Here is a 53,274-nt window from a genome sequence, read left to right as displayed (position 1 = left end):
CATACAGTTGCAATCGCAGCAGTTAAAGTTGTTTTACCATGGTCAACGTGACCAATTGTGCCCACGTTTACGTGTGGTTTATTACGTTCAAACTTAGCCTTAGCCATGAGTTTTTCCTTTTTAAACTACTCATGTAGGGTTAACTACATGAGCATTTGGTTTTTTAACTATGAATTAGTTTGGGCTTATAGTAATCGAAAGATTACTCGTCGTCACCTTTTTTACCACCAGATTGGAACTTAGTAATGATGCCTTCCGCCACGTTACGTGGAGTTTCAGCATATTTAGCAAATTCCATAGAGTATGTCGCACGACCTTGAGACATAGAACGCATTTGAGTCGCGTAACCAAACATCTCAGCAAGTGGAACTTCCGCACGAATTGCTTTAGTACCACCAGGTAAATCGTCCATACCTTGAACCATACCACGACGACGGTTTAAGTCACCCATGATATCGCCCATGTAATCTTCTGGAGTTTCTACTTCAACTTTCATGATCGGTTCAAGCAAGATAGGATCTGCTTTCATGAAACCGTCACGGAATGCATAAGAACCTGCCATCTTGAACGATAATTCATCAGAGTCGACGTCGTGGTAAGAACCGTCAAATAATGTCGCTTTAATACCAACAACTGGGTAACCTGCAAGAACACCATTTTTCATGCGCTCTTGAATACCTTTGTCAACCGCACCAAAGAATTCTTTAGGTACTACACCACCTACAACTTCTTCAGCGAACTCGTAATCTTTACCAGCGTCTTCAGCAAGCGGCTCTAAACGTACGTATACGTGACCGAATTTACCTTTACCACCAGTTTGACGTACGAATTTACCTTCTTGTTCAACCGATTTTTTGATCGTTTCACGGTAAGAAACCATTGGTTTACCAATGTTTGCTTCTACACCGAATTCACGTTTCATACGGTCAACAATGATGTCAAGGTGAAGCTCACCCATACCTGCAATAATTGTTTGACCAGATTCTTCATCAGTACGTACACGGAATGATGGATCTTCTTTTGCCAAACGACCTAAAGCAACTGACATTTTTTCTTGGTCAGCTTTAGTTTTAGGTTCAACTGCAAGTGCAATTACTGGCTCAGGGAATTCCATGCGCTCAAGTGTAATTACATTGTTTTCATCACAAAGTGTATCACCAGTTGTAGTATCTTTAAGACCTACACACGCTGCGATATCACCTGCACGAATTTCTTCGATGTCATGACGATCGTTAGCATGCATCTGTACGATACGACCAACACGCTCACGCTTCATTTTTACTGGGTTATAACACGGGCTACCCGCTTTAAGAACACCAGAGTAAACACGTACGAAAGTTAAGTTACCTACGAACTTATCATTCATGATTTTGAATGCTAACGCAGCGAATGGAGCGTCGTCAGATGCTTCACGAGAACCTTCAGTTTCGTCTTTGTCGTCAAGGATACCTTTGATCGCTTCAACGTCAGTCGGCGCTGGTAAGAATTCAATAACAGCATCCAACATACGTTGAACACCTTTGTTTTTGAATGCTGAACCACAAAGCATTGGCTGAATTTCGTTTGCCAAAGTACGTTGACGGATACCTGCTGTAATTTCTTCTTTAGTTAAATCGCCTTCTTCTAGGTATTTATCCATGAGTTCTTCTGATGCTTCAGCAGCAGCTTCAACCATGTTAGTACGCCATTCTTGCGCTAACTCAACTAATTCAGCAGGAATTTCACCATATTCGAACTTCATACCTTGAGATGCTTCATCCCAGATAATCGCTTTCATTTCGATAAGGTCAACAACACCTTGGAAGTTTTCTTCTGCACCAATTGGAACAACGATTGGCACTGGAGAAGCACCAAGACGTGTTTTCATTTGTTCTACAGCACGGAAGAAGTTCGCACCTGTACGGTCCATTTTGTTAACGAACGCAATACGTGGAACTTTATATTTATTTGCTTGACGCCATACAGTTTCAGACTGAGGTTGTACACCACCTACAGCACAGTAAACCATGCACGCACCGTCAAGAACACGCATAGAACGCTCAACTTCGATTGTGAAGTCAACGTGTCCCGGTGTGTCAATAACGTTAATACGGTGTTGCTCGAACTGGTTGCCCATACCTTTCCAGAAACATGTTACTGCTGCTGAAGTAATAGTAATACCACGTTCTTGCTCTTGCTCCATCCAGTCTGTCGTTGCAGAACCTTCGTGAGTTTCACCTAATTTATGGCTCTCACCTGTATAAAACAAAATACGTTCTGAAGTAGTTGTTTTACCTGCATCGATGTGAGCTGAGATACCAATGTTACGGTAACGAGAAATTGGGGTTTGACGAGCCATGATTTCTTGCATTCCTAAATTTTATTGTTTAAAACAGGACGCATCAATATTGTATTGATGCGTACGAATACTCATACCTAGTGGGCAACTTAAATACCCGCGAATCCTCCACTTTGATAGAGGGCGATGTTAAATCGAGCTGCAATACGCATGAGTATTCTCCTGAGATGGACTGTTTTAGCCGCTTAGAAGCGGTAGTGAGAGAAGGCTTTGTTAGCTTCAGCCATACGGTGCACATCTTCACGTTTTTTAATCGCTGAACCTTTACCTTCAGCTGCATCAAGCAACTCACCAGCAAGACGTAAAGCCATTGTTTTTTCAGAACGCTTAGCAGCAGCATCTACTAACCAACGCATAGCCAAGGCAGTACGACGGGATGGGCGTACTTCCATAGGTACTTGGTATGTAGCACCACCAACACGGCGTGCTTTTACTTCAACCATAGGACGAACTTTTTCAAGAGTAGTCTCGAAAAATTCTACTGGGTCTACTTTGTTTTTTTCTTGAACGCGGTCTAAAGCACCGTAAACGATACTTTCAGCAATAGATTTTTTACCATCTTGCATTACGTGGTTCATGAATTTAGCGATTGTTTGGCTACTGAATTTAGGATCCGGAAGGATCTCACGAGCAGCGACTACGCGACGTCTTGGCATTTTAAACTACCTATAAATATGACACTTCAGGTTTATCCAGCATCAGTACAAAGTGTCATGTACTATTCGCTGGCCTTACTACACGTCGCTTGAATTTCACAAAATTAATGCAGAAATCAGACAAGCGAGACGATAAAGGATTGCAGTTCTACGATCTTAAAATTTAATTCTTAAAGAATTATTTCTTAGGACGTTTAGTACCGTATTTAGAACGAGACTGGTTACGATCTTTAACACCAGCGCAGTCTAAAGAACCACGAACGGTATGGTAACGCACACCTGGTAAATCTTTAACACGACCACCACGAATAAGAACAACACTGTGCTCTTGTAAGTTATGACCTTCACCACCGATGTAGCTAGAAACTTCGAAACCTGAAGTTAAACGCACACGGCAAACTTTACGCATTGCTGAGTTAGGTTTTTTAGGTGTAGTTGTGTAAACACGTGTACAAACACCACGACGTTGTGGACAAGCCTTCAACGCAGGAACTTTTGATTTTTCAACCAAAGTAGTACGACCCTTACGGATCAACTGATTTGTTGTTGCCATTTGGCAATTCTCCCGTTAATAAAAAGCCCCAAAAAATTACCACTTTTTGAGGGCATGCAATTGTAAGTCAAGATATAAAAATGGTCAACATTCAAGACTTATCAAATATTCACCATTTCTATTTTTTTCAGTTTTAAATTTACTTTTTTCTATGCGCTAGAATAAGTAAAATTGTGATTATTTTTAGTCTTTAGGCTCTTCTTTTTCAGTTTCTGTTGTAGCTTCAATGTTTTGCGCTATAGCCTGACTGTCCTGTTTATCATCAGATGAGTTTTCCACCTCAGTTTGTACTGGTTTATCCTCAACTTTTTTTGTTGCACTTTTTTCATTTTGTTGCGATTTTTCGGTCAATTTCTCTGATGCTGAGTCAGATGTACGTTTTTTTGCACGTGTTTTCTTTACAGGTTCTGTGACTGGTTGCTCTACCTCAACTGGAGTTTCTGTTTCATTTACTGTAGAAACATGCGCTTTTGCTAAGTCTGCAATACTGTTTTCTTCTTGTGCAAGTAAAGTTTCTGCCTCGTCTTTTCTCAAGACTTGCACCTCTTGAATAGTATCATTTTCAGTGCTTTGAATTTGGTTTGCTTTTGCTTCGAGAACTGCTTCTTGTTGCTGTGCATTTTCCTCTTTTGGAGGCTGAAGCAATGGGCTTGCTTGTGAAAGCAAAATTTCAGACTTTTCAAATGCAGCTAATGCACTGATATTTTCGTTTGGGTGTTGTAATAAATATTGTTGTGCGCCTTTAAATACAAGTTGGGCTTTGTCGGTCGCATCTTCGACAAGCTTCCAGCTATAGCTTGCACTCACACCAATACTAATAAAAGGAGTAATTTTCGAAATAAGATTGAGTTGCGGAATGTAATCTAACCATGCCCATTTGAAAGTACCATCTGAATTAGTTAACCAATTTTTCAATACATCTGTAGAGTAATTTGAGCCTAAAACTTGTTGAAATTGGCTTATATCATGATTTTGCAAAGCTGTAGAAACAGCGCGCAAAGTGATTAGCAATGCCTGCTTTTCTGCTACCGTCCCTAGGTCAATTTTCTTAAAGATAAACTCGACTATTTCATGATCTTCAGGTTTTAACTCAAAACCATGCGCACGACCTGTTTGATAAATACTACGTAAAGCAAGCGCAATTGAAGTTGGAACATCAATTGCTGAACCAATCACACCCGTTGCACCTGTTAAAGCACCTTGAATTGCAGCTAAAATTTTATTTTGATTGGCTAAAGCACCACTAATACGCTGTGAGCGTGCCGAATCTTGACTCAGTTCATGTAAGTTTTTAACACCTACCTCTTTTAACAGCCTTTCTACCGAACTTGTTTCAGAAACAAAATCATTTAATTTATCAAAAAAATAGTCTGACATTTTGTCGTTAAATTGAGGTGAAATAAATGAAGCGACATTATTAATTTTTTTGTAGTGACGCCCTAATAACTGACTAGAAACTTGAGGTAAATGTTCACGTATCATTTGCTGTGGATTGTCATATTGTTTTTTTTCAAACATATTTTTAGAACGGGCTTTTCCCTCAATAACAGTACTTTTTTGTGGGGTCTGATCTAATTTATTCACTGAATTTGGTGCGGCATGGTTCAACATACTTAAACCTGTTGTACCCAGTTTTTTAGCAAGACCAAATGTATTCGATAATATACCACTTGATTGTTTCTTATTAGAATCTGTCATTTGAACCTTACTCCACTCATTTTTATCGGTTTAATCAAATACTAAGGATTGTGAGCAATTATCTCAACTCAAATTACGTATGTTTGGCTAAAAATACAAAAACGCCACAATCACTTTACGATGAAACACATACTTAAGTCACAATTTGTCGCATTCATGCTAATAACGCTGTGATAGATGTCAGCTCTGCGCTATGATTATTTCACTATTTAAAAAGATTATTTAAGCAAAATGGATAACAATCAACAATTAAATCAGACCCTAAAATTAAGTGCTGAACAAAAATATAGCGATGAATTACAACGCTTAAAAGCGCAAGATCAAAAACGTAAACCTCAAGGATGGCAACTCTCAGCTTATGCTGTTCGTGATTTTATTTTAGGCAATACTCAGCTCAATATTCAAAAAAAATTCTATGGTGATGATGCCTTAGTGGATCGAGCATTGGTCACGCTTATGGGGAATCAAGGACTGATGTTAGTTGGTCAACCAGGTACAGCAAAATCAATGCTCTCTGAACTATTTAGTGCTGCAATCGGTGGCAATTCACAATTAACCATTCAAGGTACAGCAGGAACAACTGAAGATCATATTAAGTATTCGTGGAATTATGCGCTGCTATTATCTGAAGGTCCTTCAGAAAAGTCGCTGATTCCCTCCCCTCTATACTTTGCGATGCAACAAGGTAAATTAGCACGTTTTGAGGAAATTACCCGTTGCCCACCTGAAATACAGGATGTTTTAGTCTCTCTTTTGTCAGAGAAACAGATGATGATTCCTGAAATGGGGCAAGATTTTAGTATTTCTGCACAACAAGGTTTTAACTTAATTGCAACTGCGAACTTAAGGGATCGTGGTGTGCATGAAATGTCCGCAGCATTAAAACGTCGTTTTAATTTTGAAACAGTAAAACCCATCAAAAATCGTGAGTTTGAAATTGAACTCGTACAATTACAACTCAAACAGCAAATTGGTGATTTATTTTCTGAGCTGCAAGTACAACCACAAGTCATTGAATTATTAGTCACTATTTTTAATGAATTACGTACAGGTCAAAGTCTACAAGGCGCAAGCTTAAAGACCCCTGATGCTGTGATGTCGACAGCAGAAGCGGTCAATATTGCACATGCAGCAAGCCTACAAGCCATTTATCTTGGTGATGGTATCTTAAAAGCTGAACACATTGCACAACAACTGGTTGGCGTAGTGTTTAAGGATAATCCTGAGGATGCAAAACGTTTACGTTATTATTTAGACAGCGTTGTGAAAGAACGTGCCCGTCAAGACAAAGATTGGAAAGCCTTTTTCGATGCTAGCCGTGAGTTTTAAGTATGAGCCAGTTTATGCAGACCCAACTGCCTGAACGACTTGAACAGGCATTTCAATATAAACAACAACTTGAACAGCAGCAGCTTTTTTTTGCACCCATTAGGCATCATAGTCCTGCTTGTGCATTTGCTTTAAAACATTATATACAAACGCTGCAACCTACACATATTTTGATTGAAGCACCACATCGTTTTCAGTTTTTACTTGAAGCCTTACTTGAGGAAAATACCCAACCACCTATTGCAATTTTTGCTCAAGCGCAAACGCAAACTAAAAATCAAAATGAGCGTGAAGATGAAGAAGCTGTTACAGAAAGCCCTTCTCTTTTTTCTGCCTATTATCCATTTTGTGAATATTCACCTGAATGGGTCGCACTTCAACAAGGGCATGCTCAACAAGCACAAATTGAATTTATTGATTTGTCATGGCAAGAACAAAGTGTGTTCAAACTTGCCCATGCAGCATTGGATTGGTCACAAAAAAATTTAATTTCTGAACGTTATTTAGCACACAGTCAGTTTATTCAAGGTCTTGCACAACAATTACGTTGTCGTGACCATGATGAACTTTGGGATCATTTATTTGAATTACAACATATTTCTCAACTAAAACAGCCTGCTGATTTTTTTAATGATGTATTTACATGGTGTTCTTTAGCACGGTTAGATTATGAACACGATGTCTTGCTACAAGATGCTTCTTTGCACCGTGAAGATTGTATGTGGCAAAAAATACACGCAGCTTTGCAACCTAAACATAAAGTTTTGGTGGTCACAGGCGGTTTTCATACGCTTGCTTTAATTGAAAATTTAGCACAGCATCAATCTGCTAAACGCTATACCATTCAACAAAATAAGCAACAAAAATGGCAAGAAAATGCTTGGCTCATCCGTTATAGCTTTGACCGTTTAGATGCTTTAAATGGTTATGCTTCAGGGATGCCTTCCCCTGCATTTTATCAACAGTTTTGGCAAGATTTAAATCAGGAAAATTTAAATGATGTCGTTATCGAACAACAATTTTTAAGCTATTTAACGAACATTTGCCATCATCTAGAAAATAAACAGGTTTTAGATGTAACGGCTTATATTGCCTTAAAAAATACAGCCGAAGTCGCTCTACAATTAGCCAATTTGCGTGGGCATTATCGTCCTAGCCGTTATGATTTATTAGATGCTATACAAAGTGCTTTGGTTAAAGGCGAACTTGATGATGGTCAACAACTGCTATTTACAGAAATTTATGCTTATTTAAGCGGTCAACAACTGGGCAAAGTTGCCGCACATCAGCATAGCCCTGCTTTATTGCAAAATGTATTTAAACAAATTGAAAAATATCGTTTTAATGTCAGTGATACGATTCCTCGTAATCGAAAATTAGATATTTATCGTAAGTCTTTACATCAAGATATCAGTCAATTTTTACATTTGCTTGAATTTATTGATTGTGGTTTTGCACAAAAACTATCAGGACCAGATTTTAGTCAAGGTGCTGGACTTGACTTGTTATTTGAAGAATGGCGTTACACATGGTCACCTTCGGTAGAAGCTCGTTTAATTGAGCTTGCTGAATTAGGCGATCAATTATCACAAATTGCTTTAGGTAAAATTTTAGCTTTACAACAAGAAAATCAGAAAAATGGTTTAGGTCAATCGGCTTTTGAAACAGCAAAATTGCTGACCCTAGCATGTCGTTTAGGCTTAAAAGAACAACTGAATTTATTACAAAAACAGTTACATCAATATTTACAAACAGATCAAAACTTACAATCTGTGGTCAGTGCTGCACAACAACTCTATTACTTATGGAGTGGTCGAAAACTGCTTCAATTGCCTGAATATATATTACAAAGTAGTTTATTCGATGCAGTCAAACAAGCTTGTTTTTTACTAGAGCAGCTATATGACACACATGAAGATAAAATTGAATCCAATCTCACTCATTTTAAAACCTTACATGACTTGGTTTTATCCGTCGAAAAGCTAAAACCTGAACAGGATCAAAGCTCATTTTTAACGTTATTTTATCAGCATATACAGCGTTCAAAATTAGAGGAGTTTCGACTCAATAAGTTAAAAGGTGCATTAGATAGTTTAATGTTTTTAGATCATCAGATTGATCAAGAACAACTTAAAACCTATTTAAAAACTGCTTTTGCTATAGGCAGTGACGCAGACGAAGCTGTGCAATATGTACAAGGTATGTTTGCGATTGCTCCTGAGATTTTTGTGCAATCCTCTATTGCAATTCAGTCATTGTATGAATTGGTTTCACATTGGCGTGAAGAGACTTTCTTACAAATTTTGCCTGATTTGCGTTATATCTTTAGTCAGCTTTCACCAAAGCAAAATTCGGCTGTTTCACAACATATTGCCCAAATGGCGGGCTTATCAGGTCAAGTCATTTTAGATCAGGTGTATAGTGATATTAGTGAACATGACATGTTAAATGCTGCACATTTAAATCAACAATTACAACAAATTTTACAACATGATCAACTCGAAAACTGGTTGAAAGGAGTTGAAATATGACACAAGATTCAGACCTTTCAGTTTCTATGGAAACAACAGCAACTGACCTAGATGATTTAGATCGTGCTCGTCGTTGGCGACTCATTTTAGGACGTTATTCTGACCAAAGTTTATCTACTGCTGGATTTTCAGGTGAACAGTTAAAATTAGAGCGTAATCTCGATTATTTATATCAAAATGAATATAAACGTCGTGGTGTACAGCAAGCAAATAATCGACATGGGGGTCTAGAAGGTTCTCAACTTACTGCGATTAATTGGCTCAATCAAAGCCGCAAGCTTTTTCCAAAATCAACGTTTGAGCGTATGCAAAAGCATGCTTTGGAACGATATCAATTACAAGGCTTACTGAACGATCCTGCAAGTATTCGAGAACTTGAACCAAACCCTGCAACTGCCAAAGCCTTATTGAGTATGCGTGGTCGTTTGAGTAGCGAAGCTAAAGAAGCTGTGCGTGAAGTGATTCGCAAAGTCGTTGAAGAACTTTTACAAAAAATCCGCACCCAATTTTTACAATCTTTACAAGGTCGTCGTAACCGTTTTCGTCGCTCACATATTCAACAAGCACAAAATTTTGACTGGAAACGTACCATTGAAAATAACTTAAAAAATTATCAGCCTGATCGTAAAAAAATTATTATTCAAAATCCTATTTTCAATGCGCGAGTACAAAAACACTTGTCGTGGGAAATTGTTTTATGCGTGGATCAAAGTGGGTCAATGTTAGATTCAGTGATGTATGCAGCCATTTGTGCCAGTATTTTAGCAGCACTCCCTGCGGTCAAAATTAGTTTGGTTTTGTTCGATACGCAAGTCGTTGATTTGAGTCATTTAGCGCATGACCCTGTAGAGGTTTTATTAACTGTGCAACTGGGTGGCGGTACCAATATTGGTATGGCAATGGAGTATTGTGCCAAAAAAATCACTCAACCCAATCGTAGTATTTTGATACTCATCAGTGACTTTGAAGAAGGCGCATCTTTACAACATTTACTCAATACCACAGCAAAATTAAATGAACAAGGTTGTAAATTACTTGGTTTAGCAGCTTTAGACAGTCAAGCAAATCCTGTATATGACAGCAATATCGCACAAAAACTACAAGAACGAGGGATGCAAATTGCTGCTATGACACCTGATCATTTAGCCAATTGGTTTGCGGAGGTCATGCAATGATTGGGCAAATTTATTTACAATATGATGAAGAAAGCCTTGCTTTACATAGTAATACAGGTTTAATTCGACGTGCTAAAAAATCAATCGAAGACGTTCAATATATTGAAAATACAGCACCGTTACACTTTAAAGTTGAAGAGTTTGATGTCTATTTACCTGAACAAGGGATCACTGAAGCACAATGTAACTGCTCTGCTCAAAATTGCTGTAAACATATTTTAAGTAGTATTTTTTGGTTACAACAAAATCAAGCAACAACAAGCAATGATCAGAACTCAGCTTCCCCATCAACTCATGAAAGTCAATTAGAACCTACTCAAACCTTGACAGTGCAAGCTTCTGCCTTAGATCAAGCACTACAACTCAAAGATAGCGTCCTATTTAAAAAAGTGGGCAAAGCGAATTTACGTTTGGCTTTTGAAATTTGGCAAAACTGGCAACAAGTCAACACTGCTTGTAACATTGAAATATTGGCTGAAAAAATTATTTTCAAAACAGAATTCAGTGAAAATCCAATTCTGTTTTACCCTCAAACAGGCTTTGAAGGTATGTTGTCAGATATTGATGACAATAAAAAAAATGCGGTACATTTGGCGTGTATTGCACATTTATTTCAGCAACAATCTGCCGAATTATGGCAATGGTCTGAAGATTTACAACAGCAGTATCGTCAAAGTACACAGCATGCCTTAAACAAAGAAGATATTGATTTTATTTCAGAAATAAAAAATCTGTGCCAACAATTTATCCAACAAGGTTTATCTCATTTAGCCAAAGAGTCGGTATTGTCTTTACATATTTTAAATATGCAAGCACGAGCACAAAACTTACCACGACTCGCAGCGCTGCTCAGACAGTTGCATGGCATGATGCAACAACTACTCGAACATGATATACAAACTGATGAACAACAAATTTTCTCACAATTGGCATATTTAAATGCCTATCTATTTGCTTTAGAACAGAGCCAACAGCAAACTGAAATATTTACTCGTCTAAAAGGTGCTGTACAACGTGATTATCAAGCCCAAAGCACACAACGTTTAATTCCCTTAGGATGTGAATGGTGGCAAACAGACAGCGGTGCGCAAGGTTTAACAGTCACTTTTTGGGATGAACAACAGCAGCATAGTCGTGAAGTCACTCAAGCACGTGGTCATCGTTTGGACAGCACTTTTTCTAAAGAGAGTGCTGCACAATCAGGGATTTGGGGAAGCGCTTTAGATTATTTATTACAACATCAAATTCAACTTACTCAAGCAAAAGTAAGTTCTGAGGTCAATCTTAGCCCAAGTACAGATACACGTTTTATTCAAATTGATCCTTTTAAAAAACTCAGCCTAGAAGACTTTGAACAGATGAACATCGGCTTAAATGATTGGTCAATGCTTCATCAGTGGATCCAACCAAAGTCAAGTTTAGAGCAAAATCCTTACCGCTATCTTTTACTCCGTCATCAGCAGATTTTTGCGCCTGAGTTAAACGAACATGAACAATGTTTTGAATGTCGTATTCAAGACCTTCATGGTACTGCCTTAAAACTCAGTTTACCTATTGAGGTTCAATATCAAGCTCGCATTAAAAGCCTCACGACATTGTTCAATCAAAATGAAAAAATTGTTGCAACTTTAGTTCGTCTAGATCTTAGTCAGCAAAATATTCAACTGATTCCATGTAGCTTAATTTTAGAAAAGAAACAACAGTTAGAAATTTTTAGCTTGGATTATCACTCTCCTCGCTATAAAAAAAGTAGTTTGACTGAACTGATCACAGGACGTATTGAGAAATTATTGCAACAGAAAAAACAATGGCAAACACCTCCTCAACAATCCACCTTAGACATTGCGGTACAACAAACACAGTCTGTACTTGAGTTTTATGCCAATACAGGGCGTGAAGTGCTGGATCCTGAAGATAAAACCAAACTGAAACAGCTTGCACAACTTTATGCAGATTTAGGACTAGAAGTTGTACAACGAAGTCTTATTTCAGGTTTAGAAATGTCTTCGCTTGCAGCGGCTTTACTCAAATGGCGACATTTATTTTTACAAATACAACGCCTGTCTTATCACTTACCTATAGAAAGACAAGTTATGTCGTGAAGTTGCAAAAATGCTATTCAATTTTTTGTTTTATTTTTTATGATAGATCGACAACGTATTTATTTTTGCACTTTTTTTAAATAACAAATACTCCTTTAATGGAATAGGAATTTTAACCATGCTCAATCAATTGATGTCTAAAATTGAATCCTTATTTTCCAGTCCAGATCATAAGCAGAACAACCAAAACCAACAATCAACACAAGAAGCAAACACCGAACAAGAAGCAAACACCGAACAAGAAGCAAACCCCGAACAACAAGCAACAAAACCGCAAGAATATAATCAAAAACTTGTAGACACCATTAAACCTTTATATGAGATTTTTAAGGTGCTGAATGAAGTGGATGATAGTCTGATGAAGAATATTATTCCGTTTATTATTGAAGGGACAAATCCACAATTTTTACTTCAACTCAGCCAACTTCCTGATGAAAAAGCAGCTGATTTACTTGGCTATCCGGGGACTTATGAATGGTATTGGACACAAATCCAACTCAATAAAGCCCAAGAAAAATTAAAAAAACAATCCATTAAATCCCGTAAACAACTCAGTGATCATTTGTTTGACACACTCAGTAATGAACAAATCAGACGTTTAGGCAAAGTCTATGAAAGTATCACCCAACAAAAAAATTATAAAGAGCTCTACTCACCCGTTCCTGTATGGTTTCATTATATTGTCGTCGATGCTCTCATTACCTTACAACAGCACCATAACTTTAGTGAAATTGGTGCAAAAAAACTCATTAAACAGTCTTGGACATTAGAAAAACTACATCAACTTTTAGCCGACGATGAACCAACATTAGCCCAGCATTTGGTGGTGTTTATTTTTGAACGTGCAGGCTGTAGTAGTTATTATGCAGATCGTTTAGATTTAATTTTTGAACTGTCCGATACCGATGCTTATATTGCTGCCCATTTAGATTCCTTAAAAAAAGAAATCCCAAACTTAAGTGTTGATGGTCAAACTGTCTTTTTAGAATATCTCAAACGCAAACCTGAAATTTTACAACAACTCCCCGAGTTGATTGTTAAGCTCACGATTGGGCGTTCAAAAACCATTCGTGACCTTGCTGTAAGTTTATTAAGTCAATTAAATGATGAAGATAGTCAGCATTATCTACAACAATATTTGCTCCAAGGTTCAAGTAAAGAACGTGGTTTTGCTGCTGAATTACTTGCCCGTTTAGGCGAACAAAACTTAGCAGTTTTAGAACAAGCCTATGAAAATGAAAAACAAAAAGCTGTTCAACAACTTATTTTAATGGCAATTCAACGCCTAAAAGCAGTCAATCAATCCAGTCATCATGAAAGCTTTGAAATCCCTGAATTTACACCACTTGCAATTCGAGATATTCCTGCAAACTTCACTGAAATCTTGCATCAAAATCATCAACAACTTGTAAGCAAAGCAGAAATCGCAGCAAATGCTGAAATTGAAGACAATAAAACCAATAGTTACCGTTCAGACTGGGCACAAAAAAGATTTCGCCGTCTTAGAAATATCAAAGCAACGAGTATTGATCAACTTTTAGCACAAATTAATGGTCATACCAAACGCAGCCCTTTTGAAAGCGATGTTGATATCATTACGCACCAATCTAAACTTTATAATTATCCTGAGTATTCGTTATTACATGCTTTGCGGATTCATGCCACCCGTCATGCAAATCATATTGTTCACTGGAATAGTATTTTTGCCGATTTACCACCAGCCCAATATGACAATTTAGACCTACGCCAAATTTCACAAGCACTTAATGACACAGGGTATGAAAATTCAATTCGTCAAATTGCACAAGGTATGCTCATTTCAAGCTATTGGCATGATTTACATCAATATATTGTGCAAGCCGAAAAAATTTGGCCTTTCTTTGCTGAACATCCTGAGTTTATCAGTGAAGCATTAGGACTTAGCCCTTCTTTGGAAGAAAGCGCTTATAGTCAATTTGAACCCATCAAAGCGATTAAAATTTTAGAGTCATTTCCTACTATTCCACAACAATTCATTCCACGTTTGCTTGAATTTGCTTTAGGTGAAAATAAACGTCTGCGTTTTGACGCACAGCAAGCTTTACAACGTTTACCTGAAATCCATTTACGTGCCATTGAAGCTTTAGAGTCAGGAAAACAAGAAATTCGTGTCACTGCCATTGAATGGCTTGCTCGTTTACAAAATCAAGATGCTATAGAACCTTTATATGCTTTACTGAAAAAAGAGAAAAAGGAAGTCGTACGTGCTGCCCTATTAACCTCACTAGAAAAACTAGGACAAGATATTAGCCCATACTTGTCTGAGAAAGTGTTATTAAAAGAAGCTGAACAAGGCTTAAAAGCTAAAATTTCCAGTAGTTTCACTTGGTTTGATGCTAAAACTTTACCTGAGATTACTTGGAAAAATGGCAAAAAAGTTAATCCTGATATTATTCATTGGTGGGTTGTTTTGGCTGAAAAACTCAAAGACCCTAAAGCCAATGCTTTGTTTCAACGTTATCTTGGTTTACTTGATGAAAAAAGTCAGCAAAAACTTGCCAACCATTTACTGCATAGTTTTATTCAACAAGATACTTTATCGCCAACTTTAGAACAAGCAACTGAAGTTGCTGTCAAACAAGCACCTCAAAACTTACAATCATATCGTGATAGTTATCAAAATTATGGTCATAAATATCCTGAATATTATGCACATTATGCAACCATTACGCTTGAAGAAGTGATTGAAGAAATTAAACGTCAGCAACTTGCGATTTATTTAGGTTCTGCGATTAAAAGCAAAGGCATTTTAGCACTGACCTATCCTGCACAAGGTAGTTTTGCAGTCAAAACCTTGCAAGACTATATGAAACAGCATTATCAACGTCGCTCACAAATTGAAGCGATGATCTCAGCACTCTCAATCAGTAATGATCCTTTAATTATTCAACTTTTATTGTCTTTATCGCGTCGTTACCGTACAACCTCAGTACAAAATTTAGCGACAGAACTGGTCACTGAAATTGCAGAACGTAATCAATGGAGCAGTGATGAATTGGCAGATCGAACGATTCCAACGGCTGGTTTGGATGAAAAAGGTGTACTCAATTTAGAATATGGTTCACGTTTATTTACAGCCATTGTTGATGATAAAGATAAATTTGTGCTTAAAAATGAAGAAGGCAAAGAAGTCAAAACTTTACCTGCGGCACGTCAAAATGATGATGCTGATTTAATCAAAGAAGCAAAAGCTCTTTTCAGCAGCAGCAAGAAAGAACTAAAACAAGTGATTGATTTACAAACACAACGCCTATACGAAGCGATGTGTAGTGAACGTCAATGGTTACAAAGTGAATGGTTTGAATACTTACACGCTCATCCAATTGTACGCCGCCTGATCCAACGTTTGGTGTGGTTAGAAGTCACCGAATCTGGTGAAAAAATCGCTTTCCGTCCAAGTGATGATGGCTGTTTACTCAATTTAGAGGATGACGAAATTGAGATTCAAAGTAACAGTAAAATTCAAATTGCGCATGCTGTTTTAGTCGGGAAAGAAGATGCTCAAGCATGGATTGATCATTTTAAAGACTATAAAGTTAAATTTTTATTTGAGCAAATGAGCCATCATTTACCTGAAATTACTGACCTTAACAGCAAAGATATTTCGGATCGTAAAGGTTGGATCACAGACACATTTACCTTACGTGGTGTCGTCAACAAACTGGGTTATCAACGTGCAAGCATTGAAGATGCAGGTTCTTTTGATCGTTATACCAAGCCATTTAAGCAATTGGGTATTCATGTACAAATTGTCTTTAGCGGTAGTTATGTGCCTGAGGAAAATATTCCAGCAGTCTTATTTGAGTTGGAATTTGACAAATTAGGCAGCCGCTCTTGGAGTTCAAATAGCCTTCCGCTCAGTGATGTTCCGCCAATTTTATTAGCAGAAAGCTATGCTGATTATTTAAAAGTGGCAGATGCTTGTACAGGTTTTGACCCAGAATGGGAAAAGAAAACACCTTGGTAATTTGCCTAAACCAAGTCATTCTCCTCAACCAGTACACAATTGCCCATTTCTAATGTGATGAATTGGGCAATTACATTTTATTTTGCAAATACTTTATGATTCACATACCTTTGCAAACTCAAGCAAAGCAACGTAAACACCGCAATTGACCAAAAAATAAGATGACAGTGTTACTAAAGTCAATCTTTGTAGAATCTATATCTTTCGCCATTGCAGCGTAAAACTAAAAACGCTTAAATGAGCCCATTGTATCTCTTATTTTAAAATAAAGGACTTTGTATGAATCGTCGTGTTGTGATTACGGGCATGGGTATTAACTCTTGTATAGGGAACTCGTTAGAAGATGTCACACATTCTTTGCAAAATGGGATTTCAGGAACACGTCATAATCCAACTTACGAAGAACTCAATTTTAAAAGTCATGTCAGTGCTGCTGCTGAACAAGACTTTGATGGCATTGACCGTAAGTTAAAACGCTTTATGGGCGTTTGTGCAATGTATGCTTATAACGCTGCGGTTGCTGCGGTAGAAAATGCAGGCTTAACAGCTGAACAACTTGGTGGTAATCCTCGTTATGGCATCGCTGGCGGTTCAGGTGGCGGTTCTACAGCATCTGTTGTTGAAATGAAAGAATTATTGGACACTAAAGGCGCACGTAAAATTGGTCCTTTTTTCGTTCCACGTAATATGTCAAACACCATTACAGCAAACGTCGGTGTGGCATTTAAATTACAAGGTGTTGCACACTCAATTACCAGTGCTTGTGCAACTTCTGCTGATGCCATTGGTTATGCTTACAACCTGATTCAATTAGGTAAACAAGACTTAATGCTTGCAGGTGGTGGTGAAGAAGATCATTGGTCACAAAGCTTGTTGTTTGATGCAATGGGTGCATTGTGCTCTAAATATAATGACACACCAGAAAAAGCTTCACGCCCTTATTCAGCAGACCGTGACGGCTTCGTGATTGCAGGCGGTGGTGGTTTCGTGGTACTTGAGTCACTAGAACATGCGCAAGCACGTGGTGCAAATATCTTAGCTGAAGTTGTTGGTTATGCTGCAAACTCTGACGGTGCGGACATGGTTGCACCATCTGGTGAAGGTGCAACACGTTGTATCTTGATGGCTTTAGAAGAAGCAAAACAACATGGCGTAGACAGCATTGACTATGTAAATACGCATGGTACTTCTACACCTGCTGGTGATGTCACTGAACTTAAAGCAATGGAACGTGCTTTTGGTGAAGGTAAAGTACCTGCTCTTAGCTCAACGAAGTCAATGACAGGTCATAGCTTAGGTGCTGCAGGTGTACAAGAGGCGATTTATTCAGTACTCATGATGCAAAATGACTTTATTGCACCAAATATCAACGTCACTGAGTTAGACGAAGGTGCAAAAGGTTTTGATATCGTACTTGAAAAACGTGACGCAAAATTGAATACTGTAATGAGTAACAGTTTCGGTTTTGGCGGTGTAAATGCCTGCCTCATTTTCAAAAAATGGGAAGGCTAATTTGAAAATGGTTGATTTGTTTTAAACACAAGTCAACCACTTCCACACTGCCCTAAAAAGGGTAAATTGATGGATGCTCCTTCAGAAGCTTTCCTTTGGGTCAAAGCACTACATATTATTGCAGTCGTATGCTGGTTTGCAGCATTGTTCTATCTACCACGTTTATATGTTTATCATGCGATGAGTGACGATGCAACGAGCCATCAACACTTTCAAGTGATGGAGCGCAAGTTATATCGTGGCATTATGTGGCCTGCAATGATTGCAACGCTTGTCACCGCTCACTTTTTAGTGGATTGGGGTGATGCAACGCGACATTATCATGAAGCTTTATGGTTTTATCTCAAAGTTGGCTTAGTTGGACTCTTGGTTATTTACCATCTGGTTTGTGGTTATTATCGTAAAAAGTTAATAGATCATCCACATTATAAATCACATAAATTTTGGCGCTTCTTTAATGAATTACCAACGGTGATTTTATTGGCTGTTGTTATTCTAGTGGTCGTCAAGCCGAGCTTTTAAGTTCATGATAAAAAACATCTCCTGTGAGGTTTTTTATTTTTTCAAATCTCATGTCTAAATGTGTATAGCGTACTACGCTCTCACCACCACAATGCAATCAAAGCACTAATGATCGCAAAACCTAAAAATGTACTCATCATGAGTGGCGTTAGCGTTTTTCGATCATCTAAATGATAAGCTTGGGAAAAAATAGCAAATGCAGCAGGCATAGGTAGAGCAGCAATAATTGTTCCTGCATAGAGCATTTCTTTACTGACATTTGGCAGCAAGGATAATCCCGTAAATACTGCTACAGGCATCATAATCATTTTTGCAAAAACCAAGAACATACTTTCCATATCAATTTTTTCAATGGATAAGCCAACCAAACCACCACCAATCACAAAAAGTGCAATAGGTGATGCGGTCTTACCAAGTAAATCTAGGGCTTGATGTAATTGGGTTGGTAATTTGACCTGTAAAAATGCCAAACTTAAACCTAATAAAACAGACAAAATCACAGGATTTTTCAATAACTTTAGTAACGTTTGTCGCAAGAGCAGTGCAATATTTTTCTGTTGTTGTAAACCTGCCTCAGCTAAAGCTAAAACCATCGTAACAATAATGACATTTTCCACAATTAAGGTTAAAGAAATATAGACCGTTGCCTGACTTCCCATCAATAAAGTTAAGATTGCTGTACCAATAAAACCTGTATTAGACATTGCACCACCCATTGCAAAGACGGCTGAATGACTAAATTTATGTTTAAAAACATAATAAAAAACTAAGAAAACAAGTAGATATAAAACAAAAGACACCCCAGCATAAACAAAAAAATATGAAGGATACCAAATTTCATGCAAATCCTTAGATGCCAATGCAACCAACAGCAATGCTGGTAATGAAATACGAATAACAAAAGCACTTAAAGCTGAAATCTGCTCTTTATTAATTAAACTAATTTTTACACTCAAATATCCTAAAAAAAGCAAAATAAAAATAGGCAAGAGTACATTAAATACCATTATGGCAAGTCCTTTTTCCGCATGGTAAATAAAAGAGAAATATATCCTAAAATATATCTCTCAAAAACTTAAATACCGATATGGCATAATATTTTACTTAAATTGAATCAATAAATTTTTCAGTGTATGCGGCTGACAACGTAAATACTGCGGTGCTATTTCAATTTGTTCACCCAAAGCTGCTGCTGCATGCCATGGCCAACGTGGTTCATATAAAATTGCTCGTGCCAATCCGATCGCATCTGCTTCATTTTTGACTAATATCTCTTCTGCTTGTTCTGGCTCAGTAATCAAACCGACAGCAATTACAGGAATAGTGACATGTTTTTTAATTTCGGCTGCAAAAGGCACTTGGTAATTTGCGCCGATTTTAATTTTTTGCTGCACATGTAAGCCACCTGATGAAACATGTATATATACTGCACCTAATTGTTGCAAAGCTTTTGCAAGCCCTATACTAGACTCAAGATTCCAACCCCCCTCTTCATCCATCCAATCTGTCGCTGAAATACGGACTCCCACAGGAAAATCATGCGGTAAAGCAGCTTTTATTGCACTCAATACTTCTAAAGTTAAGCGAATACGATTTTCAAAACTGCCTCCGTATTCATCTGTGCGTACGTTTGATAATGGCGACATAAATTGATGTAACAAGTAACCATGTGCTGCATGAATTTCAATTAATTCAAATCCTGCATCTACAGCACGTTTTGCCGCTTCAGCAAAATCGATAATAATGCGTTGAATTTCATCTGATGTTAAAGCATGAGGTTTTACATCTCGCTCATTAAAAGCAAGCTCGCTTGCAGAAACAGTTTGCCACCCTTGCGGATCTGCTGGGGCTAACTGCCCTTTACCCTGCCAAGGCTTATCAGTAGAGGCTTTACGCCCTGCATGTGCTAACTGTACTGCAAAGGGCATCGGTGATAACTGTTTTACTTTCTGTAAAAGTGTCTGAATTTGATCGCGTTGTTTATCATTCCATAACCCTAAATCAGCATAGCTAATACGCCCTTCCGCCTGTACAGCAGTCGCTTCAACAATACAGAGTCCAGCACCCGATAAAGCATAATTTGCCCATTGTTGTTCATGCCAATAGGTCACATTACCTTGATCTGTTGCCGAATATTGACACATTGGAGCAATCACGATTTTATTACTCAGTTGTAGTTGCCCAAACTGAATTGGTTGAAATAATAAGGACACATTAAACTCCTGTTTTAGTTTTAAGCTATCTTTTTACACTTTAACTTCACTGCTCAAATAAATAGAAAAACAATAAATACATGATCTAAGAACATCATGTTTTTATCGATTAATTTTTACAAAAAGAAGATTTGAAATAGAATGAAATATATTCTATTTCAAATCTTCATCTATTTTTAAAAAATGACTTTACTTGATAATCCGAGTACCAAAGCATTATCTACCTGATCCGTAGCACCGGGATACACGACATATTGCACTAAAGGACGTAACATAAACCATGCTGTTGGATAGTAAGAATAGTTCAATTCAATATTATATTCTGTACTTTTATTTAACACCGCTTTGGTATCACGAAAACGATCATTGACATGTACACGATTCACTCCCAAACCTAAAATATCATTAGGTTGCCCCTCAAATAAGCCAATATATTTCAAGCCTAATTGTTGTGAATTATCAACTTGTGTCGTTGTTTTATCGTGAAAAGTAAAGTTACCAAAACTATGTAAGCCACGGCGTCCTTCACCTGCTGAAGTCAGTTGCTGATCGAAGCTCAACCATGCACCATAACTACGATCTTGCTCTCTTGAGCCTGCCGAATATGCAACATCATATTGATTTTTTGCATCATCCGCTGTGTTATATAATAAACCTGCTCGATAACTTCCTGCTAAATCATGAATTGCTTGTTTAGGTGACCAGACAACTTCCGTAAGGATATTGACGCCATCTGCATTTTTGGTATCCAGATTCCAACCTTGACGCTCCAAAGCATTTTCAGGGTTATATTCATACACCCCAACTTGAGCAAACAGGTCAGGTTGAACCTGATATTTCACTCGTCCACCCCATTGTGATACAGGTGTGTTATACCAAAGCTTACCTTGCCATTTACCCATTTGTGCTGCACAAAACGCATTGCCTTGAAAGTCACACGCCATAACATTGAAGTCTGAACCTAAGCCCATACGTCCAACTTTGACATTAATGCCTTGTTCAGGAAAATTCTTTTCAATGGATAATTCACTTAAACGGCTACCTGAATTTCCTCTCCCCCAATTGGCTTGTGAGTTTGCCCATTGCGGTGCGCTCGGATCTTGAATGCCTTCGACTGTTGTACCTTGACCTTGGCGCGCAGTTACAACTGCTCGCACTGTGGTGTTTGACCAACCTGCCAATTTATCCAAATCTAAAGTTGTACCTAACCAATACTGACTCGCAAATGTAGAAGATTGATGTGCATCATAGCCACCATCAGCCAAGTACGAACTATCTAATGCAATATTAGCATCAAATTTAATACCTTGTTCTGCCCATTCAGTTCGTTGACCACCCCAATCCCCTGTTAAGGTTTTCCCATGAAGATCAAACGCAGTATCAGCATGAGCGGCTGAGAACCATGTTGTTATGGAAATTGTCAAAAGTGGAAATACAAAATTTTTCATAGCAGAGCCTAAATGTTAAAGGTGCTCTATACAAATAAGATCATCAACTCAATTTAAATATGTGAAATTTCTCATTTAAATTTAACTTAATCTTTATGTAACAAAAGAGCTCAACATATTTATTTACAATTTAATTACGTGAAAATTACATATTTTTTTAAAACTTTACTAGATGATAATTTTTATTAGTCAACCAACTTTTTTTTATCAATAAACATTTTATCTTTGCCACAACATTTACAAAGTGCTTGAAAAATCGAATTTCACTACCATATTCATCAGGATGCTTACGCTACATTTGAGAGAAAAATGCCTGAATTACCTGAAGTCGAGACCACTAAAAGCAGTCTTTTTCCATTACTAGATCAAAAAGTAATGTCAGTACAGGTTCGCCAATCTCGCCTCCGTTGGGCTATACCAAATGATCTGGACAAATTAGTTGGACAAAAACTTGTTCAACTGACACGCAGATCTAAATATATTTTTGCTGAGTTTGAACACGACACCATGCTATGGCATTTAGGAATGTCAGGTAGTTTTCGCTTATGTGAATCACATGAAGAATTACGTAAACATGACCATTTAATTATCCAATTTGAAGATATTCAATTGCGTTATCATGACCCACGTCGTTTTGGTTGTATTCTTTGGTTAGATGAACATTCTCAAAATAAATTAATTGATCCTTTGGGACCTGAACCATTAAGTAACGAATTTAATGCAGATTATTTGATAAAAAAATTAAAAAACAAACAAACAGCAATCAAAGTCGCAATCATGGATAATCATGTTGTTGTTGGTGTCGGTAATATTTATGCAACTGAAAGTTTATTTAACTTAGGCATTCATCCAGCACAAGCAGCCAAAGATCTTTCAGCAGTACAAATTGAAAATTTAGTCATTGAAATTAAACGTATTTTAAAGCAAGCGATTGAGTTAGGTGGTTCGACCTTACGTGATTATAGTAATGCGATGGGAGAAAATGGCTATTTTCAACAAACCCTATTAGCATATGGTCGTGCAGGCGAAATGTGCGTAAACTGTGAAACAACTTTAGAAAATTTAAAACTTGGACAACGTGCCAGTGTATTCTGCCCACAGTGCCAGCCATTAAAGAAAACTTCTGTGACCAAGCCATCCTTAAAAGGTAAATCCCAATGAAAACTGCAATTGCTCGACATATTTTGGTCAAAGATAAAGATTTAGCCCAACAATTAAAACAAAAAATTCAAGATGGTGCTGACTTTGCAAAAATTGCTAAACAGCATTCAACCTGCCCATCAGCCAAAAAAGGCGGTGAATTAGGTGAAGTTAAAAAAGGTGATTTAGTTGCACCTATCGACAAAGCTGTTTTTAGTTTGGCTGAACGTGAACTTCATGGTCCAATCAAAAGCCAATTTGGTTTTCATTTATTAGAAATAAAATTTCGAATGGATTTTTAAAATCCATTCCTCATACAACGATGCACTCTTTTATTTTTGCTGCTCAATAAAGTCTGCATAACGATTAATATAGGTTCTAAACATTTCAGCACGTGTCGTAAAATAAAAAATTTCATTTTGATGTCTAACAATTTTTTCAGGTGCCTTGCCATTACAAAAACCATTTGAACTCACGGCTGATGCTAAGGTTGCAAAATGCTGAATTGCCTGTTGCTCATGATCAAAATCAAAGACTAATAAAGTAAAATCAGGGAAGATATTGTTCTTGTCTCCTATTCCAATCTTACTTTTAGCGGTATATGTTCGTAATCCTTGACCTTTTACTTGAATAATTTTATTCAGATGACAATCATTTTCTGACCATGCGTTGCCACTTTCCTTTTCAAATAATTCAAATTGGTCTTTTAATAATTGTGTTTGCAATATATTCATTAAAACTTCATTTTCATCAATATTATTTGCTTCTATCGTTTCATATACAGTTTTCTCATTGGGAATATCATCAAAAGTGAGTCCTTGACTCATCGTTTTAGTATTTTCAATTTGCTCAGGTAGTTGAATTTTCTCAAGTTCAGGATCAACTGTATTTTTTTCAGGTTTGCTACATGCAAATAAACTTAAGATCATTACACTTAAAATCAGTTTTCTTTGCATCTTTTTTCCCTAAAAATAACTGCAAATTTTATGGTACACAGAATTTAAGTAATATTGGGACTTTTCATGGCAATTATTGTAATCCACAACTCAATAAAACTATTGAGAAAAGATAAAAATAGTCAATTTATTCTTTGGTTTTAATACCTTAGTTAACAATACATCTTTGATATAAATTTTGCTATGATCAAAAAATTTATAGAATGTCTCACTCTATGTTCATCAGTTCAGGCAAAGAAGAAAAAATTTATTTTTCAGGTTATGAATTTAAGTACATTTTAAAACCACGATCTTATGATACAAATCACTTGATCATTGTATTAAGTGGTTTTGGGTCTACCACTGATTTTAACTATGATTTCCAAAATGCTTTAAAAAAATCTTGTCGAGCCGCAATTTTATGGATTAAAGATGATTTTTTTCATAACAACTGTGCTACTTACTACCTAAACCCTTTAGGAAATAATAGTTTAGAAAATGCAGTCAACCTATTTATCCAAGAAGTTCAAGCTTTTTTAGGTATAGATAAAAACCATTGTACTTTTCTGGGATGCTCTAAAGGTGGAGCCAGTGCTTTATATTATGGAATAAAAAATAATATTAAAAATATTGTGATGTCAGCGCCCACACTTTTAGCAGGCTCTTTTGTGGGGGGACTTGCTCCCCAAGATCTTGTTAAACCATGTGCTAAGTTTATGTGTAATGGTGTCGTCAATGATGCCAATTTAAAGACATTTGATCATAAAATTTTAAATGAATTATTAAGTGACCAAAATTATGATAAAAATATTTTTCTGATTTCATCAGAATCAGATTATTTACATGCAGATCAGATTAAACCATTCATTGGCATTTTTAATAAATATAGTAATTTCAATTATATTGAAGCTAAATCACCCTTAATTCGTACCCACCCAGATGTGACTTTTTTTAATGCCCCTCTTATTTTAAGTATTATTAATTGTTTAGCATTTAATATGACACCCGCTTTTCTCAATAGTATAACGCTTGGGGATGATTTAAATAAGAAAGCTAAAATCACCAAAGAACCTATTTTTGAGATTAAAAAACTTGAATTTGATCGTGCATCAAAATTTCATATTGAAGGAATATTCTTTTTAAGAGGAATTGCATGTGCGCATTATTCTGACTTAGATTATATTTTATATTTAGAATCCACACATCAAAACATCAAAATACACTTAGCGAAAGGTAATTGCCCATCTATAACAAAAGATTATTATGCTGATGCCTTTGTAAATTATGATAAATCTTACTTTTGTACAAAAGGTTATGCGGGGCTTTCCTTAGCAAATATTCCATTGGGTCAATATAAAATCTCTATAGAAATTATAATGCACTCAGGTGAACATTCTAAAATGAGATGTAAGAGAAATATCCATCAACCCATCATCAGCCCAGATGGTCATTATGAAATATTCTCACAAGAAAATAATATATTTTTAGAAATAAAATAATGTTTTAGATATTCAACATATGTGTCATAAAATTGTATAACAGGAAACGGCTTTTTAATAAAGTCGTTTCCCACTCAACTTCTCTTATTGACGTCTTTTCAATTCATCACGAATTTCACGTAATAATTCAATATCTTCTGGTGTTGCAGCAGGCGCTTCTTCAACAGGTTTACGAATACGATTTAAAAATTTAACCAATAAAAAAACAACCCAAGCCAAGATCAAGAAGTTTAAAAATATTGTAATAAAATTACCATAAGTTAAAACGTTAATACCCGCTTTAGTTAGCTCATCTAAAGATTGTAAATTATTTGGATTATCACCTAACACAAAAAACTTCTGTGTAAAATCAACTCCACCACCAGTGATTACAGTAATTAAAGGCATAATAATATCTTTAACTAATGAATCAATAATTTTACCAAATGCACCACCGATGATCACACCGATCGCCATATCCATCATATTGCCTTTAACAGCAAACTCTTTAAATTCTTGGACAATACTCATCTTACAACTCCTGCTCAGGAATACCCTATTTTTGTGACAAAGTATACATTATTTTTCTGTGTACATTTCCGCTTAATTTACTTGGTTTTCTCAAAAAACCAAATTATTTTTTGTATAAAAAACCGCGATGTTGTAAACAACATCACGGCTTAGAACAGCTATATAATTCTTTTAAAAATTACATACCACGTGCAGCACGTTTACGATCATTTTCAGTTAAGAATTTTTTACGAATACGTACTGATTTAGGTGTAACTTCAACCAATTCATCATCTTCAATAAACTCTAAAGCTTGTTCAAGTGTGAATTTGATTGCTGGTGTTAACGTTAACGCTTCATCTGTACCAGACGCACGCATATTCGTTAACTGTTTTGCTTTAGTTGGGTTTACAGTCATGTCGTCTGAACGAGAGTTCATACCCACGATCATGCCTTCATACACTTCTAACTGTGGCTCAGCAAATAGACGACCACGGTCTTGTAATGTGAATAAAGCAAATGCCAAACAAGTACCGTTAACCATAGAGATCAACACACCGTTTTGACGTTTCGCAACTTGACCAGCTTTAGCAGGACCATAATGCGAGAAGCTTGAAGTCATGATACCAGTACCAGAAGTAATGGTTAAGAATTCAGAACGGAAACCAATCAAACCACGTGATGGAACAGTTGCTTCAATACGGATACGACCTTTGCCGTCTACTTCCATATTGGTCAACTCACCTTTACGGTTACCCATTTGTTCCATAACTGAACCCTGATGTTGTTCATCAACATCAAAAGTTACGTTCTCATATGGTTCTTGAATTTCGCCATCAATTTCTTTCATGATCACTTGCGGACGAGAAACACCCATCTCGAAGCCTTCACGACGCATGTTTTCGATCAATACTGAAAGATGTAACTCACCACGACCAGATACTTTGAATTTATCTGGACTGTCAGTATCTTCAACACGTAATGCTACGTTATGAATCAATTCACGGTCTAAACGTTCACGGATATTACGTGAAGTAACAAATTTACCTTCTTTACCAGCAAATGGAGAGTTGTTTACTTGGAATGTCATCGAAACTGTAGGTTCATCTACAGACAATGGTGGTAAAGCTTCAACATTTTTAGGATCACAAATCGTGTCAGAAATGTTTAACTCATCCATACCTGTGATACAGATGATGTCACCCGCAGATGCAGAATCAACATCAACACGGTCTAAACCATGATAACCCATGATTTTTAAGATACGACCGTTACGTGTTTTGCCATCTTTATCGACTACAGTTACAGGTGTGTTCGTTTTCACTGAACCACGTTGAATACGACCTACACCAATAACACCCACGAAACTATTATAGTCAAGTGATGAAATTTGCATTTGGAATGGACCATCAACATCAACTGCTGGTGGTTCAACGATATCAACGATGGTTTGGAACAATGGTGTCATATCTTCAGCAAGTTCTTCTGGAGATGGACCAGCCACACCGCGAAGACCTGAAGCATAAACAACTGGGAAGTCTAATTGTTCATCAGTACCACCAAGGTTATCGAACAAATCGAATACTTGATCGATTACCCAATCTGGACGTGCACTTGGCTTATCTACTTTGTTAATAATTACGATTGGTTTTAAACCACGTGCGAATGCTTTTTGCGTTACGAAACGAGTTTGTGGCATTGGACCTTCTTGTGAGTCAACAAGAAGTAATACACAGTCAACCATCGACATTACACGTTCAACTTCACCACCGAAGTCCGCGTGTCCCGGTGTGTCGACAATGTTAATACGATATTCAGTATCTGTACGTTTATCTAACCATTTGATTGCAGTATTTTTTGCAAGAATAGTAATACCACGTTCACTTTCGATAGCGCCTGAATCCATGACACGCTCAATCTCGCCCGCTCGGTCACCGAGGGCACCTGATTGTTGTAAAAGTTTATCTACTAGAGTTGTTTTACCATGGTCAACGTGCGCAATGATCGCAATGTTGCGGAGAGTTTTAATATCTGACATGTAAATTCGATACGCCTAAAGTTTGAGGGCAAATTATACAGAAAAAATATAAATTTTAGTAGTGACAGTTCATTGACAGTTACAAGTTTTTTTTACAACAATCGCTTTTTATTTTGTAATAGTGTGTAAACCGATTAGAATAGCGCCATCTTGCTGTCTCTCCTGCTGTGACCATGTCTGATTTAAATACTCCCAACGAACAACAACAAGGGCAAATTGACCTTGTTTATGGACTCAATGATCGTCCAAAACCACTCATTGCATTTTTTGCAGCTCTGCAACATTTACTTGCGATTATTGTTCCTATCGTAACGCCGGGTCTACTGATTTGCTTAGCTTTAGGTGTTTCTGCACATGACACCAATATGATTTTATCTATGTCTTTGGTAATTTCAGGAATTGCAACCTTCTTACAATGCAAAAAAGTAGGTCCTTTTGGCGCAGGTTTACTGATCGTTCAAGGAACTAGCTTTAACTTTATCGGTCCTATTATTGGGATTGGTTCTGCTATGGTTGCTGCTGGCACACCTGTGGAAGCAGTGATGGCATCTATTTTCGGTGTAGTCATTGCTGGCTCATTTATTGAAATGGGTGTTTCACGTATTTTACCTTGGGTCAAAAAACTCATTACGCCTTTGGTCACAGGTATTGTTGTACTACTTATTGGTCTGACTTTAATCAAAGAAGGCTTAATTAGTATGGGTGGTGGTTATCAAGCGATGGAAAGTAAAACCTTTGCTAGTACAGATAATCTCATCATGTCATGTACCGTTTTAGCGATTATTATTTTATTAAATCGCTTTAAAATTGTTTGGATCAAAAGTTCAGCGATCTTAATTGCTTTAGTTATTGGTTATGCTTTAGCAGGTTATATGGGTTATTTAAACTTTTCAGGTTTAAAAGATGCGCCTTTAATTCAAGTGCCAACCCCAATGCATTTTGGTATTAGCTTCTCTTGGAGTTTATTTATTCCAATGGCATTTATTTATCTGGTCACTTCATTAGAAGCAATTGGTGATGTGACTGCGACATCTAAGATATCAAATCAACCTGTTGATGGTCCTGTTTGGATGCAACGCATTAAAGGTGGTGTATTGGTAAATGGAGCAAATTCATTCCTTGCTGGTATTTTCAATACATTCCCAAGTTCTGTTTTTGCACAAAATAATGGTGTTATCCAATTAACGGGTGTTGCAAGTCGTTATGTCGGCATTTGGATTGCCATCATGTTGGTCATTCTAGGGCTGTTCCCTGCTGTTGCTGGTGTAATCCAAGCTGTACCACAAGCGGTTCTTGGTGGTGCTGTCATGGTGATGTTTGGTGCAGTTGCAGCTTCAGGTATCAATATTTTGTCAGGTGTAATCCTTGATCGTCGTGCATTACTGATCATTGCAATTTCTTTAGCACTTGGTTTAGGGGTAGCACAAGTTCCTCAAATTTTGGAACATCTTCCTGAATTACCACGTAATATTTTTAGTTCAGGCGTTGCAACAGGTGGTATTGCAGCATTAATTTTAAATATTGTTCTTCCTGAAACTAAAAAGTAATGCCGTAATTCATTATAATGCCCAGTTTTGTCTGGGCATTATTGTTCTAATTTTTAAAATGGGTGGTGAATATGGAGCCTAGAAGTGAAGTTGTTATTCGACAACATGACTATCTCTCTGGACGTGTATTGTTCATCAATGCACCAACGGATGACTTACATTCGCATTTAGCTGCTGATATCCAAGCAACGTTTTGGACATGGAACTTTAATGAGTTTCAATATTTTATAAAGCAAAATACAGAAGTACATTTTGGTACAGATCTACCTGAATCTGGTTTTGATCAGGCAGTGATTTTTGTTCCAAAATCTAAAGAATTACTGAATTACGTTTTACACCACGTTGTCAGCCGTCTTCCAATTGCTTCATCAATTTTTTTAGTTGGTGAAAAAAAAGGAGGCGTTGAACGTGCAGCCAAACAGTTACAGCCTTATGGTCAAGCGATTAAATTAGACAGTGCTCGGCATTGTCAAATGTGGCAACTCACTACAGATAAAACTGTTGTTGCAAAAACACTTGAAGCATGGGCGCAAACCTATCAAGTTGCCACACCTGCTGGAGAGCTCACCATTTGTGCACTTCCAGGTGTTTTCAGCCAAAATCGCTTAGATGTTGGGACTGCTGTTTTATTGCCGCATTTGTCAAAAGTGACTTCTGGGAAAATTGCAGACTTCGGTTGTGGTTCTGGCGTAATCAGTGCATATCTGTCTAAAATCAACCCTAAAAATCGTATTTTTGCACTAGATGCTGATGCTTTTGCTTTAGCCTCTACGCAAATGACTTTTGAAAAAAACCAATTACCTTTAGAACAGCTTGAAATTAAAGCAGTGACTGGCATTGATGATGCTCCACTCTTTTTACATGCTATCGTGAGTAATCCACCATTTCACCAAGGTATTCAGACTGATTACAATGCCAGCGAAAACCTGTGCAAAAGTTCAAAACGACATTTAAAATCAGGTGGTGAATTATGGATTGTGGCAAATCGCTTTCTAAATTACCCATTACTTATTGAACAAAGTTTTGGTCAATGTACAACCAAAGCAGATCAACAAGGTTTTAAAGTGTTATTTGCCAACACTAAAAAAAATCTTAAGGAAGAATAATGAGCGGAAAAGATCATCCTCAACTTCAGCGTAAGCTCGGCGCTCGACACTTAAATATGATCGCTATTGGCGGTTCTATTGGTACAGGTTTATTTCTTGCATCAGGTCAAACGATTGCAACTGCTGGTCCCGGAGGAGCATTACTTGCCTACGCGTTGATCGGAGTGATGATCTATTTCCTCATGACCAGCTTAGGCGAGCTTGCAACCCATAATCCAACATCAGGTGCTTTTTTTACTTATGGCAGTAAATATGTCGAAGAAGGTTTCGGCTTTGCACTAGGCTGGAACTATTGGTACAACTGGGCGATTACGGTTGCATTTGAATTGGTTGCTGTCCAATTCATTATGAAATTTTGGTTTCCTGAAATCCCCGGGTTTTGGTGGAGTGCTCTCTTTCTTGCCATTATCTTTTTTATCAATGCATTAACAGTAAAAGGTTTTGGTGAAAGCGAGTTTTTATTCTCTCTAGTTAAAGTCATTGCGATTGTATTTTTCATTGTGATTGGTTTATTTATGATTGGTAAAATCATGTTAGACCCAACACAGTCTATTACTAAAAACTGGACAATAGGTGAAGCACCATTTGTTGGAGGATTCCAAGCACTGGTTGGTGTTGCCATGATTGCAGGGTTTTCATTCCAAGGGACTGAAATGGTCGGTGTTGCGGCTGGAGAGTCCAAAGATCCGAAAAAAACAATTCCTGTTGCCATTAAACAAATCTTTTGGCGTATCTTATTGTTCTATATTTTATGTATTTTCATTATTGGAACATTAGTTGCTTATACGGATCCAAATTTAGCACTTGCTGCTGAAGGTGATGGTAATATTACCCTTTCACCATTCACACTTTTATATGAAAAAGCAGGTTTAGCGTTTGCCGCAGGTTTGATGAACGCTGTGATTTTAACAGCAATTATGTCCGCTGGTAATTCAGGGATGTATTCATCAACACGAATGTTATTTGATATGGCTCGCCAAGGTCGTGCACCAAAATGGTTTGCTCAGTTAGATATGCGTGGCGTTCCAATGAATGCTCTTTATGCGACGACTTTCATTGCAGCTTTTTGTTTTTTAACTACATTTATTGGTGAAAATCAGGTTTTTACTTGGCTACTTAACATGTCTGGAATGTGTGGTTTCATTGTCTGGTTAGGTATCGCAATTTCGCATTATCGCTTTCGTAAAGGTTATTTAGCACAAGGCTATCAATTAAAAGAGTTAGCCTATACAGCGAAATTTTTCCCATTTGCACCGTGGTTTGCCTTCATTCTTTGTACTATTGTGGTTTTAGGACAAAACTATCAAGCCTTTTTAGCAGGAGAATGGGGATCAGTTTTATCGACTTATATCAGTATTCCATTATTTTTGGTTATTTGGTTAGGTTATAAATGGAAGCACAAAACTAAGTTGATTTCTTATCAAGAAATGGACGTAAAACCATTTGATTTAGATAAAGAATAATTTAAATTAAACATAAGAACCTCATTTTTTAATGAGGTTTTTTTGTCATTGTATTTATTCACAGTATAAAATTTTGTATTCATTATTATTTTTAAATCAAATAAAAACATTAAGTTATCACCAACAAAAAAATATTAAATAAAATATTCTTGACAGATTTAATTTAAGTTCTAAAATGGCGCAAAATTCGATTCATCTTTTTCCAAAAGATTTTATAGGAGGACATCATCATGCTGACATTGGAAAATACAACAAACTAATACAGCAAGATGTCGCTCACGGACACTTGTTGCCAAAAAGTGTCCGAATGCCAAGATTCTAAACCTAGCATTCGCTAGGTTTTTTTATGCTTGAAAAATCAAGTATTTAGAATATTCGGACAAATGATAAAATTGCTTAGAGAAATTAAAATGGGCATACAAAAAATTTTGAACGCTAGAGCAGATTATGGCGTTCCTGTAAAAATTTATACCACAGATATTGATGAAGAAAGCATGACTCAATTGCGCAAAATGGCACAATTGCAATTTATTCACTCTCACATTGCTGTCATGCCAGATGTGCATGTAGGCAAAGGTGCAACTGTTGGCAGTGTTATTCCAACTAAAAATGCAATTATCCCTGCAGCAGTAGGTGTCGATATCGGCTGTGGTATGAATGCGATGCGCTTAAGCTTAAAAGCAGCTCAATTGCCTGATAATTTAAGTGCCTTACGCAATGCAATTGAACGTAAAGTTCCTGTTGGTTTTGAAATGCATAAGCAAATCAAAGCCAAAGCATCCACATTAACACCTTTAGAAAAACGCTTAAAACTGATTACAGACAAGCATCCCGCTTTAAAACGTATGTTGCGTCATTTTGATTCAACATGGCAAAAACAGATTGGCACTTTAGGTGGTGGTAATCATTTTATTGAACTCTGTTTAGACGAAAATGATGATGTTTGGGTGATGTTACATTCAGGTAGTCGAGGACTGGGTAATGTCATTGGCACATACTTTATTGAACGTGCTAAGAAAGAAGCACAAAGTCGTTTTGGGCATGTACCTGATAAAGACTTATCTTATTTTGCTGAAGGTTCAGATAGTTTTGATGACTATTTTGAAGCTGTAGAATGGGCACAAGAATATGCTTATGAAAACCGACGTGAAATGATGCGGCTCATTTTAGAAGCAATTCGCCCTCTTTTACCAAGCTTTCAAATGACTAAAGAAGCAATTAACTGCCATCATAATTATGTACAGAAAGAAGTGCATTTTGGTGAAGAGGTTTTTGTAACACGTAAAGGTGCAATTCGTGCAGGTATAGATGAATATGGCATTATTCCTGGCTCAATGGGAGCAAAATCTTTTATTGTGAAAGGTAAAGGTAATCCTGATTCTTTCTGCTCTTGCTCTCATGGTGCAGGACGAAAAATGAGCCGAAGTAAAGCCAAGAATTTGTTTAATCAACAAGATTTAATTGCACAAACTGAAGGAATTGAATGCCGTAAAGATAAAGGCGTGGTTGATGAAATTCCAAGTGCTTATAAAGATATTGATGAAGTAATGGCAAACCAAACAGATTTAATTGAAGTTGTACATACCTTAAAACAAGTGATGTGTATCAAAGGCTAAGTTAAAACAGGTATTTTTAGCTCTAAAAAACCCCAATAAATGCTGATTTATTGGGGTTTTAAATTTTACTTTAATCTATGCAATAAAAAACGACTCCGAAGAGTCGTTTTTTTATCACTCAGTTACTCAATATTATTGAGCTGGTTGAGCAAGAACAGTACGGCTACCAGTGATCGCAGCGAATACGCGACGGTTCATAGCACGACCTTCTTTAGTTTTGTTGTCAGCAATCGGTTGATCCCAAGCGAAACCTTGAGTAGACAAACGAGATGCATCAATGTTGAATTCGCTTACAAGAGCAGATTTAACAGAGTTAGCACGAGCTAAAGATAAACGTTCGTTCAACTTACGTGGACCAGTGTTATCTGTGTGACCTTCGATACGTGCAGTCGCATTCGGGAATTCATTTAAAGCAGTTGCTACTTTAGCGATTTCACCTTTGTATTGCGGCTTGATGTTAGATTTGTTTGTATCAAAGAATACACGAAGCTCTAGGTTAAGCGGCTCAGTGATTTCTTGTGGAGCAGGTGGAACTGGAGTTGGAGCAACTGGCTCAACAGGAGCAATTTCTACTACAGGAGCAGCAGGTTTCAAGTGACCACCAAGAACAACGTTAAGACCAGCTAGAGCTGTATAGTTCCAGAAATCTTCATCGATGTTATAAGTAGCACGAGCTTCTGTACGAAGAGACAAAGCATCGTTTAAGCGCCAGAATACACCCGCACCAGCATTACCTAAAGTACCTTCTTCACCATCACGATATTTCAATGCAGGCGCATCAAAATCGTATTTATAGTGACCAGCACCTACTAATACGTAAGGTTTGATTTTGCTGTCATAGTCTTTAGTGATTAAATCAGAAGTAACTAATAAGTTACCGTTGATTTGTTGTTGTTTGTATTCACCAGCGTTTGGATCTACATCACCTTTAACTTGGTTATATTCAACTTCTGCACTTAACCATGGAGTTAATTCAACACCAAGAGCCGCACCAACAAATAAGTCATCTTGTAATTCATGGCTATTTGTTAAGTTACGGTTGTTGTGCTCTGTGTCTTGGAATGTATAACCGACTAATAAAGGAGTTACAGTTACACCAGCGTTAGCAGCAGCTAATGGCGCAGCAACAAGCATAGCAAGTGCGATACGACTCAATTTCATGGATATCCTCCAGAGATAACAATTGTTGTTCAAACTCAGCCTAAAATTTTTTGGCTTCCTGAGATAAGCTTCTATATACCCCAGTATTATTTTTAAGCTACTCACGTTGAATCATACAAACACTTGAGAGTTTTTCCAAGTGCTTGATAACTTTAATCAAGCTTATTATTGACAAAATTACTTACAATTTCCGTTGTAATTCGGTAATTTTTTACTCGATTATATTTGTGAATACCTTACTCTTTTCACTTTCTATATTTTAACAGCAAAACAATACGATAGTAATACATATTTTACAAAGTTGCTCTTAACTGTGTAAAAAAATAGAAAAATATTTAAATTCATAAACATAAATAATTAAAAAGTAGATTTAATCATGTATTTATATTGTAAACAACAAGGTTTGACTTTGTTCGAACTGATTATTTGCATCTGTATCTTAGCAATAATCGCCTCTTTAGCCGCTCCACACTTCCTTCAAAATCGTCGTGACCAAGAAAGACGTAATATATTTCCTTTACTTGACCAACATATTAAATTTGCAAGAAATAATGCAATTTTACATCATAGTCATGTTGCGATTTGCTCATCTCAAGACTTACAATTTTGTCAAGATGATCAGTGGAATAGGGGTATTTTAGTTTTTATTGATCGAAATAATAATAAGATACGTGACACAAATGAGCTTTTACTCCAACAAACCACCACAAATCTAAAATTTGGTCGCTTAAAGTGGAATGGTAACATTACCCATCAAAAAATTATTTCTTTTCAGGGTGATACTGGCTTAAATCGAGGTGCTTTGGGAAGTTTTTATTATTGTAGTTTAGATAATCCTAACCAACATTTACGTTTTAAATTAGGCAAAATGGCAATTTTAAATCAGATTCCAACTATAACATGCTAAAAACTAGTCTCTAGCGTCTAGAGTTCTATAGACTTTCTTCTTTATTCTATATCTTTTTTTTATATACTGCTTAGGCTTTGGAAATAATCAACAACAAGTGAATTGGAGAATACAACAATGACTGACATCGTAATTGTCAATGGTGCACGTACCGCAATGGGCGGATTTCAAGGAAGTCTAGCAAGTGTTACAGCGCCAGATTTAGGTGCTGTAACCATTAAAGAAGCTATTGCTCGTGCAGGCTTAGAAGCAAGCGATGTACAAGAAGTCATTATGGGCTGTGTACTTCCAGCAGGTTTAAAACAAGGTCCTGCACGTCAAGCGATGCGTAAAGCAGGTCTTCCTGATTCAACTGGCGCTGTAACCATCAATAAACTTTGTGGTTCTGGTATGAAAGCCGTCATGCAAGCTGCTGATGCGATCAAAGCTGGCTCTGCTGATGTTATCGTTGCGGGCGGTATGGAATCTATGACCAATGCACCGTACTTACTACCAAAAGCACGTGGTGGTTTTCGTATGGGTCATGGCGAAGTCAAAGATCATATGTTCTTTGATGGTTTAGAAGATGCTGAAACAGGTCGCCTAATGGGTTCTTTTGCACAAGATATGGCAAATACACGTGGTTATACCCGTGAGCAAATGGATGAATTTGCAATCCGTTCTTTACAACGTGCGCAAAAAGCTATTACTGAAGGTTATTTCGCTGACGAAATCGTTCCTGTCACTGTTTCTGGTCGTAAAGGCGATGTGGTCATTGATAAAGATGAACAACCTTTCAATGCTAATATTGAAAAAATTCCGAGCCTACGTCCTGCTTTTGCCAAAGATGGTACGATCACTGCTGCAAATGCCAGCTCAATTTCAGATGGTGCTTCAGCTTTAGTTTTAGCTTCTGCTGAACTTGCAGCAGAAAAAGGTTTACAGCCTCTTGCTAAAATTGTTGCTTATGCTTCAAATTCACAGCATCCGTCTGAATTTACTATTGCGCCTGTAGGTGCGATTCAAAAAGTTTTAGACAAAGCAGGCTGGACTGCTCAAGATGTTGATTTATGGGAAATCAATGAAGCATTTGCGATGGTCACTATGTGCCCAATTGATGACTTCAAATTAGATGCTGAAAAAGTCAATATCAATGGTGGTGCTTGTGCGCTAGGACATCCTGTCGGCTCTACAGGTTCACGTATTATCTTGACATTGATTCATGCGTTAAAACGCACTGGCGGTAAAAAAGGTGTTGCAGCACTGTGTATCGGTGGTGGTGAAGCAACTGCAGTTGCGATCGAGATTTTATAATTTCTGAATAAATCAGTCTGCTTTTAATAAAAAATCCCTGTTTATCAGGGATTTTTTATCTTGCTTTCTTTTCGTGAAATCTTGTTTGAATATTTTAAATTTCATTACATAGATAAGGTTTTAAAATTTTTTCCACTTCAGGTTTAGCAAAAATTTGAGGATAAGACTGCACAAAAGTTGGCAAAAGCAATGCCATTTCCTGTCTTTGTGAAGCTGTCCATTGCGCACCATAAATTGCATAATGAAGATCATGTAAATGGCACTCAACAAACTGATCAAAAAACGCCTGATCCTGTGAATTTTTTATATGTTGTTTTTGTAATACAAGCCAATACAATTGATCCCAAATACCATGATGTTCAATAAGACTTAATCTTTGTATAAACAAAATTTCAGGCTCAATTAAGCATATAAACTGCTGAATTTCATCAGTATTCATTTGCTGTTGTGTGATTTTTTTGAGTTTTATCAAGTACCAAAACTCAATCTTTTGTTGTGTGTTTTGATAATATTTTAAACACTGTTCAATATTCAAATATTGTTGTTTCAGCGCTTTAAAAATATAAGCGTTTATAATATCTTTTGAATCTATTTTCTTCAAAATTTCAAAGAAAGTCTGATCATCTCCTTTAAGTAATATCCATTGTTTTGCCTGAATAATTGCATCAGAACGAGTTAAGTTTTTAATAGGATTTTCAATAAAATATTGATCAAAATTAAAAGCTTTTTGTCGAAGTGCAAAATATGCATAATCCATCATGCTAGGAAATTTACTCTTCCAAAATAGGATTAGATCCTCTAAAGCTAAAGCATTATTTTGATATAAATGATCAAACAATTGATATTGCACATCTTTCAATTTACTCTGTTTTAGTTCTTGTAAAAGCTCAGCCTCTGTTTGATTCTGAATAATCTCATCAAGCCAGTATTTACGTACCTGTTGATCTTTTGCCAAACGACATACCTCAAATAGCTTTTCCTTATCAACCCATTGATATTGTAAAATAAATTTTAATAAAGTTCGTGGCAACACACCTTGTTGCTTGCTAAATACCTCTGAAAAAAAATGTGTTTGCTTGGAAACTTCTAATAATAAAAGCTTAAATGCTTCTGGCTCTGTACGATCCCGATTTTGTAAAGTCGCAATGATGAGAAAATGATGTACACATAATTGAGAAAACTCTGCATGCTCACTCCATTTCAACATATGTTGAGCAGCTAATTGTCGATTAATTTCAACATAATCACTTAAACGCTCAAGTAAGTGTGGAAAAAGTTCCGCATCAAAACAATGCTTTAGATGCTCAAGCATTCTTTGTCTGGTAAAACCATCATAAGATCTTAACTTATATAGCTTAATTTCAAAATCTGAAAGTTTATTCTGAGTAAAACCATATAAATAATGATCTTCATTATTCTCTGGCATTACTTCCTGAAGCTCATGTTTTATCTCAGATTTGGCATCATTTTTTACGCTAGTCTGAGGTATCACAATAGGATCTGCTTTATTTATCTGTAAAAGGTTTTTAAAAAATTTCAACATATTCTAATTTTATATCGGCTTTTTCTATTCTTAGCATAGTTATAAATGAAAAGCGATATCACACATTAATATTTGAAAACTGAGCAATAATCATTAAACCAATCGTAATAAAAGCAATGCCCAGCCAACCTGCCAAATCAATATTTTGTCCTAAAAAAGCTTTTGCCAAAAGTGCTGTTGCAATCACACCAATCCCTGACCACAACACATATAGAATACCTGCTTGCATAAATTTCAACGCATAAGCAGCACATGCAAAAGAAATAATATACAAAACCAGAGCAATACCTTGATCAAGTTTATTGACTAAACCATTGCCCTTTGCCGAATAAAAAGTCGATAAAACGTCTGTAGCAATAGCAATTAAAAGCCAAAATACTCCAGAGTTAATTTTTGAAAATAAAGTCATCATGAGGTGAAATCCTTTTTTATTTTAAATGTATCAATGAAAAAATATGCAGCGCATAAATACAAAAAAGCTGAACCGAAGTCCAGCTTTAAATATTAAGTTATTTTATTAAGCACCAGTTTGATAATGCGCTTTTGGTACAGCTGTTGACGCTTGGTACGGATTTTTAAAATCATTTAAACCCGCAGCCGCCTCAGTAATATCTTTACCTTCTTTAATGACGAAAGTATCAAAACCTGAACGCTTCATGTAGTTCAATACATCTTTAAAGACATCACCTGTGGCACGAAGCTCACCTTGGTAACCTTGACGGCGTAACAGCGCAGCAAATGAATAACCACGACCATCATTAAAGCCTGCAAAATCAATAAAAATTGCGTCAAGTTGCTCAAGTGGAAATTGATTCACTTCAGGCGATGCATCCACTGTAATGAACAAGGCTTTTTTACCTTTGACATTGGCAATCTGATCCAACTGTTCTACAGTTAAAAGTACGTCACCTTGTGGTAATACACCCTCTTCGCCAATCACTTGGTAAGTGTTGTCTGCAATCGTGCCATCTTTAGAGAGGACTTGAAGTGCTGTATTAAGCATATGCGCGCTCCTTAAATGGTTGAATGCCAACACGGCGATAAGTTTCGATAAACTCTTCACCTTCGTTACGCAGGTCAAGATAAGTATTTAAAATTTCATCAACAATATCAGGCACAACTTCAGCTGCAAATGATGGTCCTAAGATGTCACCGATTGAAGCATCATGGTCTGCATTTCCGCCAAGTGTAATTTGGTAGAATTCAGCGCCTTTTTTGTCTACACCCAAGATTCCGATATTACCAACATGGTGATGACCACAGGCATTCATACAACCTGAGATATTTAAGTCAATATGACCCAAATTATATACTGTATCCAAGTCATCAAAACGACGTGAAATCGCTTCTGAAATTGGAATCGATTTTGCATTTGCCAATGAACAGAAATCACCACCCGGACAGCAGATAATATCGGTAATGAAACCAATATGCGCACGAGCAAGGTTATTTTGTTCAAGGATTTGCCACAATTCAAACAAATCTTTCTGTGGTACATCCACCAATGAAATGTTTTGTTCGTGTGTGGTACGTAACTCACCGAAGGTATATTTGTCTGCAAGATCAGCAATCAAATTCATTTCTTCAGTAGTCATATCACCCGGTGCAACGCCAGCACGTTTCAGTGAAATCGTCACGATACGATAACCTGTCACTTTATGGGCATTGGTGTTGATATTGAACCATTGTTTGAATTTTGGATGTTCTGCAAATTGTGCTGTGAAATCTTCATCTGCATAGTTTTGATAGTTAAATGGTGTGAATTCTTCATCCATTTTCTTCAAAGTTTCAGCATCAATTTTCAAGGTTTTAATGGTTTCAGCAAATTCTGCTTCGACTTTTTCAGCAAATACCGCAGGTGTTAATGCTTTAACCAAAATCTTAATACGTGCTTTATATTTATTGTCACGGCGACCATGTAAGTTATAGACACGAAGTACCGCTTCAAGATAAGCGATTAAATCTTCACGTGGTAACCATTCACGGATCATTGAACCGATGATTGGCGTACGTCCTAAACCACCGCCTACTTTAATTTTGTAGCCTAATTCGCCAGCTTCGTTGCGCGTTAAATACACGCCAATATCATGGAAAGATACTGCTGCACGGTCAATCTCAGCCAAAGCCGATACCGCAATTTTGAACTTACGTGGCAAGAATGCAAACTCAGGATGGAATGTTGACCATTGACGGATCAATTCACACGTTGGACGTGGATCTGCAACTTCACCTGCAACCACACCTGCATATTGGTCAGTGGTGGTGTTACGGATACAGTTCCCTGAAGTCTGAATCGCATGCATTTGAACTGTCGCAAGTTCAGCAAGCATATCAGGTACATTTTCCAATGCAGGCCAGTTAAACTGAATATTCTGACGGGTTGAAACGTGTGCATAACCACGGTCAAATTCCTGAGCCAATTCAGCAACTTTGCGTAATTGGTTGGAGTTCATCAAACCGTATGGCACAGCAATACGTAACATCGGCGCATAGCGTTGTACGTATAAACCATTTTGTAGACGTAATGGACGATACTCATCTTCAGTGAGTTTACCCGCTAAATAACGTTCCGTTTGATCACGGAATTGTGCAACACGTTCATTGATCAATTGTTGATCGAAATCAGTATATAAATACATGGCGTACAGCTAGTAGTTTCATTATAACGATGCACAATATAGCGAGATTTGATCTATCAGCGAAATGCTTTTTTTACATATTTCATAGCGGTTTTATTGATAAGCATATTGCAAAGACATGAGCAGCAATGCTTTGAAAACATTTCACTAATTTATTTACAGTATTGATATTTTTCTTCATTGCTTATCTGTATTTGTGATAAGAATAATTTCACTGTTATCACGGCTGTTATATGACAATTCAAAGTGTTAAATAGGTATTCTCCCACTGTCCTTGTGCGAAATCGCCTTCACGCAATTGCACATAACGTCCATGTACATGATCAATCGCAATACAATCATCAACATCCAACACACGGTCTGTATGTTGTTTTTGCCAATGGCTTGCAAAATACTGTTTACCTTTTTCTTTTGCAGTTGCAGAATCTTGAGCAACCACCAAAACATAACGATGCAACTCACCAAATTCACGGGCATCGTAACCACCAAGATTGATCAGCCACAACTTTTGCTCAGTTGCATTGGGCTGTGCATTGCTCAATTGGATTTGATATTTTTTATTTTCAAATTCAAGACCTGAAACTTTCATCCAAGCGTCAATATGTAAACCTTTTTGCTCACCAAACCATGCATTTTTCAATTGTGGATAAACAGCCTCAAGTGAATCTCCCACAGCAAGCACCACATCATGCACTTCGGTATTGGCACGTGCATGACGACCACCGAGCATGACGATAAATAAATTTGACATTTTCAATCTCTATGAAAGCTTCTGCAAAAAAAAGTCCCCCTTTGAAAAAGGTGAGGAGCATGCTCCGCAAGGGGGGATTAAAATGAGAAACTTTAAAACTCCCCCTCTCCCAACCCTCTCCCCAAGGAGAGGGCTTAGGAAGGAGTTTTACATCTCCACCATTTCTACGCCATCAATACGCGCAACAGTCATCAAATCTTTATCGCCACGACCTGAAACAGTCGCAATGATGATTTGATCTTTATTCATAGTCGGTGCAAGTTTGGTCACATAAGCCATCGCATGTGAACTTTCAAGTGCAGGAATAATCCCTTCAATATGCGTTAAATCACGGAAGCCTTGCAGTGCTTCAGTATCATTGATTGGCACATATTCCACACGGTGCATATCTTTTAAGAAACTATGCTCAGGACCTACACCCGGATAATCCAGACCCGCAGAAATTGAATGTGTTTCAATGATTTGACCTTGCTCATCTGACATGAGGTAAGTACGGTTACCATGTAACACACCCACATGACCTGCATTTAATGGTGCAGAATGCTTGCCTGTTTCAATGCCGTAACCTGCGGCTTCAACACCGTACATTTTCACATCTTGATCGTTTAAGAATGGATAGAATAAGCCCATCGCATTTGAACCACCACCAACACATGCAACCAATGCATCAGGTAAACGCCCTGCTTGCTCTTGAATTTGCTTACGTGCTTCACGACCAATAATTGACTGGAAGTCACGAACCAATTGCGGATATGGATGCGGACCTGCCACTGTGCCAATCACATAATAGGTTGAATCAACATTGGTTACCCAGTCACGCATCGCTTCATTCATGGCATCTTTTAATGTTTTTGAACCACTTTCCACAGGTACAACAGTTGCACCGAGTAAACGCATACGATACACATTCATCGCTTGACGTTTAACATCTTCTGCACCCATAAACACGACACATTCAAGTCCCAAACGTGCTGCGATGGTTGCAGTTGCAACACCATGCTGACCTGCGCCTGTTTCGGCAATAATACGTTTTTTGCCTGAAAGTTTAGCAAGCAGTGCCTGACCAATGGTGTTATTTACTTTATGAGAACCTGTATGATTTAAGTCTTCACGTTTTAAATAAATTTGTGCACCACCCAACTCTTTTGACCATCGTTCAGCATAATATAAAGGGCTTGGGCGACCGACATAGTATGCCAAATCACGATCAAACTCTGCCAAAAACTGGGCATCATCTTTCATCCGAAAATAAAGTTTTTCTAAATCTTCTAATGCTGCCATCAGCGTTTCTGACACAAAACGTCCGCCATGAATACCGAAATGCCCACGTTCATCAGGGAACTGGGTATAGTCGATCACTTGGCTATTTTGCTTATCATTTTGCTGATCCACGTTGGACTCCTTGCATAAATTTTTCAATGAGTTGCTGGTCTTTAATACCTTTTGCGGCTTCGACGCCGCCACTGACATCTACAGCATACGCCTGTGTCGTGTGTATTGCATCTTCAACATTGTCAGGGTTTAAGCCACCTGCCAAAATCAAAGGAATATCGAGTTTAGGGAACTGTGACCAGTCAAAACTGTGTCCGGTTCCCCCTTTTAATTCTGGATGCCATGCATCGAGGAGCATAGCACTTGCACCTGCCTGTTGATATTGCTGAATTGTCGCAATAATCTCAGAATTTTCCATGTCAGCTTTGATTTGAATCGCTTTATACCAACGGCGTTGATTGAATTGAGCAATCTGCTGGCATTGTTCAGGCGTTTCATCACCATGAAATTGAATAATATCAAGTGGTACTTGTTTCAGTACTTGTGCGATTTCTTCTGCGCTTGCATTGACAAAAAGTCCGACAATATTGACATAAGGTGGGATTGCCTGTACCAATGGCTTCGCTTGCAGAGCAGATACATAACGTGGACTGGGTTCAAAAAATACAAAACCAATCGCATCTGCGCCTGCCTGTACAGCAGACTGAATATCCTGAATGCGGGTAATTCCGCAGATTTTGGCACGGGTACGCATAGATTTTGACTCTAATTCGATTTTATAAAATAGATGTTATCTCTATTTTAGCGCAATCATTGTAATGCAATTTTCAACTGTTTGCTGAAAACTATGACCATACAAAAAACAATCTATGTTTAACATTGATACTAGCGCCTTTGTACAATTGAGTTTGGACCAGAAACTTTGCTTTTAACTCGCGCACTGTTATTCAATTCACGTCCATAATACACTGTTGAATTCGGTGCGACCACATCAATAAAATCAACGGCATTCACCGAAACAAGGGTATCAGGTCCATAGACTTTGAGCACCTGTACACGATCTGCTTGAATTTTTGAATTTGGACCACTGATCACTAAATATGGACAATATCCTGTAAATTGAAGTTGAGCATCAGATGCAAATAATCGCACCGCTTGCCCCTGACAATCATAAGTCCTCATATTATTTTCAAGATGTAAAATCTCAACTTTCTGTTTAGGCTCTGGAGGAAATTCTGGCTCTATGGTAGGCAAATGATTTACCGCAGTCACCGCAGCTTGCGGATGTTCATTTGTATTTACATCAGAGGATAATGCTTCTGTAGAATGTGGATGTTTCCGAAGCTCAACATGTGGCTTTGATGGTTCTGTATGAGTTTTTGGCGCTGCGCTGTGTAGAGGAGGAGATTGAGGACGTTCAGACACAACTGTTCTTTGTGAATGTGCCACAGCATAAATCAGCACCAACCAAACAAGATGCACGATTGCTGCTTTCATCGTTTTCCTGCCATCACGTGAATACTGACAATCTCACTCAGTCTGAATATATTCATAATTTTCAAATGTAATGCTGTAGTGTATTTATGTTGATCTTGTAAGTTATTTTCACCACAACTATACTGCGCGCAAATGCAACAAGTCTATAGCTTAGGCTCAGGGAAGTTGGTGCAAATCCAACACTGCCCCCGCAACGGTAAAATGAAATATTATTCTTTATAAATCCTTAGGTTTACGCCACTGCAATGATTCATTGTGGGAAGGTGGAATAATACGGGTCTGCCACCCTATATTTAAGTCCGGATACCTGCTTGTTGTGCCCTTTAACTCAATCATTCACGGGGAGTGAATGTATGGAGCATATCATGTCTGTTGTTGCTAAACTTACAACTTTTAAACCTACGACGCTTGTAGGTGCTGTCGCTGTTGCGATGGGGATTTCTTCTACCGCTTTCGCAACCGATTCTCTTTCATCTGAGTCAACTCCAGTTTCAACTTTAGATACAATTGTTTTTACAGCAACACGTTCAGCAGAAAATATTAAAGATGTTCCTGCACGCATTACTGTGATTGATGAAAAAACCATTCAGAAAAACCCTATTCTGAATGTTTCGGATGTTATTCAACGTGACCCTACCGTTTACATCAAGCAAAGTGGTGGCATGGGGCAAATTTCTGAAATTGGTTTACGTGGAATGAAATCTGTTCATACTTTGGTTTTAAAAGATGGTGCGCGTCTCAATAGTCAAAATGAGTTAGGTCCTTTATATCCTGCATTTTTAGATACTTCCGACATACAACAAATTGAAATCTTAAAAGGTCCTGCTTCTGTACAATATGGCAGTGATGCTATTGGCGGTGTCGTTCAATTAATTTCTAAGAAACCAACACAATCAGGTGCGGAACTTACAGGAATTTATGGCGAAAACCAGACTTACAAAACCATTGCAAAAGCAAGCTTGGTCAGCGATCAAGGTTTCTATGCGCAAGTCGGTGGACAACGTCTTGAAAGTGATGGTACTCGTATTTTTGAAAGCCAACCTAAAGGCGAAAAAGCCAGTTATGACCAAAAAGGTTATAATGCAAAATTTGGTTATAGCCAAGATAATGTTGTAGATGCTTCAGCTTCGATCAGTGAAAATAAAGGCACAAATATTTTTAGTAATGACTATATTGTCAACACAGCAGCGCGTGAGTTTGAGAACCGCGTGATTAATGCCAAAGTTGCTTATAACATTCTGCCCAATTTGATCTTAAATGCACATTATGCCAATGTTCAAGACAAGCAAAATGTCCCTGCGTATGCCTCACATTATAATACTGAAAATAATGAAGGTGATTTAAACCTTAAGTGGAAATTTACGCCAAACCAAAATATCTTGGTTGGTGCGACTTATAATGATGCGAACTACCAAAGTAATACGATTGTCAACAATGACCAAAGTGTTGAAAGCACAGGTTATTATGTACAGCATCAGTTTAAAAATGATCGTTTTGATACTCAAATTGGTGCGCGTGTAGAAGATAATGAACGCTTTGGTACTCATACTGTAGGTCAAGGTGCTATTCGCTATCACTTCTTACCCAATGCTAGTGTATATGCCAACATTGGTAGTGCTTTCCGTGCGCCAACATTAAATGAAATGTATTCACAATGGGGCGGCAATGATCAATTAAAACCTGAGGAAAGTATTTCTTATGAACTTGGTTTTGATTATGACATCAATGCAAATATCAGCACGAGCCTTTCTGCTTATCACACTGAAGTTAAAAACTTAATTACCTATACTTGTGTTGCAACATGCGATGGCGACTATGTAAATACATTCCCTGTCAGTCAAAACATGAATATTAACAAAGCTAAATTTACTGGCGGTGAAGTAGAAGTGAAATGGCATCAAGATGATTTATTTTTATCAACTGCCTATGCTTTTGTAGACTCTGAAAATAAAGAGAACGGTAAAGAGCTTGTCTATCGTCCTCGCCAAACCCTAACCCTAAGCACAGGTTTGGAAAATGCAACATATGGGATCAGTGCATCTCTCATCGCGCGTGCGAAAGCTTATGCAGACACTCAAAATACCTTGCGTGTTCCGGGCTATGCCACTGTAGACCTAAATGCTTACTGGAATACGACAAAAAATGTGAAGCTTTTCACCAACATCCAAAATATTGGTGATGTTGAATATCGCGAAGTATTAAACACATACCCTGCAAATGATTGGTATATCAATACAGGGCGTCAAGCTTCAGTCGGTGTTACATTTAAATACTAAAAGCATTTAAAGCAACAAAACTTTGAGGATAATGTCATGACTATGGCATTATCCTTTTTTAATTTCAGCCTTAAATTTTAAACTTTCAAGGAACTCACATGGGACATCGTTTAAGTAAAATTTATACTCGTACAGGTGATTCAGGCACTACAGGTCTGGGGGATGGCTCTCGTGTCGCTAAAGATGACTTACGTATTGCTGCATTGGGTGATGTCGACGAACTGAACTCCATTGTTGGTGTATTACGCTCGCAAATCGCACTCAGTACGATTGAAAATAAAGCACATTGGGACAAATCATTAAGCCTGATTCAACACTGGTTGTTTGATTTAGGTGGTGAAGTCTGTATTCCAAACTACACCATGCTTCAACCGATTTGTGTTGAGTTTTTAGAAAAAGAAATTGACCGTATGAATGAAGATTTGCCAATGCTCAAAGATTTCATTCTTCCGTCTGGAACAATCGTATGTAGTTATACACACCAAGCGCGATCTGTTTGTCGTCGTGCAGAACGCAGCTTAATGACGGTACATACACGCGACCAAAATATTCAAGCAACAGCTTTACAACTGCTCAACCGTTTGTCTGACTGGTTCTTTGTGGCATCACGTACCTTACAACGTGCTGAAGGTGGCAGTGAAGTGCTATGGCAAAAAAATATTAATGAGACGATTTGATCGAAAATTGATATAAATTAGGTGGGATTCTTTATAGCAGTCCTCTCCCTAGCCCTCTCCTTTTAAAAGGAGAGGGAACTTCCATTATAAATTCAATATCAATGACAACTCGACATACAAGAAATTTAATCATCTCTATTGAATATTCTCGGCAGAACAACAATCATCTTTCTCGTTAGATTGACCAAACAGGGCTCATTATGAAAATCATCGGACATCGTGGCGCACGTGGCGAAGCACCTGAAAATACATTAGCAGGTTTCCAATACATTCATGACTTAGGTATTCGTGCTGTTGAGTTTGATGTTCGACAACTCAAAGACCGTGAATTGATTGTTATGCATGATGACAATTTTCTGCGTACTACAGGCACAGATCAACCTTTATACGCATTAAACAGTACAGAGCTTGAAAGCTATAACCAAGCGCATATTTGGATGGATTGGGAAAAGCAAATCACGCCAACGCTCAAGCAAAGCTTAAAGATTATGCACGACTTTGAACACTTAGAAGTCGAAGTTAAAGCTGTTGAAACCGAGCAACACGCTGAAATGCTGGTCATTGAACTGGAAAAACAATTACAGGGTTTTGAGCAAACAGCTATTATTACCAGTTTTGATCTAAAAATTCATCAAGCACTGCTGCTGCAAAAAAGTCGTTTTAGACATGGCTTGCTGATAGAAGACGATATTGGTGAACAGGCGATTGAACAGGCAATCTCATTAAAGTGTTGTCAAATGGGTTGGATGAATCAGCTCGCAACCGATCAGATCATCAAAAAAACCCAAGAAGCAAATTTAAATATCAGTATTTGGACGGTGAATGAAATTGAGCGAGCACAACACTTACGTGAACTTGGCGTTCATGGTTTAATTACCGATTTTCCAAAACTCATGCAAACCGCATTACAACAAATCAAATAAAAGCTTCAAAATTTGTTGAAGATTTGTTTATTTCTTCAACTTTTTAAAAAACATAAATGCGATATTATTGTTTAAGTCAATGATAAAGGTCGTATTTACTCACCTTTTACCGACATAAAATTACTTAATTTTTCAAAAGATTCTTAATTCATTTTTTTCGATCAAACCCACCAAAAATACGATTTATTCTGTTACTGTTTTGTACAATACAGTTGTACAATAATGCTGGTGAATAACTATTTTAGCATGTTAATATTCACACACTACAGCCTCAAAAAAAATAGTCGGCTGTATTTATTTTCTACCTACTATTTTAAGGTTTTTAGGAGTGCTGTTGGAGATGAATGCTCCCCTACCCAAAGCCCCAATTAACTGGATCGGTGTTTTTGCGTTAGTTTTTTTGCCTATCGTTGCACTGATCGCGATTCCTTTCTATGCTTGGCACCATGATTTTAGTATAGCAGCTTGGATCAGTTTATTTGTTTTACTCGGTTTAAGCAGTTTAGGCATTACTGCAGGTTATCATCGTTTGTGGGCACATCGTGCTTATGAAGCGACTCTCCCACTTAAAATCATTTTAATGATTATGGGAACATTTGCCATTCAAAATAGTATTTTGTTCTGGGCTTCAGGACATCGTACTCATCACCGTCATGTTGATGACGTTGATCAAGACCCATATTCTATTAACAATGGTTTTTGGTATGCACATATTGGCTGGATGCTTCGTAATTATCCAGCAGCAGAACCCAACTATAAAAATGCACCCGATTTACTCAATGACAAATTAGTAATGTTCCAACATAAATACTATATTCCTCTTGTCATTGCAGTTCATGCTGCAATCTTATTGCCTATTGGTTGGGCTGTTGGTGATATGTGGGGTGTCTTACTGCTTGGTGGCTTATTGCGTCTGATTTTCAGTCATCATGTGACATTCTTCATCAACTCATTGTGTCATATGTGGGGTAAACGCCCTTATACAGATGAAAATACAGCACGTGATAACTTCATTCTTGCAATTGCAACATGGGGGGAGGGTTATCATAACTATCATCACATTTTTCAGTACGATTATCGTAATGGTGTGAAATGGTGGCAATATGATCCAACAAAATGGCTCATCTGGTCTTGCTCTAAAGTCGGCTTAGCAAAAAATTTACGTCGTATTCCAAGCTTTAATATTAAAAAAGCTGAATTGGCAATGCGTTTTAAATATGCACAGCAAGATTTAGCTGTTTACGGGCATGATGTAAATGCTGATATTTTAGCGATGAAACAAAAAGTTGCACAGGAATATGAAGCATTTACCCATACTTTAAATGACTGGGCGGCTTTAAAAGAGCAAGAGCTTCAAGCGAAAAAAGCGTCAATGGCTGAAAAGCTTCATCAAATGGATGGGAAATTAAAAGTTGATTTCCAACTGGTTGAACAAAAATTAAGTTTTCACCGTTCACGTTTAGAAACCTTAATGCGTAATATTAAAAAAACCACTGTATCTTAATGGTTTTTAAATGATTGAAAAGCTCCGAAATGGGGCTTTTCTTTATTATATTTAGCAAAAGTTGGCAATTGCTCTACTTCCACGTGTTCAATCATGTTGTCATTCTTTTCTATTTTGCACAGCTTATCCTATAACTTTGTTATAGTCAGATAAAACCATTTTGATGACTGACTATGCAATTCAACTCTCGCTATCCATCCTTAAATCCAAAACTCTATCATGAGCAGATGCCCTCTCCCCTCAAAGGTGCAAAAGCAGGACATTTCAATACAGCTTTGGCAGATGAGTTACAGTGGTCAGAAGATGAAAAAGCTGAGTGGGTTGAAATCTGTAGCGGACAAAAAACCTTTCCTGAGTTTCATCCTCTGGCAATGGTCTATGCAGGACATCAATTTGGACAATGGGCAGGACAACTTGGTGATGGACGAGGCTTACTGATTGCTCAGATTCTAAATAACAACAATCAAACAATTGATCTGCATTTAAAAGGTGCAGGCTCAACGCCCTACTCTCGTATGGGTGATGGTCGTGCAGTACTGCGCTCTGTCATCCGTGAATATCTGGCAGGTCATGCACTGGATGCGCTTGGTGTACCTTCGAGTAATTCTGTCGGATTCACGACATCTGAACAAGGCGTACAGCGTGAAAAACTGGAACTTGGCGCAATGATGCTCCGCACGTCTGACTGTCATATTCGTTTGGGGCATTTTGAATGGATCAATCAATACCAACCTGAACTACTCAAAGAATTTACCGAAAAATGCATTGAATGGCATTATCCTGAATGTTTAAAAGCTGAAAATCCTATTTTGGCATTTGCCACTAAAGTCATTCAAAACACAGCCATCATGATTGCCAAATGGCAATTGGTGGGGTTTGCCCACGGTGTGATGAATACCGATAATTTAAATATTACAGGTTCAACTTTAGACTTTGGCCCTTATGGTTTTATGGAGCGTTTCCGCCCGAATTGGATCAATAATCACAGTGATTATAATGGTCGTTATACCTACCAAAACCAACCAAGTATCGCCCATTGGAATTTATGGAATTGGCTCAACAATTTAATTCCTTTGGCAGCACCTGAAAACAAAGAACAATTTAAACAAGATCTTGCTGATTGCTTAGAACATTTTGAACCCACATTTTTAGAATATTACACGCATGGTTTATGTCAAAAACTCGGACTGCCAAGTTTTCATAAAGATAGTTTTGATTGTGGTATGGCATTTTTAAGAGTTTTACAAACTGAGCAACTCGATTACACCGAAAGTTTTCTTCGTCTGCAACGCAAAGAATATGAAGCCATTAAAGATGATTGTCTGGATCGTCGTCAGTTTGAAGAGTTTTTGGCACAATATGAAAGTATTCGAACAAATCAAGAGACTGACGAACTTGATGCAGCAATGTTTAAAGCCAATCCTGTGTATATTTTACGCAACCATATGGCACAAACAGCAATCGAACTCGCGGAACGTGGTGATTTTTCAGAAGTCGATCGTCTGTTTAAATTACTCAGTCAACCGTTCAGCAAACAAGTCGATTTGGAAAAAGCGCAAGATTTAGCACCATTACCAAGTGATGTGCCTGAAGTGATGGTCAGTTGTTCATCATAAATAAATGTTAACTTGCCAATGGGTAGCTTGTCCTACCCTTGGTCATTTAAAAGAAAATTTAAACAATATCACCACAACATAAGCTTTTATTTTTTGTAAAATATTGATTAGATCGATAAGTTATTTTAACAATGAATAAAAAAATTATATTTTTCATTTTCTTTTTGCTTCTAATTATCATAGGAATATTGGTTTATCAAAAATATGCCCGCTATTTACCTACTGAAACATCTGCGATTCATGTACAAAATTTAACACCAACTGAAATCAATAAAATTCGCCAAGAAACGCCCATCACTGAAGTTAAAGCCTATAAATCAGCACGTCACATTCAATTATTACATCACAAGCAAGTCATCCGTGACTATCCTATGCGCTTAGGTTTTGAACCGATTGGGCATAAAGTCCAAGAAGGTGATGGAAAAACCCCTGAGGGACAATACGTTTTAGATTGGCGTAATCCGAAAAGTGCTTTTTATAAATCTCTACATGTTTCTTATCCCAATGCGCAGGATCAAGCTAAAGCCAAACAACTGGGCGTTTCCGCAGGCGGTGATATTATGATTCATGGTTCGGCGACAACAGCTCAAGTAGAAAAATTACCGAAATTGATGGATTATTTACCTCGTAATGACTGGACATGGGGCTGTATGGCGGTACGCAATGTAGATATGGATGAAATCTGGAAATTGGTGGATGATGGAACCATCATCACGATTTATCCATAAATGATATGTACTCAATATAGGAACTTCGCATGAATGAATCTGAAATTCAACAATATGCAATGCAAATTGCCACTCAGCAAGTACTTGCTGAATTAAGTTATCCCTTTGGTGAAGATATCCATGTTTTTAAAGTCATGAATAAAATTTTCTTACTCACATCTACCGCACAGGGACAAATTTTTGTCAATTTAAAAGTACAACCTGAACAATCTGAAATTTTACGTGAACTCTATCCTTCTATCAAAATGGGCTATCACATGAATAAAAAACATTGGATTTCAGTCTATGCAGGTGAAAAAATTGATGCACAGTTGATCGAAGATTTAGTCAAAACATCGTATCAGTTGGTGACAGAGCAACTGACTAAAAAACAAAAACAAGCACTCGCAATACATGCAGCTATTCAATAATTTTTTTTAATTTACAATGTGTCGAACGAAAGAAATCACAATACGAATTAAAAAAACAAAAATATGAAAAAATCCTTCAATAAACCACTGATCAAGTAGAACTTCTTGTGCTACATCAGATTTCCAACTTCGTCTCCCTTGTGAATATGGCACAATAAAAT

44 protein-coding genes and 1 riboswitch (1 of these 45 running past the window's edge) are annotated in these 53,274 nt (G+C 37.4%); of the genes, 23 read left to right on the top strand and 21 right to left on the bottom strand.

Going from position 1 to position 53,274, the window contains the following annotated elements; translation table 11 throughout:
* The 5 genes from HX005_RS13210 to HX005_RS13190 all read right to left on the bottom strand — a co-directional run.
* Window positions 1-107: GTP-binding protein (locus tag HX005_RS13210; protein WP_087553676.1), on the bottom strand; the 107-nt coding region annotated here is incomplete at its 3' end.
* Between the two features lie 95 nt (window positions 108-202).
* On the bottom strand, window positions 203-2,338 hold the full coding sequence (gene fusA / locus HX005_RS13205) for an elongation factor G (protein WP_286377704.1): 2,136 nt from the start codon (window positions 2,336-2,338) through the stop codon (window positions 203-205).
* Between the two features lie 185 nt (window positions 2,339-2,523).
* Window positions 2,524-2,994: a 30S ribosomal protein S7 gene (rpsG, locus tag HX005_RS13200; RefSeq protein WP_005190966.1), complete on the bottom strand. Its 471-nt coding sequence runs from the start codon at window positions 2,992-2,994 to the stop codon at window positions 2,524-2,526.
* 178 nt (window positions 2,995-3,172) lie between these two features.
* Window positions 3,173-3,547 (bottom strand): 30S ribosomal protein S12, encoded by a 375-nt coding sequence (gene rpsL, locus HX005_RS13195; RefSeq protein WP_002050319.1) that lies wholly within the window; start codon window positions 3,545-3,547, stop codon window positions 3,173-3,175.
* Window positions 3,548-3,730: 183 nt separating this feature from the next.
* Window positions 3,731-5,245, bottom strand: coding sequence for an EcsC family protein (locus tag HX005_RS13190; protein ID WP_286377703.1), 1,515 nt, complete (start codon window positions 5,243-5,245; stop codon window positions 3,731-3,733).
* Between the two features lie 231 nt (window positions 5,246-5,476).
* Here HX005_RS13190 and HX005_RS13185 point away from each other — a divergent pair, with 231 nt between their 5' ends.
* The 7 genes from HX005_RS13185 (at window position 5,477) to hemJ (ending at window position 18,422) form a co-directional block, all read left to right on the top strand.
* Window positions 5,477-6,574 carry an ATP-binding protein gene (locus HX005_RS13185; RefSeq protein WP_286377702.1) on the top strand — a complete coding sequence of 366 codons (1,098 nt, stop codon included), beginning with the start codon at window positions 5,477-5,479 and terminating at the stop codon, window positions 6,572-6,574.
* A 2-nt stretch (window positions 6,575-6,576) separates the two neighbouring features.
* Window positions 6,577-9,105 (top strand): DUF5682 family protein, encoded by a 2,529-nt coding sequence (locus HX005_RS13180; RefSeq protein ID WP_286377701.1) that lies wholly within the window; start codon window positions 6,577-6,579, stop codon window positions 9,103-9,105.
* A 26-nt stretch (window positions 9,106-9,131) separates the two neighbouring features.
* Window positions 9,132-10,280 (top strand): VWA domain-containing protein, encoded by a 1,149-nt coding sequence (locus HX005_RS13175; RefSeq protein ID WP_228198981.1) that lies wholly within the window; start codon window positions 9,132-9,134, stop codon window positions 10,278-10,280.
* A complete protein-coding gene (locus HX005_RS13170; RefSeq protein ID WP_286377700.1) occupies window positions 10,277-12,382 on the top strand; it encodes a hypothetical protein in 2,106 nt (701 codons plus the stop codon). Before HX005_RS13175 ends, HX005_RS13170 begins: the two co-directional genes overlap by 4 nt.
* 118 nt (window positions 12,383-12,500) lie before the next feature.
* The gene (locus HX005_RS13165; protein ID WP_286377699.1) at window positions 12,501-16,388 is read left to right on the top strand and encodes a DUF4132 domain-containing protein; all 3,888 of its coding nucleotides are present in this window, start codon (window positions 12,501-12,503) and stop codon (window positions 16,386-16,388) included.
* Between the two features lie 279 nt (window positions 16,389-16,667).
* Entirely contained in the window at window positions 16,668-17,900 is a 1,233-nt protein-coding gene (locus HX005_RS13160) for a beta-ketoacyl synthase N-terminal-like domain-containing protein (RefSeq protein ID WP_107008025.1), read from the top strand.
* 69 nt (window positions 17,901-17,969) lie between these two features.
* The gene (gene hemJ / locus HX005_RS13155; RefSeq protein ID WP_107008026.1) at window positions 17,970-18,422 is read left to right on the top strand and encodes a protoporphyrinogen oxidase HemJ; all 453 of its coding nucleotides are present in this window, start codon (window positions 17,970-17,972) and stop codon (window positions 18,420-18,422) included.
* 80 nt (window positions 18,423-18,502) lie between these two features.
* On the opposite strand, the gene HX005_RS13150 is transcribed toward hemJ, so the two are convergent.
* The 3 genes from HX005_RS13150 to HX005_RS13140 form a co-directional block, all read right to left on the bottom strand.
* Entirely contained in the window at window positions 18,503-19,429 is a 927-nt protein-coding gene (locus HX005_RS13150) for an AEC family transporter (protein WP_286377698.1), read from the bottom strand.
* 93 nt (window positions 19,430-19,522) lie between these two features.
* Window positions 19,523-20,635, bottom strand: a complete 1,113-nt coding sequence (locus tag HX005_RS13145) for an NADH:flavin oxidoreductase/NADH oxidase (RefSeq protein ID WP_286377697.1) — start codon at window positions 20,633-20,635, stop codon at window positions 19,523-19,525.
* A 176-nt stretch (window positions 20,636-20,811) separates the two neighbouring features.
* Window positions 20,812-22,083, bottom strand: a complete 1,272-nt coding sequence (locus HX005_RS13140) for a carbohydrate porin (protein WP_286377696.1) — start codon at window positions 22,081-22,083, stop codon at window positions 20,812-20,814.
* 309 nt (window positions 22,084-22,392) lie between these two features.
* On the opposite strand from HX005_RS13140, the gene mutM reads away from it, so the two are divergent.
* The gene (gene mutM, locus HX005_RS13135) at window positions 22,393-23,244 is read left to right on the top strand and encodes a bifunctional DNA-formamidopyrimidine glycosylase/DNA-(apurinic or apyrimidinic site) lyase (RefSeq protein WP_286377695.1); all 852 of its coding nucleotides are present in this window, start codon (window positions 22,393-22,395) and stop codon (window positions 23,242-23,244) included.
* Window positions 23,241-23,525, top strand: coding sequence for a peptidylprolyl isomerase (locus HX005_RS13130; protein ID WP_107008031.1), 285 nt, complete (start codon window positions 23,241-23,243; stop codon window positions 23,523-23,525). The genes mutM and HX005_RS13130 overlap by 4 nt, the downstream gene beginning before the upstream one ends.
* A 30-nt stretch (window positions 23,526-23,555) precedes the next feature.
* Here the strand turns inward: HX005_RS13130 and HX005_RS13125 are convergent, their stop codons facing one another.
* Entirely contained in the window at window positions 23,556-24,179 is a 624-nt protein-coding gene (locus HX005_RS13125) for a hypothetical protein (RefSeq protein WP_107008032.1), read from the bottom strand.
* 215 nt (window positions 24,180-24,394) lie between these two features.
* Here HX005_RS13125 and HX005_RS13120 point away from each other — a divergent pair, with 215 nt between their 5' ends.
* On the top strand, window positions 24,395-25,657 hold the full coding sequence (locus HX005_RS13120) for a hypothetical protein (RefSeq protein WP_286377694.1): 1,263 nt from the start codon (window positions 24,395-24,397) through the stop codon (window positions 25,655-25,657).
* A gap of 84 nt (window positions 25,658-25,741) precedes the next feature.
* Here HX005_RS13120 and mscL read toward each other — a convergent pair whose 3' ends face one another.
* Together mscL and typA are read right to left on the bottom strand one after the other, a co-directional pair.
* Window positions 25,742-26,167, bottom strand: coding sequence for a large conductance mechanosensitive channel protein MscL (mscL, locus tag HX005_RS13115; RefSeq protein ID WP_286377693.1), 426 nt, complete (start codon window positions 26,165-26,167; stop codon window positions 25,742-25,744).
* A 178-nt stretch (window positions 26,168-26,345) separates the two neighbouring features.
* On the bottom strand, window positions 26,346-28,184 hold the full coding sequence (gene typA, locus HX005_RS13110) for a translational GTPase TypA (RefSeq protein WP_286377692.1): 1,839 nt from the start codon (window positions 28,182-28,184) through the stop codon (window positions 26,346-26,348).
* Between the two features lie 173 nt (window positions 28,185-28,357).
* On the opposite strand from typA, the gene HX005_RS13105 reads away from it, so the two are divergent.
* The 4 genes from HX005_RS13105 (at window position 28,358) to HX005_RS13090 (ending at window position 33,916) form a co-directional block, all read left to right on the top strand.
* Complete coding sequence (locus HX005_RS13105) at window positions 28,358-29,731, top strand: uracil-xanthine permease family protein (protein ID WP_286377691.1); 1,374 nt, start codon at window positions 28,358-28,360, stop codon at window positions 29,729-29,731.
* Window positions 29,732-29,802: 71 nt separating this feature from the next.
* On the top strand, window positions 29,803-30,837 hold the full coding sequence (locus HX005_RS13100) for a methyltransferase (RefSeq protein ID WP_286377690.1): 1,035 nt from the start codon (window positions 29,803-29,805) through the stop codon (window positions 30,835-30,837).
* Window positions 30,837-32,300, top strand: a complete 1,464-nt coding sequence (locus tag HX005_RS13095; RefSeq protein ID WP_286377689.1) for an amino acid permease — start codon at window positions 30,837-30,839, stop codon at window positions 32,298-32,300. Before HX005_RS13100 ends, HX005_RS13095 begins: the two co-directional genes overlap by 1 nt.
* Window positions 32,301-32,710: 410 nt before the next feature.
* The gene (locus HX005_RS13090) at window positions 32,711-33,916 is read left to right on the top strand and encodes an RtcB family protein (protein WP_286377688.1); all 1,206 of its coding nucleotides are present in this window, start codon (window positions 32,711-32,713) and stop codon (window positions 33,914-33,916) included.
* Window positions 33,917-34,048: 132 nt separating this feature from the next.
* Here the strand turns inward: HX005_RS13090 and omp38 are convergent, their stop codons facing one another.
* Entirely contained in the window at window positions 34,049-35,077 is a 1,029-nt protein-coding gene (gene omp38 / locus HX005_RS13085) for an outer membrane protein Omp38 (RefSeq protein ID WP_286377687.1), read from the bottom strand.
* Between the two features lie 376 nt (window positions 35,078-35,453).
* Here omp38 and HX005_RS13080 point away from each other — a divergent pair, with 376 nt between their 5' ends.
* On the top strand, window positions 35,454-35,984 hold the full coding sequence (locus HX005_RS13080; protein ID WP_107008086.1) for a GspH/FimT family protein: 531 nt from the start codon (window positions 35,454-35,456) through the stop codon (window positions 35,982-35,984).
* Window positions 35,985-36,101: 117 nt separating this feature from the next.
* On the top strand, window positions 36,102-37,277 hold the full coding sequence (locus HX005_RS13075; protein ID WP_286377686.1) for a thiolase family protein: 1,176 nt from the start codon (window positions 36,102-36,104) through the stop codon (window positions 37,275-37,277).
* A gap of 94 nt (window positions 37,278-37,371) precedes the next feature.
* Here the strand turns inward: HX005_RS13075 and HX005_RS13070 are convergent, their stop codons facing one another.
* The 8 genes from HX005_RS13070 to HX005_RS13035 all read right to left on the bottom strand — a co-directional run bounded on the left by HX005_RS13070 (window position 37,372) and on the right by HX005_RS13035 (window position 44,979).
* Complete coding sequence (locus HX005_RS13070) at window positions 37,372-38,703, bottom strand: hypothetical protein (RefSeq protein WP_286377685.1); 1,332 nt, start codon at window positions 38,701-38,703, stop codon at window positions 37,372-37,374.
* Between the two features lie 175 nt (window positions 38,704-38,878).
* Window positions 38,879-39,232, bottom strand: coding sequence for a DMT family transporter (locus HX005_RS13065; RefSeq protein WP_286377684.1), 354 nt, complete (start codon window positions 39,230-39,232; stop codon window positions 38,879-38,881).
* Window positions 39,233-39,337: 105 nt separating this feature from the next.
* Window positions 39,338-39,823: a DUF934 domain-containing protein gene (locus HX005_RS13060; RefSeq protein ID WP_286377683.1), complete on the bottom strand. Its 486-nt coding sequence runs from the start codon at window positions 39,821-39,823 to the stop codon at window positions 39,338-39,340.
* The gene (locus HX005_RS13055) at window positions 39,816-41,459 is read right to left on the bottom strand and encodes a nitrite/sulfite reductase (RefSeq protein WP_286377682.1); all 1,644 of its coding nucleotides are present in this window, start codon (window positions 41,457-41,459) and stop codon (window positions 39,816-39,818) included. The genes HX005_RS13060 and HX005_RS13055 overlap by 8 nt, the downstream gene beginning before the upstream one ends.
* 241 nt (window positions 41,460-41,700) lie before the next feature.
* Window positions 41,701-42,210: a DUF1543 domain-containing protein gene (locus HX005_RS13050; protein ID WP_286377681.1), complete on the bottom strand. Its 510-nt coding sequence runs from the start codon at window positions 42,208-42,210 to the stop codon at window positions 41,701-41,703.
* Between the two features lie 147 nt (window positions 42,211-42,357).
* Entirely contained in the window at window positions 42,358-43,602 is a 1,245-nt protein-coding gene (gene trpB, locus HX005_RS13045) for a tryptophan synthase subunit beta (RefSeq protein ID WP_286377680.1), read from the bottom strand.
* Window positions 43,586-44,236 carry a phosphoribosylanthranilate isomerase gene (locus HX005_RS13040; RefSeq protein WP_286377679.1) on the bottom strand — a complete coding sequence of 217 codons (651 nt, stop codon included), beginning with the start codon at window positions 44,234-44,236 and terminating at the stop codon, window positions 43,586-43,588. Before HX005_RS13040 ends, trpB begins: the two co-directional genes overlap by 17 nt.
* 131 nt (window positions 44,237-44,367) lie before the next feature.
* A complete protein-coding gene (locus HX005_RS13035) occupies window positions 44,368-44,979 on the bottom strand; it encodes a hypothetical protein (RefSeq protein WP_286377678.1) in 612 nt (203 codons plus the stop codon).
* A 122-nt stretch (window positions 44,980-45,101) separates the two neighbouring features.
* Window positions 45,102-45,308: riboswitch (cobalamin riboswitch) on the top strand.
* A gap of 24 nt (window positions 45,309-45,332) precedes the next feature.
* Here HX005_RS13035 and HX005_RS13030 point away from each other — a divergent pair.
* From HX005_RS13030 to HX005_RS13000, 7 genes are all read left to right on the top strand, one after another.
* Entirely contained in the window at window positions 45,333-47,255 is a 1,923-nt protein-coding gene (locus tag HX005_RS13030) for a TonB-dependent receptor plug domain-containing protein (RefSeq protein ID WP_286377677.1), read from the top strand.
* Between the two features lie 98 nt (window positions 47,256-47,353).
* The gene (locus HX005_RS13025) at window positions 47,354-47,932 is read left to right on the top strand and encodes a cob(I)yrinic acid a,c-diamide adenosyltransferase (protein WP_107008054.1); all 579 of its coding nucleotides are present in this window, start codon (window positions 47,354-47,356) and stop codon (window positions 47,930-47,932) included.
* A 200-nt stretch (window positions 47,933-48,132) separates the two neighbouring features.
* Window positions 48,133-48,855, top strand: coding sequence for a glycerophosphodiester phosphodiesterase (locus HX005_RS13020; RefSeq protein WP_286377676.1), 723 nt, complete (start codon window positions 48,133-48,135; stop codon window positions 48,853-48,855).
* Window positions 48,856-49,195: 340 nt separating this feature from the next.
* Window positions 49,196-50,359, top strand: a complete 1,164-nt coding sequence (locus HX005_RS13015; protein ID WP_286377675.1) for an acyl-CoA desaturase — start codon at window positions 49,196-49,198, stop codon at window positions 50,357-50,359.
* A gap of 173 nt (window positions 50,360-50,532) precedes the next feature.
* On the top strand, window positions 50,533-51,975 hold the full coding sequence (locus tag HX005_RS13010) for a protein adenylyltransferase SelO (RefSeq protein WP_286377674.1): 1,443 nt from the start codon (window positions 50,533-50,535) through the stop codon (window positions 51,973-51,975).
* Window positions 51,976-52,106: 131 nt separating this feature from the next.
* A complete protein-coding gene (locus HX005_RS13005; protein ID WP_286377673.1) occupies window positions 52,107-52,703 on the top strand; it encodes a L,D-transpeptidase family protein in 597 nt (198 codons plus the stop codon).
* A 29-nt stretch (window positions 52,704-52,732) separates the two neighbouring features.
* Window positions 52,733-53,113 carry an MmcQ/YjbR family DNA-binding protein gene (locus HX005_RS13000; RefSeq protein WP_286377672.1) on the top strand — a complete coding sequence of 127 codons (381 nt, stop codon included), beginning with the start codon at window positions 52,733-52,735 and terminating at the stop codon, window positions 53,111-53,113.
* A 6-nt stretch (window positions 53,114-53,119) separates the two neighbouring features.
* Here the strand turns inward: HX005_RS13000 and HX005_RS12995 are convergent, their stop codons facing one another.
* A protein-coding gene (locus tag HX005_RS12995) for a hypothetical protein (protein WP_286377671.1) crosses the window boundary here: on the bottom strand, window positions 53,120-53,274 show its 3' portion. Its footprint extends 151 nt past the window's final position; the window shows 155 of its 306 coding nt (coding positions 152-306); its start codon lies off the right edge, out of view — the gene reads right to left on this strand; the stop codon is at window positions 53,120-53,122.

The sequence above is a fragment of the Acinetobacter sp. R933-2 genome, assembly GCF_030325485.1.
Taxonomy (GTDB): Bacteria; Pseudomonadota; Gammaproteobacteria; order Pseudomonadales; family Moraxellaceae; genus Acinetobacter; species Acinetobacter sichuanensis.
The sequence above is the reverse complement of the archived record's forward strand: the minus strand, read 5'-3'. Positions and strand labels throughout refer to the sequence as shown.

What these genes read in the sequence shown, in the direction of transcription:
- HX005_RS13055 (WP_286377682.1), bottom strand. Translation starts at nt 41,459, where the DNA reads ATGTATTTATATACTGATTTCGATCAACAATTGATCAATGAACGTGTT.
- hemJ (WP_107008026.1), top strand. Translation starts at nt 17,970, where the DNA reads ATGGATGCTCCTTCAGAAGCTTTCCTTTGGGTCAAAGCACTACATATT.
- HX005_RS13150 (WP_286377698.1), bottom strand. Translation starts at nt 19,429, where the DNA reads ATGGTATTTAATGTACTCTTGCCTATTTTTATTTTGCTTTTTTTAGGA.
- HX005_RS13120 (WP_286377694.1), top strand. Translation starts at nt 24,395, where the DNA reads ATGTTCATCAGTTCAGGCAAAGAAGAAAAAATTTATTTTTCAGGTTAT.
- HX005_RS13190 (WP_286377703.1), bottom strand. Translation starts at nt 5,245, where the DNA reads ATGACAGATTCTAATAAGAAACAATCAAGTGGTATATTATCGAATACA.
- HX005_RS13125 (WP_107008032.1), bottom strand. Translation starts at nt 24,179, where the DNA reads ATGCAAAGAAAACTGATTTTAAGTGTAATGATCTTAAGTTTATTTGCA.
- HX005_RS13165 (WP_286377699.1), top strand. Translation starts at nt 12,501, where the DNA reads ATGCTCAATCAATTGATGTCTAAAATTGAATCCTTATTTTCCAGTCCA.
- HX005_RS13020 (WP_286377676.1), top strand. Translation starts at nt 48,133, where the DNA reads ATGAAAATCATCGGACATCGTGGCGCACGTGGCGAAGCACCTGAAAAT.
- HX005_RS13180 (WP_286377701.1), top strand. Translation starts at nt 6,577, where the DNA reads ATGAGCCAGTTTATGCAGACCCAACTGCCTGAACGACTTGAACAGGCA.
- fusA (WP_286377704.1), bottom strand. Translation starts at nt 2,338, where the DNA reads ATGGCTCGTCAAACCCCAATTTCTCGTTACCGTAACATTGGTATCTCA.
- HX005_RS13060 (WP_286377683.1), bottom strand. Translation starts at nt 39,823, where the DNA reads ATGCTTAATACAGCACTTCAAGTCCTCTCTAAAGATGGCACGATTGCA.
- HX005_RS13040 (WP_286377679.1), bottom strand. Translation starts at nt 44,236, where the DNA reads ATGCGTACCCGTGCCAAAATCTGCGGAATTACCCGCATTCAGGATATT.
- HX005_RS13130 (WP_107008031.1), top strand. Translation starts at nt 23,241, where the DNA reads ATGAAAACTGCAATTGCTCGACATATTTTGGTCAAAGATAAAGATTTA.
- HX005_RS13000 (WP_286377672.1), top strand. Translation starts at nt 52,733, where the DNA reads ATGAATGAATCTGAAATTCAACAATATGCAATGCAAATTGCCACTCAG.
- rpsG (WP_005190966.1), bottom strand. Translation starts at nt 2,994, where the DNA reads ATGCCAAGACGTCGCGTAGTCGCTGCTCGTGAGATCCTTCCGGATCCT.
- HX005_RS13050 (WP_286377681.1), bottom strand. Translation starts at nt 42,210, where the DNA reads ATGTCAAATTTATTTATCGTCATGCTCGGTGGTCGTCATGCACGTGCC.
- HX005_RS13140 (WP_286377696.1), bottom strand. Translation starts at nt 22,083, where the DNA reads ATGAAAAATTTTGTATTTCCACTTTTGACAATTTCCATAACAACATGG.
- omp38 (WP_286377687.1), bottom strand. Translation starts at nt 35,077, where the DNA reads ATGAAATTGAGTCGTATCGCACTTGCTATGCTTGTTGCTGCGCCATTA.
- mscL (WP_286377693.1), bottom strand. Translation starts at nt 26,167, where the DNA reads ATGAGTATTGTCCAAGAATTTAAAGAGTTTGCTGTTAAAGGCAATATG.
- HX005_RS13160 (WP_107008025.1), top strand. Translation starts at nt 16,668, where the DNA reads ATGAATCGTCGTGTTGTGATTACGGGCATGGGTATTAACTCTTGTATA.
- HX005_RS13030 (WP_286377677.1), top strand. Translation starts at nt 45,333, where the DNA reads ATGGAGCATATCATGTCTGTTGTTGCTAAACTTACAACTTTTAAACCT.
- HX005_RS13005 (WP_286377673.1), top strand. Translation starts at nt 52,107, where the DNA reads ATGAATAAAAAAATTATATTTTTCATTTTCTTTTTGCTTCTAATTATC.
- HX005_RS13080 (WP_107008086.1), top strand. Translation starts at nt 35,454, where the DNA reads ATGTATTTATATTGTAAACAACAAGGTTTGACTTTGTTCGAACTGATT.
- HX005_RS13015 (WP_286377675.1), top strand. Translation starts at nt 49,196, where the DNA reads ATGAATGCTCCCCTACCCAAAGCCCCAATTAACTGGATCGGTGTTTTT.
- HX005_RS13025 (WP_107008054.1), top strand. Translation starts at nt 47,354, where the DNA reads ATGGGACATCGTTTAAGTAAAATTTATACTCGTACAGGTGATTCAGGC.
- rpsL (WP_002050319.1), bottom strand. Translation starts at nt 3,547, where the DNA reads ATGGCAACAACAAATCAGTTGATCCGTAAGGGTCGTACTACTTTGGTT.
- HX005_RS13035 (WP_286377678.1), bottom strand. Translation starts at nt 44,979, where the DNA reads ATGAAAGCAGCAATCGTGCATCTTGTTTGGTTGGTGCTGATTTATGCT.
- HX005_RS13070 (WP_286377685.1), bottom strand. Translation starts at nt 38,703, where the DNA reads ATGCCAGAGAATAATGAAGATCATTATTTATATGGTTTTACTCAGAAT.
- HX005_RS13065 (WP_286377684.1), bottom strand. Translation starts at nt 39,232, where the DNA reads ATGATGACTTTATTTTCAAAAATTAACTCTGGAGTATTTTGGCTTTTA.
- HX005_RS13185 (WP_286377702.1), top strand. Translation starts at nt 5,477, where the DNA reads ATGGATAACAATCAACAATTAAATCAGACCCTAAAATTAAGTGCTGAA.
- HX005_RS13100 (WP_286377690.1), top strand. Translation starts at nt 29,803, where the DNA reads ATGGAGCCTAGAAGTGAAGTTGTTATTCGACAACATGACTATCTCTCT.
- HX005_RS13170 (WP_286377700.1), top strand. Translation starts at nt 10,277, where the DNA reads ATGATTGGGCAAATTTATTTACAATATGATGAAGAAAGCCTTGCTTTA.
- HX005_RS13010 (WP_286377674.1), top strand. Translation starts at nt 50,533, where the DNA reads ATGCAATTCAACTCTCGCTATCCATCCTTAAATCCAAAACTCTATCAT.
- HX005_RS13175 (WP_228198981.1), top strand. Translation starts at nt 9,132, where the DNA reads ATGGAAACAACAGCAACTGACCTAGATGATTTAGATCGTGCTCGTCGT.
- typA (WP_286377692.1), bottom strand. Translation starts at nt 28,184, where the DNA reads ATGTCAGATATTAAAACTCTCCGCAACATTGCGATCATTGCGCACGTT.
- HX005_RS13095 (WP_286377689.1), top strand. Translation starts at nt 30,837, where the DNA reads ATGAGCGGAAAAGATCATCCTCAACTTCAGCGTAAGCTCGGCGCTCGA.
- mutM (WP_286377695.1), top strand. Translation starts at nt 22,393, where the DNA reads ATGCCTGAATTACCTGAAGTCGAGACCACTAAAAGCAGTCTTTTTCCA.
- HX005_RS13105 (WP_286377691.1), top strand. Translation starts at nt 28,358, where the DNA reads ATGTCTGATTTAAATACTCCCAACGAACAACAACAAGGGCAAATTGAC.
- HX005_RS13075 (WP_286377686.1), top strand. Translation starts at nt 36,102, where the DNA reads ATGACTGACATCGTAATTGTCAATGGTGCACGTACCGCAATGGGCGGA.
- HX005_RS13090 (WP_286377688.1), top strand. Translation starts at nt 32,711, where the DNA reads ATGGGCATACAAAAAATTTTGAACGCTAGAGCAGATTATGGCGTTCCT.